This is a genomic window from Nonomuraea sp. NPDC050663, assembly GCF_044456985.1.
Taxonomy (GTDB): domain Bacteria; phylum Actinomycetota; class Actinomycetes; order Streptosporangiales; family Streptosporangiaceae; genus Nonomuraea.
Map to the genome: position 1 here is coordinate 164,891 of NZ_JBITGL010000015.1, position 57,671 is coordinate 222,561.

Below are 57,671 nucleotides of genomic sequence, written 5' to 3' on the forward strand. Positions count from 1 at the left end.
ACCTGCAGATCCCCGACATGGTGGCCGGGACGGGCATCGAGTTCGTCCAGGGCTGGGTGAGCGGGATCGACCTGGACGCCCGCGTCGCGCACCTCGACGGCGGGCGCGGCGTCGCCTACGACATCCTCGTCTACGCGCTCGGCAGCGTGACGGACATCGCGACCGTGCCCGGCGTGGACGAGAACGCCTACACCCTCAACACCGCCGCCGAGGCGCGGCGGCTGGCCGAGCGGCTCACGACGGTGGACAGCGTGGTGGTCGGCGGCGGGGGCCTGACCGGCGTCGAGTCGGCCGCCGAGATCGCCGAGACCCACCCCGGCCTGCAGGTCTTGCTGCTCAGCCGGGACGTGCCCGGCTCGATGATGGGCGAGAAGGCGCGTGCCTACCTCCACGCGGGGCTCAAGCGGCTCGGCGTCGAGGTCAGGACGGGCGTGGAGATCGCCAAGGTGCTGCCCGACGCGGTCGAGCTGGCCGACGGCGAGCGGATCGATACCGGCGCCACCCTGTGGACCACCGGGACCCGGGTGTCGCCCATGGCGGCGCAGGCGGGCCTGACCGTCGACGAGCGCGGCAGGATCGTGGTCGACGAGACGCTGCGCTCGGTGTCGCACCCCGAGGTCTACGCGGTGGGTGACGCCGCCGCGATCCGCCAGCCGTACGGGGTGATCCACGGCACCTGCCAGAGCGGCATCCCGACCGCCGCGCACGCCGCCGACGCGGTCGCCAGGCAGGTGACGGGCAGGCAGCCCAAGCCCTTCCGGTTCGGCTACATCCACCAGCCCGTCAGCCTGGGGCGCCGCGACGGCGTCATCCAGTTCACCCGGCCCGACGACACCCCCCGCGGCCTCCACCTCACCGGGCGGTGGGCGGTGGCCTACAAGGAGTTCGTCAGCTCGAGCCCGTGGAAGACCTACGGACTGCTCAAGAGGTACGGCGGAGCCGTGGCGTGGCCGCGCGGGGGCCGCGCCACCCGCACGGCCTAACCGAGGCCCGCGGCGAGGAACGCGCGCACCTCGTCGGACTCGGGAACGCCCAGCTCCTCGTACAACCGCAGGGCGGCCTGGCCGTGCTCGCGTGCCTGATCCTCCTGGCCGAGGCTCAGGTGGGCACGGGCCAGGCCCTCGTGCGCGCGGGCCTGCTCCGGCCGGTCGCGCGTCGCTCCCTCCAGCGCCCTGGTGTGCTCCTCGACCGCCCGCGCGGCGTCGCCCAGCGCCAGCGCCGCCTCGCCCATCCCGTTGAAGGCCGAGGCGGCGTCGCTGCTGTTGCCCACCTCGCGGTAGATCTCGCCGGCCCGGCGGTGGCGCTCCATCGCCTGCTCCGGCTGGCCCTGGTGGCGCAGGACCGAGCCGAGCTGGTTGAGCACCCTGGCCTCGCCCACCGCGTTGCGCTCCTTGCGGTGCAGCGCGAGGGCCAGGTCCAGGTGGCGCTGCGCTTCGGCGGGACGGCCCATCTGGTCGAGGATCATGCCGAGGTCGCCCAGGACGAAGCCCTCACGCGACCAGTCGCCGGCGATGCGGGTCAGGTCGAGGGCCTCCTTCAGGTGCTTCTCCGCCGTCGCGCTCTCGCGTCGGCGCCAGGCCACGTTGCCCAGGGCGTTGAGCGCCAGCGACCTCTCGCTGGGGTCGTCGCAGGCGGCCAGCGCCTCGTGGGCGAAGCTCTCCGACTGCTCGTAGTCGCCGCGGCGCCAGTAGGTCCACGACAGGTCGGACATCGCGCGCCCCGGCGGCATCGCGCGCTCGCCCAGGGCGCGGGCCCGCTCCAGCGCGACGGTGTGCAGGGTCAGGGCGTCGTCGTGGTGGGCCTGGCGGTCCAGGTAGGGGCTCATGGCGACCGCGAGGTGGCTGATGCACACCTTGGGACCGTGGATCACGGTCGCGACGATGTTGGAGCGTTCGGCGTCGAGCCAGCCGATGGCCTCCACCCCGTCGGCGATCGGCTCGAACGGGGTGAGCACGGGCGGCATGTGCGGCCGGTCGGGCACGCTGTGCGGGAACAGCTGCTTGACCGCCGACCGCGAGCGGTGCAGGTAGTGCACCAGCAGCCGCATGAGCGCGTCGCCGTCGCCGTCCGCGTGGACGCCTTCCCCCTTGGCCAGGTCGCGGGCGTGCTCGCGCAGCAGGTCGTGCAGGGTGTAGCGGCCGGGCTCGCGCTGCAGGAGCATGTGCGCGTCGAGGAGGTTCTCCAGCAGGTCCTCGGCGTCGAAGACGGAGATGTCCGCCAGCGCGGCGGCCGCGTGCGGCTCGATGTCGCGGCCCGGCGCCCGCCCGAGCAGCCGGAACATGCGCTGCTCGGTGTCGTCGAGCTGCTCGTAGGAGACGGTGAAGGCCGCCGCCACGCTCCGGTCCGACATCGACAGCTCGGTGAGCCGCCTGCGCTCGTCGTTCAGGCGTCCGGCCAGGTAGGAGACCGTCCAGCGGGGGCGGTGCTGCAGGCGGGCCGCGCAGATCCTGATCGCCAGCGGCAGGTAGCCGCACAACTCCAGCACCTCGCGCACGGCCTCGGGCTCGGCCTCCGCCCGCTCGCCGACGATGCCCTGGAACAGCGCGGCCGCGTCGTCCTCCGCCAGCACGTCGACCGAGAGCGCGTGCGCCCCGTCGAGGCCGACCAGGCGACGTCGGCTGGTGATCAGCAGGAGGCTGCTCGACACGCCGGGGAGCAGCGGGCGCACGTGCTCGTCGTCCGCGGCGTTGTCGATGACGGCGATGATGCGGCGCTGCGCCAGCTCGGTCCGCCACAGGGCGCTGCGCTCGGCCTCGGTCGTCGGGATGTCGGTCAGGCCGAGCTGGCGCAGCAGCGCCTCCAGGGCGGCCGCGGCGGGCACGGGCTCCTGGCCCGCGGTGTGCGCGCGCAGGTCGATGAAGAGCTGGCCGTCGGGGAACCGGCCGGCCAGGCTGTGCGCCGCGCGTACGGCCAGCGTCGTCTTGCCGATGCCCGCCATGCCGTCGATGGTGACGATCGGGTGCTGGTCGGCGGCGACCAGCCGGTCGAGCTCGGCGCCGCGCCCGGCGAAGTCGGGGATGTCGTAGGGCAGGAAGCTGGAGCGGGTGCGCTCCCTGGCCGGGGGCGCGAGCGCCTCGGCGGCGGGTGCGAGCTTGAGCTTGGGGTCGTCGGCCAGCACGGCCTGCTCCAGCTCGGCGAAGGCGTGGCCGGGGTCGAGCCCCTGCTCGTCGGCCAGAGCCGTACGGTAGGAGCGGGCGGCGGCCAGGGCGTCGGCCTGGCGTCCCGAACGGTGCAGGGCCAGCACCAGGTGGCCGACGAGCCGTTCGCGCAGCGGGTTGGCGGCGACGTGGTCGGCCAGCTCGTCGAGCACCTCGCGATGGCGTCCCGCGGCGAGCTCGGCGTCCATGAGCCGCTCGATCGCGGTCAGCCGCCGGTCGTCGAGCAGTGCCCGCGCGCCCTGGGCGTAGTTGGCGCTCACGTCGGCCAGCGCCTCGCCGGTCCACAACTCCAGCGCCTCGCGGAAGCGGCCCTCGGCGACCAGGTCGGTGAAGACCTGCACGTCGAGCTGGCCCGGCTCGGGCTGGGCGACGTAGCCGCCCGACCGCGTCACGATGAGGTCGACCCCACGAAAGGCCCTGCGCAGCGCGGTGATCGCGGCATGGATCTGGGACCTGGCGGTGTCGGGCTGGTCGTAGCCCCACATCGCGTCGATCAGCTTCTCCAGGCTGATCACCCGCCCGGCGTTGATCAGCAGGTAGGCGAGCACCGCCCGGTGCCTGGGAGCGACGCCCGGCACCGGTTCGCCGTCCACGGTGACCTGCACCGGACCCAGGAGCGAAAAGCGGATCTCCACGGATCGTCCTCCCATCGTTGAAGCATCGTGAATCTATCAATTCGGGCAGACAGTCTGATCTCACACCAACCGTGACCTCGAAGGAAAGAGGAACCACCATGTCTGTCGTCCGCACCCACACCTACTCCGTCGACGCCGCCGACCTGCAGGAGTTCCTGGCCCGCCGGGCCTCGCTCATCGGCACGATCCGCGAAACCCACCCCGGCCTGGCCTTCGCCCAGCTCATCAAGCTCGACGACGGCACCTACCGCGACACCTGGCACTGGGAGGACGGCGCGCAGATGGGCGCCGCCTTCGCCGACCTGCCCTCGTTCGCGGAGGCGCCGCTGACGATGGCGCTCACCCGGAGCGCCACCGCCCAGAACGGCCAGGTCGTCGACGAGCGCTGATGAAAGTTACATGATCGCCCGCCGTGTTTTCCGAGGGTGCCGCCCAGGGCCCGCCCGTCGGGGTCCGCGCACCCTGGGCAGGGCGGGCGGGCAGACTCGACCATGGCCCCATGCGAACGCGCGCGGTCGTCCTGCCGCTCCTGCTGGCAATCCTCGGCACCCTCCTGTACGCCACCCCCGCCCACGCGGCGCCCGTGCGGATCATGCCGCTGGGAGACTCGATCACCGGCTCTCCCGGCTGCTGGCGGGCGCTGCTGTGGAACCGGCTGCAGAGCACCGGCCACACGAACATCGACTTCGTGGGCACCCTGCCCACCCAGGGATGCGGCGTCGCCCACGACGGCGACAACGAGGGCCACGGGGGATACCTGGCGACCAACATCGCCGCCCAGAACCAGCTGGTCCCGTGGCTGGCGGCCACCACCCCCGACATCGTGGTGATGCACCTGGGCACCAACGACGTCTGGAGCAACATCGCGCCCGCGACGATCCTCGGCGCGTTCACCACGCTCGTGGGCCAGATGCGCGCGAGCAACCCGAGCATGAAGATCCTGGTCGCCCAGATCATCCCGATGAACCCGTCGCAGTGCTCCGCCTGCGCCCAGCGGGCCGTGAACTTCAACGCCGCCGTCCCCGCCTGGGCCGCTGCCAACACCACCGCGCAGTCGCCGATCACCGTGGTCGACCAGTGGACCGGCTTCAGCACGAGCGCCGACACCTACGACGGAGTGCACCCCAACGCCGCGGGCGACCAGAAGATCTCCGACCGCTGGTACCCCGCGCTCACCGCTGCCCTGGGCGGCGGCACCACTGACACCACCCCGCCGACCACGCCGGGAACCCCGACGCCTGGCAGCCTCTCCTCCACGGGCGCGACCCTGACCTGGACGCCGTCGACCGACTCCGGCGGCTCAGGGCTGGCCGGCTACGACGTCTACCGCGAGATGGGCGGCACCGACCAGCTGCTCGGCAGCACCACCACACCCTCGCTCACGCTCACCGGGCTCACGCCCGCCACCGCCTACCAGGTCTACGTGCGCGCCCGGGACGGAGCGGGCAACCTGTCGCAACCCTCCGGCCTCGCCGCCTTCACCACCCAGCCAGGCGGCACCGGCGGCGGCTGCACGGCCGCGGCCACCGTCCAGACGCAGTGGAGCACCGGCTACGTCGTGCAGCCCGTCACCGTCGCCAACCCCGGCACGAGCACGCTGAACGGCTGGACGGTGACCTTCACCCTGCCCGCCGGACACGCCGTCACCGGCTACTGGAACGCCGCCGTCACCGTCAGCGGCCAGACCGTCACCGCCAAGAACCTCGCCTACAACGGCACCGTGGCGCCCGGCCAGAGCACCTCCTTCGGCTTCCAGGCCTCGCGCCCCAGCGGCAACAGCCAGTTGCCCACGGGGTACGCCTGCGCGGCCTAAGCTGGGAACCCCCACCCCTCAATGATCGTTTGATGCTCAGCACACTCGATTCGGAAGAGGAAAACGTGATCTTCAAGCGCATGCTCGGTGCCCTCGGCGTCGGCGGACCCAGCGTGGACACGGTGCTGTCCACGCGGAGCGTCCAGCCGGGTGGGCTGCTGTCCGGCGAGGTCAAACTCAAGGGCGGCGACTTCGACGCCGAGATCGAGCACATCACGCTGGGCCTGGTCGCCCGGGTGGAGCTCGAACACGACGGCGGTGAGGTCGGCGGGCTCGACGAGTTCTTCCGCTCGGAGGTCTCCGGGCCGTTCACGCTGCGCAAGGGCGAGGAGCGGGTGCTGCCCTTCCAGTTCGGCCTGCCGTACGAACTGCCCATCAGCGAGGTCGGCGGCAAGCCGTTGAAGGGGATGGCGCTCGGGGTGCGCACCGAGCTGGCCATCGCCAAGGCGGTCGACAAGGGCGACCTCGACCCGTTCGCGGTCGCGCCGCTGCCGTCGCAGGAGCGGGTCCTGCAGGCCTTCGGGCAGCTCGGCTTCCACTTCAAGTCGGCCGACCTGGAGGTGGGCCGCATCCACGGCGTGCGGCAGCAACTGCCGTTCTACCAGGAGATCGAGTTCTACCCCTCCCCGCAGTACTCCGCCACGATCAACGAGGTCGAGCTGACCTTCGTCGCCGACGCCGACCGGCTGGTGGTGGTCCTGGAGGCCGACAAGCGCGCCGGCCGGTACGGCGGAGGCGACGCCATCGGGCGCTTCGACCTCAGCCACGAGCAGGCGCTGCAGCTCGACTGGGCCAGCGAGATCGGGCGCTGGCTCTCGGGCCTGTCGCAGTACGGCTTCGCGGGGCACGGTCACGAGCCGGGCCACCACGGGCACCACGGGCACCACGGCTCCGGCCTCGGCACCGTGGCCGCCGCCGGAGCGGTGGGCCTCGTCGGCGGCATGATGGCCGCCGAGGCGGTCGAGGAGATCTTCGAGGACGACGGCGGCGACTGGTAGCCGCCACCTTTTCCCGGCCGGGGCTCGTCCCCGGCCGGGAAGCTCAGCCGACGTGCACCACGGGCCGTCGGGCCGGGTCGGGTTCGGCCTGGCGCAGGACCTCCCGGGTCAGCGGCGGGATGTCACCCCCGCCGAAGACCAGGTAACGCAGCAGCGCCCCGATCGGATTGCCCTCGGCGGCCCAGTGGAAGTAGACGTGCGGCGTCTTGCCCGTCAGGTCGCGCAGATGCAGCAGCAGCGCGGCGACGGCGTTGGCCACCGTGGTGCTCTGCATCGTCAGGATGCGGAAGCCATGGCGCTCCTCGCCCGAGACCCGCAGCTCCCCGGCGAACTCCGAGGCGTCGGGCACGGTGACCTCCAGGAACAGCAGGCCCTCCTTGGTGCGCAGGCGGTGCAGCTCCCAGGCCTCGCGTGCCTTGTCGACGTACTCCTTGGCGTCGCGGCTGTGCGGCTCGTTGGCCACCAGGTAGATCTCGCCCGCCTCGTTGATGAAACGCCTGGCCGTCTCGTCGAGGGTGATGCGGGTGACACGCAACTCGGTCGAGCGGGTGGCACGCGAGACCAGCGAGATGACCACGATCGCCAGGACGAACAGCAGCGCGATCACCAGGCCGTCGGGGCGCTCGATGATGTTGGCCACGGTGGCGTAGGCGAAGATCAGCGTGACGGCGCCGAAGAAGACCGCCGCCTTGATCGTGCGCCTGGTCCAGGCCGAGAGCGCGACGGCGACGGCGGCCGAGAGGATCAGTGCCAGCACGCCCGTGGCGTACGCGCCGCCCTGCGCCTCGACCTCGGCGCCGAACACCAGGGTGATGACGAACGCGATGACGGTGAACACGAGCACCATCGGACGGGCGGCACGGGTCCAGTCGGGCGCCATGCCGTACCTGGGCAGGTAACGCGGGACGATGTTGAGCAGCCCTGCCAGCGCCGACGCGCCGGCGAACCACAGGATCGCGATCGTCGACAGGTCGTAGGCGGTGCCGAACCAGTCGCCCAGGTAGAGGTGGGCCAGGTAGGCCAGGGCCCGGCCGTTGGCCGAGCCGCCCTCGGCGAACTCCTCCGCCGGGATCAGCACGGTGGTGGCGAAGCTGGAGCTGATCAGGAAGACGCTCATGATGAGCGCCGCGGTCGTCAGCAGCTTGCGCGCGCCCTTGATCCGCTCCGGGAGCGTGCCCTTGACCAGCGGCATCACCGCCACGCCCGTCTCGAAGCCCGACAGGCCCAGGGCGAGTTTCGGCATCACGTACAACGCGACGGCGACCATCGCGATCGGGCTGGAGTAGTCGGCCGTCAGGCTGTCCTGCCAGCTGGTGACCAGGTTCGGCGCCACCAGGACGTGCTGGAGCGCGACCCCCACGACGACGACGTTGAGCGCCAGGTAGACGGCCACCAGGACCACCGCGATCGAGATCGCCTCGCTGAAGCCCGCCAGGAAGACGCCGCCCAGCGCGGCGATCAGCACCAGCGTGACCGGCACCTGCCAGGTCGACAGGAAGTGCGGCACGAACGGGTTGTGCAGGATGTGCGCGGTCGCGTCGGCCGCCGACAGCGTGATGGTGACGATGAAGGCGGTCGCCACGAACCCGAGCAGGAAGAGCACCAGCAGCTTGCCCCGCCACCCGGGCAGCAGGCGCTCCAGCATCGACAACGAGCCGAGCCCGTGCGGGCTCTGCTCGGCGACGGCCCGGTAGGTCGGCAGCGCGCCGAACAGGGTCAGCGCGACCAGGACGAGCGTGGCGATCGGGCTGAGCGCCCCGGCCGCCAGCGCGGCGATGCCCGGCTGGTAACCGAGCGTGGAGAAGTAGTCGACACCCGTCAGGCACATGACCTGCCACCAGGAGTGCTGGTGGTCGGGCGGCTGCTCCTCGGCGGACCCGCCCACCAGCCCCTCGGGGCGTTGCAGCCCCTTCAGGAGCCAGCGCCTCAACGCCGGCTCCGGCGTCGAGACGGGATGATCCAGGCCGGCCATCCGGCACCTCCACGTCGGTCGAGTGACAGCTAGGCACGCTACTGACGGGGCGTAGGGATGGCGTATGGGGGAGGCATCAAGGATGCGTCAAGACAGGTATGGATGTGCACCGCTCATCGGCGGGCCTCCTCCGCGGTTGAACCGGGAGTTATGCTGGCGGAGCAATTCGTGCAGAAAGGGTCGAGTATGCGCGAAAGGGAATCGACGCCCGGCGGCATCGACACCTGGACCCCCAATGGCGCCCGAATCTACGACTACATCCTGGGCGGGCGGGACAATTACCCCGCCGACCGAGCGGCCGCGGACAAAATGCTCCAGTCCAACCCCGCCGCCAGGAACACGGCCCTGGCCAACCGCGCCTTCCTCGGCAGGGTGGTCACCCACCTGGCCGGCGAGGCCGGGATCACCCAGTTCCTCGACATCGGCTCGGGGCTGCCGACGCAGCGCAACGTGCACGAGGTCGCCCAGGCGGCCAACCCCGACGCCCGCGTCGTCTACGTCGACCTCGACCCCACGGTGATCCGCCACAGCCAGGCGCTCCTGGAACGCGGCGGGACCGGCAACGTCATGACCTTCCAGGGAGACGTGCGCAAACCGGGACGGATCCTCGAGGCCCCGCGCGTCAACGCCTTCCTCGACTTCAAACGGCCGATCGCCGTGCTCATGGTGGCGGTGCTGCACTTCGTCTCCGACGAGGAGGACGCGCACGGCATCGTGCGCCGGCTGGGGGACAGGCTCCCTCCCGGGAGCCACCTGGTCGTCTCGCACACCGCCGACGAGTCGCCGCCCGAGGTGAAGGCGGTGGCGCAGCAGGGGTTCCGGATGGCGGGGGCGATGCTGACGCCTCGGACGCGGGCGGAGATCACGCGGTTCTTCGACGGGTTCGAGCTGCTGGAGCCGGGCCTGGTCGACGTGCGCGCCTGGCGCCCCGAGCAGCCGGTGGACGAACTGGCCCCGGCGGGCTGGACCATCGTCGGCGGAGTCGCCCGACGCGACCCCTGACACGTGCAAAGAGGCCGAAGCGTCCTCGCCTCGGCCTCTTTCGTCGTGCCTGTCGGATCAGTGCCCGTGGCCCCCGAACTCGCCGGGGTTGTCGGCGCGGGCGGGCAGGAGCAGGGCCGTGACCACCACGGCGATCGACAACACCGCCCCGATGATGAACGCCAGCCGCATGCCGTCGAGCAGGGCGACGTCAGCCGCGACCCCCGTCGCCTCCAGCGCCTCGGAGCGGGCGCTCATGACCGTGACCACCAGCGCGGTGCCGAAAGCGGCGGCGACCTGCTGCAGCGTGCTCAGGATGGAGCTGCCGTGGGAGTACAGGTGAGGCGGCACGGCGCCGAGTCCGAGCGTGAACACCGGGGTGAAGAGCGCCGCCAGGCTGATCATCAGCAGGGCGTGGAGCCCGAGGAGCTGCCAGAACGGCATGGTCATCGAGACCTGGGTGAAGCCGGCCAGCGAGAGCGAGATGCCGATCGCGCCGGGGATGACCAGCACGCGCCCGCCGAACTTGTCGAACAGCCGGCCGACGGTAGGTCCGAGCAGACCCATCGCCAGACCACCGGGCATCACGAGCAGGCCGCTCTGCAGTTCGCTGAGCCCGCGGATGTTCTGAAGGTACAGCGGCAGCAGGATCATCGAGCCGAGCATCGCCATGAAGGCGACCGACATCAGGATCAGCGAGACCGTGTAGGTGCGGAAGCGCAGGGTGCGCAGGTCGAGCAGCGGGATGTCGCGCTTCTGGAGCGACAGCTGGCGCAGGACGAAGATCGCGATGGTGATCAGGCCGGCGGCGGTGATCGCCACGGCGAGGCCGAGGTTGTCGCCCGCGAAGCGGCTCAGGCCGTAGACGAGGCCGCCGAAGCCGGCCGCCGCGGTCACGACGCTGAGCCAGTCGATGGTGCTGGCCTTGGTCTCGCTCACGTTCTTGAGCTTGCGCAGACCGCCCCAGGTGATCAAAGCGGCGATCGGCAACACCACGGCGAACAGCAGGCGCCAGGAACCGAACTGCAGGATCACTCCCGACACCGCCGGGCCCATGGCGGGCGCGACCGAGATGGCCAGGGTCACATTGCCCATCACCCGGCCACGGTCGGACTCCGGCACGACCTGCATCAAGGTGGTCATCAGCAGCGGCATCATCACGGCCGTGCCGGACGCCTGCACGATGCGGGCGCCCAGGAGCACCTCGAACGTGGGCGAGACGGCGGCCAGGGCGGTGCCGGTCAAGAACAGGGCCATCGCGGTCGTATAGGCGGTGCGGGTGGTCACCCGCTGCAGGAACCAACCGGTGATCGGGATCACGGCGGCCATGGTCAACATGAAGGCGGTGGAGAGCCATTGGGCGGTCTGCTCGGTGATGTTCAGCGCGGCCATCAACCGGGGGATCGCGTTGATCATGATGGTCTCGTTGAGGATGACCACGAAGGTGGCCAGCACCAACAGCCGGATCACGGCAGGTGTGCGACCCGAGGTCTTCTCGGGCTCGAGCTTGGCAGGTGAATCTACCTGTGAAATAGACACAGCACCCCGATCAGAGTGGTTGGGATTGGCGTGGACTCGGCTGGTCTCCCAGCTCTCGGTCTCGCAAGTCGTCGTCATGTAAAGAGTGACTGACGCCACCGACAAAACTCATCGGTCGCCTTCCAGATTCGGGGACTCGATCTGAAATGTCACCTGATTTCACAGGTGAGCGGGGTTTATGTGGCGTGGCTCACAGCCTGCGGAAAAACCATTTGCGAGCCCACCGGGTGATCTTGATAGCCTGGAGGCATGCACCAGTTGTTCTTCCTCTGATTCCTCCGGGCCCGCGGCCCCGCTCCGATGTCCTGACGCGCCTTCCGTGCGCTCCACATCGACTCACGGCATGCATGCCTGACTGGCCGGCGCATGCCCGGAGGAAGAATCCATGGTCACCTCGACCTTTCCTGCCCGCGAACGGGCACAACTGACCTGCGCCGACATCCACCTGCAACGCGGTGACCGTCCCGTGCTGACCGGCGTCGGCATGACGGTGACGCCTCGCTCCCGCTGGGGCGTGGTCGGCGAGAACGGGCGCGGCAAGTCCACGCTGCTCCACGTGCTCGCCGGCGAGCTGGCCCCCGACCAGGGCAACGTGCAGCTGGTCGGCACGCTGGCGCTGGCGACCCAGGAGATGCCCGACCACGACGAGCGCACCATCGGCGACGTCGTCGACGAGCAGCTCGCCGCCACCCGCGCCGCGATGGAGCGGCTCGACGAGGCGACGGCCGGGCTCGCCGACGGCCGTCCAGGCGCCGACGAGGAGTACAGCCAGGCGCTCGACCTGGTGCAGCTCCTCGACGGCTGGGACGCCGACCGGCGCGTCGACATGGCCCTGGAGGGCCTCGGGGCCGTCACCGATCGGAGCCGGCCGCTGTCGGGGCTGTCGGTGGGCCAGCGATACCGCGTACGGCTGGCCGTGCTGCTGGCGGCCGGGCACGACTTCCTGCTGCTCGACGAGCCGACCAACCATCTCGACCGTGACGCGCTCGACTTCCTGACCGACCGGCTGCGCGCCTACCCGGGCGGCGTGGTCGTGGTGAGCCACGACCGCGCCCTGCTGTCGGACGTCGTGGACACCGTCCTCGACCTCGATCCGACCAGGGACGGCACGCCGCAGGTCTACGGGGGTGGCTACCCCGGATACCGCGAGGGCCGCGAGGCGGAGCTGCAGCGCTGGGAGGCCGAATACACCCAGCAGCAGGCCGAGCACGCCAGGCTGGCCGACGACCTGTCGAAGGCGCAGAACCGGCTGGTCAGCGGCTGGCGTCCCGACAAGGGCACCGGCAGGCACCAGCGCGCCACCAGGGCGGGTTCGCTGGCCAGGGCGGTGCACCGCCGCCAGGACCAGCTGGAGGAGCATCGCATCACCGCGCCGACGCCGCCGCGACGTTTCCTCATGCCCGAGCTCTCGGCGCCGAGCGGGGTGACGCTCCTGCGCGCCGAGGACGTCACCGTGGCCGGGCGCCTGCCGTACCCTGTGGATCTCACGCTGGACTCCGGCGACCGGCTGGTCGTCACGGGAGCCAACGGCGCGGGCAAGTCGACGCTGCTCGCGGTGCTGGCGGGACTGCTGGCGCCCGGTACCGGCACGGTGCACCGGGCTCGCAGGGCGCGCGTGCACCTGCTCCAGCAGGAGTCGTCGCGCCCGCTGCACCGGCGGGCGCGCGACGTGTTCGCCGAGCACCTCGCGGACCTCGTGACGGCGGGGCTGCTCGACGACGCGGAGAGTGTCGGGCTCGCCTCGCTCGGCCTGTTGTCGTCGCAGGAGGCGAACAAGCGGGTCGGCGAGTTGTCGATGGGCCAGCAGCGGCGGCTCGACCTGGCCTGCGCGCTGGCGGCCAGGCCGCACGCGCTGCTGCTCGACGAGCCGACCAACCACCTGTCCATCGCCCTGGTCGACGAGCTCACCGAGGCGCTCCAGGTCACGGGGGCGGCCGTGGTCGTGGCCACCCACGATCGTCAGCTGCAGCGAGACGTGGCAGGCTGGCCGAGGCTGGCGCTCTCAGGGGAGGTCCGCAGCCGCCGGTGACCATCGGGGGATGAAACACTTGGCCGTCATCGACACCACACGACCGAGGCGGTAACCCACGTGAGCGGCACGGCACGACCCATCACCATCGTCGGCACCCCGGTGCTGCACTCCCCGTGCCGGCCGGTCGAGCGGTTCGACGACGAGCTGGCCGCGCTGGTCGACGACATGTTCGCCAGCATGTACGCCGCCAACGGCGTCGGTCTCGCGGCCAACCAGATCGGCGTGGACCTGCGGGTGTTCGTCTACGACTGCCCGGACGGCGACGACGTCTTCCAGAAGGGCGTGATCGTCAACCCGACGCTGGTGCTGCCGCAGGGCCAGGAGCGCAACCTCGACCCCGACGACGAGGGATGCCTCTCGATCCCCGGTCCGAGGGCGGTGGTGGGCCGTCCGGACCTGGCGACGTGTCACGGGTTCGACGTGACGGGCGCGCCGGTGACCGTCCACGGCACCGGCGTGCTCGCGCGGTGCCTGCAGCACGAGACCGACCACCTCGACGGCATGCTGTACATCGACCGGCTCTCCAAGGCCGCGCGCAAGCAGGTCATGCGCGAGTTCGAGGAGCGCCGCGCCGGGGCGGCCACGTGAACCTGGCCGGCCGGGGTGACGGTTTCGCGCAGTTCTGGCGTGAGCGGCACCTGTGCACGCTCACCACGGTCCGCCCCGACGGCACCGCGCACGTGGTGCCCGTCGGGGCGACGCTCGATCCCGAGACGGGCATCGCCCGGGTGATCACATCGGGAGGGTCGCGCAAGGCGGTGCTGGTCGCGCAGGGCGCGACGAAGGTGGCGTTGTGCCAGGTCGACGGCAGGCGCTGGTCGACGCTGGAGGGCGAGGCGGTGGTGCGCCGGGAGCCGGAGCAGGTGGCCGACGCGGAGCGGCGTTACACGGCCCGCTACCGGCCGCCGCGGCCCAACCCGGAGCGGGTGGTGCTGGAGATCAGGGTCACGCGGGTGCTCGGCAACGTCTGATCGGCCGACCTGGCCGTGAGCGCCATCGCGATGGCGGGCCACTGCTCCAGGGCGCCCTGCACGACCGGGTCGGTGGCCCGCAGGAAGGCCAGGTGCTGGATGGCGTGCGCGACGACGTGCGACTCCTCGATCAGCGCGGGACTGGGCCTGGCGGGGGCCTGGCCCCTGGCGATGACCGGGTCGTCGAGGACGATCCTGGCGGCCTCCGGATCCGGGTCGGGGCACACCGCGTAGGTGAGCACGATCTCGTCGTCCTCGGGCAGGTGACGCCAGCTCGTCGAGTGGACGACACACGCCGGATCGTCGGCCCGTACCCCGCTGATCCGCCGGGCGGCCGCGTCGGGCCCCTCGCCGGGAGCGGGCGCGCCGGTGACCCGGCGGTACGACCACACTCCCTCGTGGTCGGCCAGGAGCATCAGCACCTCAACGGAAACCATTGCGACAAGTATGCAGGAGCGACTCCACAGCAGATGGCGAGTTGCGGCAGCGCGTGTCCCGTGCGTGGCTGGTACGGCAGGCACATGAGGAGGACACGATGCACGGGGCACTGGTGTTGATGGGCTCGGGGGAGACCAGCCCGACCATGGTCGAGATCCACCGAAGCGTGATCGGCGCGCTGGGCCCCAAGCCGCGGGCGGTGCTGCTCGACACCCCCTACGCCTTCCAGGAGAACGCCGCCGACATCTCCACCCGCGCCCGTCAGTACTTCGCCAGGAGCGTGGGCGTGGACGTCGAGGTGAACGGCGTCGTGGCCGGGGTCGACTGGGTGTTCTGCGGCCCCGGCAGCCCCACCTACGCGCTGGACCGGTGGTCGGGCAGCTCGGTCCCGGCCGACCTGCGTGCCAGGATCCGGGCGGCGAGGGGCGTGACGGTCTTCGCCTCCGCCGCGGCCTGTACGGCCGGGGCCGCGACCGTCCCCGTCTACGAGATCTACAAGGTGGGAGCCGAGCCGCACTGGCGCGAGGGGCTCGACCTGCTCGCCGTGATCGGCCTGGACGCCGTGGTGATCCCGCACTACGACAACGCCGAGGGCGGCACCCACGACACCCGGTTCTGCTACCTGGGCGAGCGTCGCCTGTCTCGCATGGAGCGCGAGTTGCCTGCGGGGACGGGCGTCCTGGGCATCGACGAGCACACCGCGCTGCTGATCGACCTCGTCGACGAGCGGGCGCGCGTGGCGGGGCGCGGCGGCGTCACCGTGCGCACGAGGGAGGGGCAGAGCGTGCTGCCCTCCGGATCGAGCACCACGCTGGCCGAGTTGCGCGTGCTGCTGCGCGGCGAGGCGCGGCTCGGCGAACCGGCGCCCGTGCCGCCGGCCGCCCCGCAGGAGACCCTGTCGGAGCTCGTCGAGGCGAGCGAGCGGTCGTTCGCCTCGGCGCTCGGCTCCGACGACGTCTCCGCGGCGACCCGGGCGCTGCTGCGCCTGGAGGAGGACATCGCCGGGTGGTCGGCCGACACCGAGCAGGACGATGGCGGGCCCGAGCAGGCCAGGGAGGTGCTGCGCAGGCTCATCGCGGAGCTCGGGACGCACACCGCCGGTCAGGCCCTGGCCAGGCTGGTGCCGCCGCTGCTGGCCGTACGGGAGAAGTTGCGGCGCGAGGGCGCCTACGGCCAGGCCGACCTGCTGCGTGAGGCGCTCGTCGAGGGCGGGGTCCGGGTGGAGGACACGGCAGAGGGACCACGCTGGAGCATCTGATCGCACGGAGCATGGAATATCCCGCCGTAGGCTTCGGTTCAGGTAGATGCAAACGCATGAAGTTATACGGAGGGTAGTCATGCAATTCGGAATCTTCTCGGTCAGTGACATCACCCGCGACCCCGTGTCGGGCCAGACCCCGAGCGAGGCCGAGCGCATCGACGCCGTCGTGCGGATCGCCCAGAAGGCCGAAGAGGTCGGACTCGACGTCTTCGCCATCGGCGAGCACCACAACCCGCCCTTCTTCTCCTCCTCGCCCACCACGCTGCTGTCGCACATCGCGGCGACCACCGAGCGCCTGATCGTGTCGACGGCGACCACACTGATCACGACCAACGACCCGGTGCGCATCGCCGAGGAGTACGCGATGCTGCAGCACCTGTCGAAGGGCCGCATGGACCTGATGATGGGACGCGGCAACACCGCCCCGGTCTACCCGTGGTTCGGCCAGGACATCCGCCAGGGCCTGCCGCTGGCGCTGGAGAACTACAACCTGCTGCACCGGTTGTGGCGCGAGGACGTCGTCGACTGGGAGGGCCGCTTCCGGACCGCGCTGCAGGGCTTCACCTCGACGCCGCGCCCGCTCGACGACGTGCCGCCGTTCGTGTGGCACGGCTCGATCCGCACCCCCGAGATCGCCGAGCAGGCCGCCTTCTACGGCGACGGCTTCTTCGCCAACCACATCTTCTGGCCGAAGGAGCACTTCATGCGGCTGATCGCCTTCTACCGCCAGCGCTATGCCCACCACGGCCACGGCACGGAGAAGCAGGCCATCGTCGGCCTGGGCGGCCAGGCCTACATCGCCCGCAGGTCGCAGGACGCGATCAAGGAGTTCCGCCCGTACTTCAACGAGGCGCCCGTGTACGGCCACGGCCCCTCGATGGAGGACTTCATGGAGTCCACCCCGCTGACCGTCGGCAGCCCCCAGGAGGTCATCGACAAGACGCTGACCTTCCGCGAGCACTTCGGCGACTACCAGCGCCAGATGTTCCTCATCGACCACGCCGGCCTGCCGCTGAAGACCGTGCTCAACCAGCTCGACCTGCTCGGCGAGGAGGTCGTGCCGGTGCTGCGCAAGGAGCTGGAGGCCAGGCGCGACCCGGAGGCGGCCGAGGCTCCCACGCACGCCGCCCGCGTCAAGGCCAAGTACGGCGACCAGGCGCCGCGCCAGCCGCGCCCCAACGCCAACCGCGGCGACAACGTCACCGGAGGCTCGCCGTACCAGGACTCGGAATGACGGCCAACGGCTCCTGGGAGGGGCTGATGTCGGCCTACTCCACGCTGATGAAGGAGTTCGCGGCCGAGGACATCTGGGACGGCCTGTCGATGCGCGAGTACGACGTGCTCTACACGCTGTCGAAGTGCCCGGAGCCGACGCGCGTCGGCGACCTGCACAAGCACGTGCTGCTCAGCCAGCCCGCGTTGTCGCGGCTGGTCGAGCGGCTCGTGGAGCGCGGCCTGATCGCGCGGTGCGCCGACCCTCTCGACGGCAGAGGAGTGCGCGTGTCGCTGACCGAGGCCGGGCGGGAGACGCAACGCCGCATCGGCGGCCGTCACGCCCGGTCCGTAGCCCGCGCGGTCAACGCCGCGCTGACCCCCGAAGAGATCCGCCTCCTGGGCGAACTGACATGGAAGCTGAGCAATCATGGAACTGGTAGTCGTCACCGCGGGAACGAGTGACCCCTCCTCGACGCGGATGCTGGCCGACAGGACCGCGCAGAAGGTCGCCGAGCTGGCCGGGCAGCGCGGCGGCGAGGTGCGCGTCCGCGTGATCGACCTGCGGGAGCTGGCCACCGAGGTCACCACCGCGCTGATCTCCCCGATGGTCGGGCCGAAGCTCGACAAGGCGATCGCCGCGCTGCGCGAGGCCGACGGCGTCATCGCCGCGACCCCGGTCTTCAAGGCGGGCGCCAGCGGGCTTTTCACCTCGTTCTTCCAGGTGCTGGAGAACGACCTGCTGATCGCCAAGCCGATCGTGCTCGCCGCCACCGCGGGTACGGCACGGCACGGGCTGGTGGTCGACGACCAGATGCGCTCCCTGTTCGGCTACTTGCGGGCGATGGTCGCACCCACCTCGTTGTTCGCCGCGCCGGAGGACTGGAGCGACCCGGCGCTGAACAAGCGGATCGAGCGGGCCGCGCTCGAGCTGCTGCTGCTCATGGAGAGCGGTTTCGCGAGCAAGGTGGAGTGGCGGAGCTACAACCACGAGGACAGCAAAGATTTCGCGATCGACCTGGACTCCGACCTGATGAGGCTGGCCGCTGGAGGCTCTTGAATTACGGGGGGTTCACGGGTTACAACAGGCACACGTGAGAGAGCGCTCTCTCTCACGGTCGAAAGGACCCCCCTATGCCTCGCGCGTTATCCTTCGTGATCGCGATCACCCTCCTCGCCACCGCGGCCGTGGCCATGCCCGCCCAGGCCGCGGCCCCCACGGCCGATCTGGGCCCGAACATCACCGTCTTCGACCCGTCGATGCCGGTCGCCGACATCCAGGCGACCCTCGACGCGGCGCACGCCGCCCAGGTCAACGACGAGATGGGCACCAAGCGCCACGCCTACCTGTTCAAGCCGGGCACCTACGGCACCACCGAGCAGCCCCTGCAGATCAAGGTCGGCTACTACACCGAGGTCGCCGGCCTCGGCGCCTCACCCACCGACGTCGTCATCAACGGCAAGGTCGAGGTCTACAACCGCTGCCTGGCCGACGGCGGCACCGGCAACTGCCTGGCGCTGGTCAACTTCTGGCGCACCCTGTCGAACCTCTCGATCAACATCAACGCCGCCGGCCAGGACGGCTGCCGCTCCTCGGCCAACTTCTGGGCCGTGTCGCAGGCCGTCTCCATGCGCAGGCTCAACGTCAGCGGCGGCACCCTGTCGCTGATGGACTACTGCACCGCCGGGCCCCAGTACGCCAGCGGCGGCTTCATCGCCGACTCCAAGCTGCCCTCCGTGGTCAACGGCTCGCAGCAGCAGTGGCTCACCCGCGACAGCGAGGTCGCCGGATGGTCGAACGGCGTGTGGAACCAGGTCTTCTCCGGCGTCGTCGGCGCCCCCGACGACTCGGCCTTCCCCGCCCCGCCGTACACGACGATCGACAACACCCCGATCAGCCGCGAGAAGCCGTACCTGTTCACCGACTCGCGCGGCAAGTACCAGGTCCGCGTGCCCTCCGCCCGCCGCGACACCCGCGGCATCACCTGGGGGGCGGGCCTGACGCCCGGCCGGACGATCCCGCTGTCCGACTTCTACGTCGCCAAGCCCGGCGACTCCGTGCACGTCATCAACCTGCACCTGGCCCTGGGCAAGCACCTGCTGCTCACCCCCGGCGTGTACGACATCGCCAGGAGCATCAGGGTCATCCGTCCCAACACGGTCGTGCTCGGCCTCGGGCACGCCACCCTCACCGCCGTCAGGGGCGCCACCCCGCTCGACGTCGCCGACGTGCCCGGCGTGGTCGTCGCCGGCGTGACGGTCGACGCGGGCCTGGACAAGTCGCGCGTCCTGCTGAAGGTCGGCGACAGGCACGGGCTGCGCTGGAGCCAGCCCGACAACCCGACCACCCTGTCCGACGTGTACTTCCGCGTGGGCGGGCCGCACATCGGCAAGACCGACACCGCCCTTGAGGTCAACAGCGACAACGTGCTCATCGACCACGCCTGGGTGTGGCGCGCCGACCACGGCGTCGAGGGCTTCACCGACACCCAGCGCTGGAACACCAACCACGGCCGCAACGGCGCCGTCATCAACGGCGACCGCGTGACCGCCACCGGGCTGTTCGTCGAGCACTTCCAGCAGTACAACACCGTGTGGAACGGCGAGGCGGGCACGACGATCCTGTACCAGAACGAGCTGCCCTACGACCCGCCGACGCAGGCCGACTGGATGAACGGCGACGTCGAGGGCTGGGCAGGCTACAAGGTCGGCGACCGCGTCAGGACGCACACTCTCTACGGCGGCGGCGTCTACGTGTTCAACCAGAACAACCCGGAGATCCACACGGAGAACGGGTTCGAGGTGCCGCAGCGGCCCGGTATCAAGCTGCACCACATCATGACCGTCAACCTCAGCGCCGGGATCATCGACCACGTCGTGAACGGCGTGGGAGAGGCCGCCGACACGACGAAGATCGGCGTGCCGGTCTACATCGTGGACTACCCGGCCGCCCAGTAGCAGGCCGAGCAGGCTGGGCGCCGGGAACGGCGCCCAGCCTCACGCGCCGAAGGCCTGCCGTGTCAGCGGCTCGTGGGCCACTCCGCGCCACTCCGTGAGCAGGACGGTGGCGTCGTCGTTGAGCTGCCCGCCGTTGTAGGTGAGGATGTTGGCGACCAGCCGCCGCAGGGTCTCGGGCACGGGCAGGTTGCCCGTGTGGTGGCGGATGATGAAGTCCACGAAGCGCGTCAGCCCGAACTCCCGCCCGTGCGCCGCGCCCGCCTCCGTGATGCCGTCGGTGTACAGCAGCAGCCGGTCGCCCGGCTCCAGCTGCTCGCGGCAGAGAGTGATGGGCAGGCCGGCGTCGAGCCCCATCGGGTGCGCGGGCGGGCACTCCAGGGTGGTGCTCCACCTCCCGCCGCGGATGAGCACGGGCGGCGGGTGGCCGCGGTTGATCCAGGTCAGCAGGCCCGTGCTCAGGTCCAGGTCGGCCATGACGGCCGTGACGTAGCGGTTGGCCCTGCCGAACTCCTCGATGAGCACCCGCTCGATGGCGGCGCTGTTGCTCGCCAGATCCATGTCCTGGCGGCGGTGGTTGCGGCAGGCGGCCATGGCCAGGTTGGCGGTCAGCCCGGCCGACACGTCGTGGCCCATGGCGTCGAAGACCGCCAGATGCAGGGTGTCGCCGTGGAAGGCGTAGTCGTAGGTGTCGCCGCCGATCTCGTAGGCGGGTTCCATCACCGCTCCGACCGTCACCCGCGGCGTGGCGCAGGTCAGCGGGGGGATGAGCCGCCACTGCATCTCGGCGGCGACGTTCATCGCGTGCGTGCGCACCAGGCGCGGATACGTGTCGCTGTGGGCACGCTGGCTGACCAGCATCAACGCCAGGAGGGAGGCCAGATGCCTGCCCTCGTGCTCGGCGTTCGAGCCGAGCAGCTGCACCACGCCGAGCCGCTCGGTGCCGTCGAGCAGCGGTTGCCACCACAGGAGCCGCCCGTCTTCGTCCTTCTGCGACAGGGTCCTGACCTCCTGGAAGGCGCGCCCGGCGAGCGTGGTGTCGATGCGCAGCGGCAGGCCGTCGGAGGACATCGGCTTCAGCAGGTTCTGCTGCAGGTCGGCGAGGTAGATCACCACGCGCTCGAACCCGGCGAGGGCGGCGTGGTCGGTGACCAGCGCCGGCAGGTCGTCCAGCGTGGTCAGGTGGCTGGCTTGCAGCAGGCCGGTCAGCATGCGCTCCAGACCGCTCGTTTCCGCCATGAGGCAACCTCCTACCCGCGAGCCCCCGCGTCTCACGTGTGTCAGCCGGGACGGCGCCGCCCCGGCTGCCCCCCAGGCTCAGATCCCGGTCACCCGCAGCACGACCCGGTAGTCATAGTACGTGTCGTGGGTTCCGGTGATCGCCTGCGAGCCCAGGTTGAGCGCCTCGCCGACGTCGAGGCTGTCGCAGTCGCTCCAGTCGGCCGTGGCGCTGCCCAGAGAGTCGCCGGAGCCGACCGCCGGAGGCGTGTGACCTCGCGCAGGACTAAGCCGGCCGAGTAGCGCCGCCTGATCGCCGCATGCGGCCATCGCGTCGCCGCGCGCCGACAATGGACGGTGTGACGTCGCATCACTGGCGCGGCTGGTGCTTACTGCGCCCCGGCCTCCTGCTGCTCGGCGGGTCGGTCGGGAGCAACGACCTGCACGCCCACCACGCGGTCCAGCTGCTGACCGCCACGGAGCCCTTCACCATGGCCGACGCCGAGGGCGGGCGGCTGACCGCCACGATCGCCGTCGTGCCTCCCGACGCGCCGCACACGATCGTCGACGGAGCCCGTGAGGCCCTGCTCGTGCTCGTGGATCCGCGCAGCGCGCCAGGCCGCGCCCTGCTCGCCTGGGCGCAGGCGGGCGTCCAGGCCGCGACCTGGGCGCCGCCGGAGGAGAGCGGCATCGAGCACCCGGCGGGGGTGCGGCGGCCGCTGATGTTCACCCGCCCCCCGGAGGGTCACGCACGATCGGCGGAGGCGGTGCGGGCGCTGCGGCTGCTGGAGTCGTGGACGGGCCACGGCGGCGCCGCCGACGTTCCCCGTCACCCGGCCGTCGACGCCGCCATCGAGGTGATCCCGGCGTTCCTGCGGCGCGGCCCGGTGCGCCTGGGGCAGGTGGCCGAGGCGGTCCACGTGTCGCCGAGCTGGCTGGCGCACCTGTTCAGCGCGCACGTCGGCATCCCGCTGCGGCCGTACGTGCGGTGGCTGCGCCTGCAGCGGGCGATCGGCCTGGTGGCCGCGGGCCAGACGCTGACGGCTGCGGCCCACAGCGCGGGCTTCACCGACAGCCCGCACTTCACCAGGGCCTTCCGCGAGTCCTTCGGCAACACGCCGTCGGAGCTCGCGGCGGCGATCGACTGGGTGCCCTAACGCAGCTCGCGCTTGAGGATCTTCCCGGTCGCCGTCATCGGCAGCGTGTCGCGGAACTCGACGATGCGCGGGTACTTGTAGGCCGCCATGTTCTCCTTGCACCAGGCGACGAGCTCGTCCTCGCTCACCGTCGCCCCCGGCGTGGGGATCACGTAGGCCTTGACCTCCTCGCCGTGGGAGTCGTTCGGCACGCCGACGACCGCCACGAGCGACACCGCCGGGTGCGTGATCAGCACCTCCTCCAGCTCGCGCGGGTAGATGTTGAAGCCGCCCCGGATGATCATGTCCTTGCTGCGGTCGAAGATGGAGTAGTAGCCGTCCTCGTCGCGGGTGGCGATGTCGCCGGTGCGGAACCACCCGTCGCGCAGGACCTCCTCGGTCTCCTTGGGCCGCCCGTAGTAACCCTTCATGATGTTGTGGCCGCGCACTGCGATCTCGCCGGGACCCGCGCCCAGGATGGTGTTCCAGTCGTCGTCGACCAGCTTCATCTCCACACCCCAGATCGGGAAGCCGATAGTGCCGGGCTTGGTGGGGCGGCTGAGCTGGTTGAAGCTGGCCGCGGGCGAGGTCTCCGACAGGCCGTAACCCTCCAGGATCGGCACCCCGAAGGTGGCCTCGAAGTCCTTGATCACCTCGACCGGGCAGGCGGCCGCCCCCGACACCGCCACCTTCAGGGTCGTGGGCACCTCGTCGCCGTCCGCGTGGATCTTGCTCAGCATGCCCCAGTACATCGTGGGCACCCCGGCGAACATGGTCACCTTCTCCTTGCGCATGAGCGCCAGCGCCTCGCCCGGGTCGAAGCGCGGCATCAGCACCAGGGTGCCGCGGCGGCGCATGCTCACGCTCATGACGGAGATCTGGCCGAAGGAGTGGAAGAGCGGCAGCACCGCCAGCGACACGTCGCCCGCCGGGTCGGCGGGGAACATCTGGTCGCTGACCATCGTGTTGATCAGCAGGTTGACGTGCGACAACTCGGCGCCCTTGGGCTGCCCCGTGGTGCCGGAGGTGTAGAGGATGGCCGCGGTGTCGTCGGGGCCGGTCTGCACCGTCTCGAAGTCGCCCGACATGCCGTCGATCGCCGCCCAGAAAGACTCGCCGTGCTCCGTCTCGGTGGCCAGCGGCGTGGCGGGCAGGACGATGAAGTGCTCGCACCCGCCGGTGGCGTCGAAGGCCTCCCGCCCCCGCGCCCCCATCGGCAGCTCGGCGGTGCCCTCGAAGCAGAACAGCGCCTTGGCGTCGCTGTCGTCGAGGTGATAGGCGATCTCGCGCGGCTGCAGCAGCACGTTGAGCGGGACCACGGTCGCCCCGGCCTTGAGGATGCCGAAGTAGACGAAGGGGAAGTAGGGCACGTTCGGGCACATCAGGGCGACCTTGTCGCCCTTGCCGATACCCCGCGCCACCAGCAGGCCGGCGACCTGGTTGGCGACGGTGTCGACCATCGAGTACGGCAGGCGCAGGTCGCCGAAGACCAGCGCGGTGCGGTCGGGAACGTGGCGGGCGCTGTCTTCCAGGACGATCGACAGATTGAGCACGGGGGACCCCTTCCTTGGAACCGTCCCCAGGATGCCCAGCCGATCGCGGCACGGCTTGTACGAACGTGTCGTCTGATGACCGGCCGGCGCCCAGGGGGTTCGGGCGCCACGCCGGGGGCGGCGGCGAGCCATGGCTTCGACACGCTCGTCCGGACTGGTGCTCGGACTCGGGATCGCCGACGGACTCTTCCACCTGCTCTGCCTCGTCCTGGGCGTCAGGGGAGCCGCTCCGCTCGCCGCGGGCCTGGTGATCGCCCGCGGCGGCGATCACGGCGGCCAGGGTCTCCAGCCGCAACATCCGCAGCACCTGCCGCCTGGTGGTGCCGACCAGGCGCAGGAGCCGCAGTTCCCCCTCCCGCGTGGCCGTCCTGCGTGACGTCGTGACGCGCACGTGGCTGGTCGTCGTGGGCGCGGCCGGCTACGCGGGGGTCACCGGCATCCTGGTCTGGCAGGCGCAGCGCGCCCAGCCGCTGTTCGGCCCGGACACGCGCACGCTGACGGCCGTGGCCCTGCTGGCCGGTGCGGTGCTGGTGAGCGCGCCGGCCGTCGTGTGGGCGAGGACCGCTCGCCAGGTCATGGAAGAAACGTTCCAGTAGTTGATCGTCGCTTCACCCTCCCCAGGGCAGGGGATCCCCGTGACCCAGGAGGACGCCTCCACGAGCCGCAAGGCCCTGACGGCGGTGGTGCACCGGTTGCGCACGGGCCCGCTGAGCCGCCTGCTCGTCCGGCTCGCGCACGTCAGGCCGACCGAGAGCGCCTTCGTGCTGGCGGCCCAGCTGTTCCTGTCGGTCTTCCCGCTGCTGCTCATCATCTCGGTGGTCATCCCCGATGCGACCAAGGGGATCATCGAGACCATGAAGCACCGCCTCGGCCTGGAGGGCGAGGCGGCGGCGACGATGAGGGACCTGTTGTACGGCACGCGCGACAGCGGGCACGGGGCGATCACCGTCATCAGCGTGGTCATCGCCCTGCTCTCCGCGACGAGCTTCACCAGGGCGCTGCAACGGCTCTACGAGAGGTCGTGGCAGATCGGCGCGCTCGGGCTGAGGGGAAGCTGGCGCGGGGCCGTCTGGCTCTTCGGGTTCCTCGGATTCATGGAGATCATCTTCCTGTCGAGCAGGCTGACGAGGGGGACTCCGCTGGAGTCGGTGCTGTCGCTGGTGTGGAGCCTGCTGCTGTGGTGGTGGACCCCGTACCTGTTGCTCGGCGGCAGGGTGCGGTGGCGGGCTCTGCTGCCGACGGCTCTGCTGTCCACGTTCTGCATGATCGTGCTCACCGTCACCTCGTCGGTCTACATGCCGATGGTGCTGCAGACGAACGAGCGCAGGTACGGGCTGATCGGCGTGGTCTTCGCGCTGGAGTCGTGGCTCGCGGTCGTCTGCGGGGCGCTCGTCGGCTCGGCCGTGCTGGGCGCACTGGCGGCGCAGTCCGGCGGATGGATCGGGCGGAAGGTGCGAGGTGTCGAGCCGGTCGACGGGTGGCGTCGCGTGTCCGCGCCGATGAAGATCGTTGACCAGTCCGCGGGCGCTCCTTGATCGAATCCGGGACAGATATCCGGGCATGAGTGAGAATCCGGAGCACGACGAGCTGATCCGGCTGCGCGCCGAGGTGGAGCGGCTCCAGTCCGAGCGGCGTTCCGGATGGTGGCGCGGCCTGACATCGGTGGTGCTGATCACGCTCGGCTGCATCCTGATGCCGGTGTCGGCGGTGGCCGTGTGGACCGCGAACGAGATCTCCGACACCGGGCGGTTCGTCGAGAACGTCGCCCCGCTGGCCTCCGACCCCGCCGTGCAGAACGCCCTCATCAACCGCACCACCAACGCGATCATGGCCAGGGTGCCGGTGGAGCAGCTGGTGGACGAGGCGCTGGGAGCGCTCAGCCTGCCGCCGAAGCTGACCGGCCGCCTGGAGGCCCTGGCCGGGCCGCTGACGTCGGGCGTGACGACCTTCGTGCACAACGCCGTCCAGAAGGTGGTGCAGAGCGACGCCTTCCCCGAGATCTGGACGAGCGTCACCAAGGTCGCGCACAACCAGCTGGTCGGCGTGCTGTCCGGTCAGGGCACCCAGAGCGTGAAGGTCAGCGGCGACACCATCAACCTGGACCTCGGGCCGCTGATCGGCAGGGTCGAGCAGGCCCTGGTCGCCAACGGGGTCGGGCTCGCCAGCATGATCCCCGACGACCTGCATCCGACCATCACCCTGTTCGAGGCCAAGGACCTGCAGCGCTACCAGAACTGGTACACCCTGCTGACGACGCTGAAGTGGGCGCTGCCGCTGCTGGCCCTGGCACTGATCGTGCTCGGCGTCTACGTCGCGCGCAGCAGGCGCAGAGCGCTGATCGGGTCCGGCATCGGGCTGGTCGTCAGCATGCTCGTGCTCCTGGCGGGGCTGGCGATCGGCCAGAAGCAGTTCCTGAACATGGTGACCGGCGCGGGACTCGACCGGGCCGCCGCCGACGCGATCTTCGACACCGTCACCCGCTTCCTCATCACCGGCCTGCGCACGGTGCTCGTGATCGGGCTGGTGCTGGCGCTGGCCGCGTTCATCACCGGACCCTCGCCCAAGGCCGTGGCCACCAGGTCGGGCGTCCGGAAGGGCGTCACCAGGATCCGCGGCGACCTGGACCTGGGCAGGACGGGCTCGTGGGTGTGGCGCTACCGCCGGGTGCTGCAGATCGCGGCCTGCGTGGTCGCGGGCGCCGTGTTCGTGTGGTGGGAGCGCCCGAACGGGGTGGTGGTGCTCGGCATCTGCGCGTGCCTGCTGCTGGTGCTGCTGATCATCGAGTTCCTGGCCCAGCAGCCGCGGAGCGCCAAAATCCCTTAATTGCGGGTGTTGCCTTCCTTCTCCTACATATCCCTTCAGGTAGGAGTGACATGAGGGAGGGGATTATGGCTGGCAATTCTCTAAATAAGCTTCTCAACGGGAAATTGGTTCTCGCGGTGGCCTTTCTGGGCGTGGTGGTCCCGGCCCAGGCGGAGGCGAAGAAGGATCCGGGCACACCCGGCGTGCCGCAGGAGCCGACGGTCTTGTTCACGGAGGACTTCGAGAACCGCTCTGACACGACGAAGGAGGTGACGCTCAACGCCTACACGCACAAGGACGGCGTGATCACCTACACGGCGGGAGCCGACTGGCTCAGCCGCGGAGAGTGCAACGGCTTCGTCCTCAACTTCAACAACCCCTGGGAGACCGGGGACTGTGGCGGAACCACCTTCCACAACCAGCTCCGCGCCCTTCCGTATGCCCTCGGACAGGACAGCGGCGCGGCGGATCCCGCGACCAACAGCGCACTGGCGGCCTACACGTTCGGCGATCCCGCCCAGCGGTTGCAACTGGAGACCGTGCAGGCTGTCACGAACCCGAGAGGCGGCAACCGGTTCATCGCCTTCGGCGTTCAGGCCGCGGCGACGAACTGCTTCGCCAGTGCTCCCACCTTCCAGTTCCAGGCCGTCGACGGGACCACGGCGACCAACCTGGGCGGGGCGATCAACGCGTGCACGGCCAGCGGTGGTCAGAACTACACGGTCAAGCGGCCGGACTCCACGGCGACGATGACCATCCGCGTCGGCACGTACTCCTCGGCGGCGCTGCTGTACGCGCCGGAGTCCTTCAAGCTCAGGCTGAACAACACCAACGCCAGCGGCGCCGGCAACGACGGCGCCATCGATCTCGTCGGCATCCGTGACGTGACGCCGCAGCTCGACAAGGTCTTCAACCCGGCCACGACCACGGCGGGTTCGCCCATCGCGCTGACCTTCACGATCACCAACACCACCGACCTGCTGGCCAAGAACGACTGGTCGTTCACCGACACGCTGCCCGCGGGCATGCAGGTCGTGCAGCCGTCCGGCACGACGACCTGCTCGGGCGGCGCGGTGACCGCGGCGGCCGGCGGGAGCTCGATCGCCGTCACGGGCGACCTGACCGCCGGGCAGGCCTCCTGCACGGCGACGGTCTACGTGGCCGCCCCGGTAGGCACCTACACCAACGGCCCCGACAACACCACGCAGACGGGCCTCAACCCGCCGGGGGAGTCGACGGTCACCATCACCGAGCGCAGGCTCGACTTCTGCTCCGACATCGCCTACCTGATGCAGGGGACCGAGTCGAGCCTCTACGACTTCAACCTGACCAACGGCACCCAGACCAAGATCAGCGGCCCTGGGCAGCTCGTGTACAACGCCTTCGGCTACAACCGGTTCGACGGCAGGCTGTACGGCATCGTGAGCAACACCGAGGCGACGGCGGTGGCCGGCGACCTGGCCATCGTGGATCCGTCGGCCACGGGGACGACACCTGTGCAGAGCGTGGACATCAGTCCGGCGTTGCCCGCCGGGTCGTACAACAGCGGTGACGTGTCGTCCGACGGCCGGATTCTCTACGTCCGCATGGCGGGGGCGGGAACGCACGGCATTCACATGATCGACGTCGATCCCCAGAGCGCCACCTTCGGTCGGCGGATCGGCACCAGTCCGGCGTTGAGCACCTCCATCGTCATCTCCGACTTCAGCTACCACCCGCTGGACGGGATGCTCTACGCGATCAACCAGACCGCCACGCCGCGGCTGGTCCGCATCAACCCGACCACCGGCAAGGTCGACGTGGTGGCCACCATCACGGGCTGGAACGCGAGCGACGCGGCGGGCGCCACGTTCATGGACAACTTCGGCAACCTCTACCTGGCCAGCAACGACACCGGCCGGGTCTTCCAGGTCGACCTCACCACCGTGAGCGGCGGGGTCGCGCAGTTCGGCGGTTCCAAGGTCGTGGGCAGGTCGCAGCCGACCACCGCCAACGACGGAGGCGCCTGCCTGATCGCCCGCGACTTCGGCGACGCGCCCGACTCCTACGGCACCCTGAAGGCGGGCGACGGCGCCAGGCACCGCCTCGACCCCGCCCGCAACCTGCTCCTGGGGACCGGCGTGACCGCCGAGCAGGACGCCGACATGGTCGACCCGCTCAATGCCGCCAACGACGCCCTCGACGACGGCATCGCCTCCTTTCCGCTGCTCACTCAGTCACCCGGCAGCACCTACAGCGTGACCGCGACGGTGAAGAACACCACCGGCAGCAGCCGCGAGTTGGCCGGATGGGTCGACTTCAACCGCAACGGCGGCTTCGACGCCGGGGAGCGAGCGAGCGTCACCGTCGACGACGGGGCGACCAGCGCCACGCTGACCTGGACCGTCCCGGACGACGTCGAACCAGGAGACTCGTACGCCCGCTTCCGCCTGGGCCTGGCGTCGGACGTGGCGAGCCCGATGGGAGAGGCCGTCAACGGCGAGGTCGAGGACTACCCGGTGACGATCGTCCCGGCTTCGCTGAAGATCACCAAGACGGCCGAGCCGAGCCCGGCCAAGCAGGGTCAGAAGGTCACGTTCACGATCACCGTGGTCAACACCGGTGAGGCCGCCTACACCACGGCGTCCTTCAGCGACGACCTCACCGGCGTGCTGGACGATGCCGCCTACGGGGGCGACGCCGAGGCCTCGGAGGGCGAGGTCACCTTCGCGAGGCCGGTGCTGACCTGGACAGGGCCGCTGCCGGTGGGGGCCACCGTCACGGTCAAGTATTCAGTCACCGTCAGGACACCTGGCACGGGGGACCTCAAGCTGGTCAACGCCGTCACGTCCTCGACTCCCGGCGGCAACTGCGCCACGGGTGCCGAGCCGGGCTGCTCGGTGAGCGTGCCGATCGCCACGTTCAAGATCAAGAAGGCGGTGTCGCCGACGACGGCCATCAAGGGGCAGAAGGTCACCTACACGATCACGGTGACCAACGGCGCCGTGCCGTACTCCGGGGCGAGCTTCAGCGATGACCTGACGGACGTGCTGGACGACGCCACTTATGGCGACGACGTCGAGGCCACCTCGGGATCGGCCTGGTATTCGGCGCCGAAGGTGAACTGGTCGGGCGACCTGGGCGGCGGACAGGTGGTAACCATCACATATTCGGTCATCATCAAATAAGAGCACAAAGCTTGCCGGTGCCTGAACCGGAAAACCGTCGACGAATTTCCAGCTCGCGTTATCTGGTGACACAAACCCTGTTTCGCCAGATAGTGGGGGCACAAATGACATGGTCCTTGACCGCACGGCTGGTCGGGGCATCGGCGGTCTTCTTCCTGGCCTTGGGCACGGGGGTGTCGGCATGGGCGGCCGACGATCCTCCCGTGCCCAAGGAGCTCAACAACACGGTGACCTCGCCCGAGGGCGGCTGCCCCGAGGGCTCCACGGACCCCGACTGCACCACTACGGTCGGGGTGGAGAGCCTGGAGGTCGAGAAGAAGGCCGACAAGGCCACGGCCAAACCGGGCGACACCGTCACCTACACGCTTGCCATCACCAACACCGGCACGGTGCCGATCACCGGTGAGACCGTCACGGACGACCTGTCCGGCGTGATCGACGACGCCACCTTCGTCAGCGCCGAGGCGACGGCAGGCGACGTCACGTTCACCGCGCCGACGCTGACGTGGACCGGTGACGTCGCGGTCGACGCCCCGGTCACGGTCACGTACAAGGTCAGGGTCAACGGCCCACCGGCCACCGGCGGCGACAACAAGCTGGGCAACGTCGTGTCCGGCCCGCCGAGCTCCAACTGCCCGCCGGGCTCGACCGACCCCAAGTGCACGACCGACACCCCGATCGCTGCGATCAAGGTGAAGAAGGTCGTCGAACCGGCCACCGCCGTCAAGGGCGACAAGGTGACCTACACGATCACCGTCACCAACACCGGCGAGGGGACCTACGCGGGGGCGGCGTTCACCGACAACCTCGCGGACGTGCTCGACGACGCCACCTTCAACGGTGACCAGAGCGCCGACAAGGGCAAGGTCGGCTACACCGAGCCGGTCATCTCCTGGAGCGGCGACCTGGCCAAGGGCGAGGTCGCGACCATCACCTACTCGGTCACCGTCAAGTGATCAAAGGGGCCCCGGCCAAAGCCCAAGGTTGGGCAGCCGCTGCCACGGCATCAGTGGTCCGGGGCCCCGTACCCGATATGTGTGACCAAGGGTCAAGGTTGAGGGGATTCGGATGACAAAGGCGCGGGCGGCGGTGGCTGTGTTCACGGCGGTCCTGCTGGGCTTGGCCACGGCGGGCAGGGTGCAGGCGGCAGACGACCCGGTGCCCAAGCAGCTCGGCAACGCGGTCGTCTCACCTGAAGGCGGTTGTCCGGAAGGATCGACCGACCCCGACTGCGTCACCACGGTCGGCGTCGAGGGCATGACGATCGTCAAGAAGGTCGACAAGACCGTCGCCAAGCCCGGCGAGAGCGTCACCTACAGCCTCACGATCACCAATACCGGCACGGTGCCGCTCACCGGCAAGACCGTCACCGACGACCTGTCCGGCGTGCTCGACGACGCTACCTTCCGCAGCCTCAACACCAGGGGCGGCGCCGCGGAGTTCGCGGATCCGACGCTGACGTGGACGGGCGACCTCCCGGTGCGCGGCGAGGCCGTGGTCATCTACTCGGTCACCGTCGACGACCCCCCGAAGGGCGACCTGAAGCTGGCCAACGCGGTCACGGGTCCGCGCGGTTCCAACTGCGCCCCGGGCTCCGACGACTCGTCGTGCAGCCCGCCGCCGGTGCTGATACCGCTGCTGAAGATCGTCAAAGAGGGGCTGCCGAAGCGGCCGCGACCCGGCGACGAGATCGCGTACAAGATCATCGTGACCAACGTGGGAACCGCCGATTACCAGGGTGCCGACCTGGTCGACGACCTCGGCGAGATCCTCGACGACGGCACCTACAACGGGGACGCCTCCGCCACCACGGGCGAGATCGCCTACACCGAGCCGGACCTGACCTGGACAGGGAACGTGGCTCTCGGCAGTCCGGTCACGATCACCTACACGATCACGATCGACGACCCCGACCTGGGAGACGGCAAGTTCGACAACGCCGTGGTCTCCAACGGCCCGGGCACCAACTGCCCGGCCGGCTCCAAGGACCCCGACTGTGACGAGCACCTGCCCGCGCCGCTGTTCGACTGGGGCGACGCGCCCAAGAAGTATCCGACAGAGCGGGCCGACAACGGCGCCCATGCGGAGATCGTCCCCGACCTGCGCATCGGCGCCACGGTCGAGGCCGAGAGCGACGGAGAGGACCACGAAGCCGCGGCGGGCGACCAAGGCGACGACGGCACCCCGGAGCTGCCCGAGCTCTACCTGGGTGAGACCGACTTCAGCCTCACCGCCGTCAGGGTGCACAACGCCACGGGGCAGGACGCGCTGCTGGCCGGGTGGATCGACTTCGACCGCGACTTCTCCTTCGACGGGAACGAGCTGGCCCAGGTCACGGTGCCGTCCGGGGACCCCGAGGTGGACCTGCGCTGGTCCGGGGCGACGTACGGCAAGCCGGGCGAGACCTTCATGCGCCTGCGCCTGTACGGCGTGTCGGGCAACGCGCGCCGCGCGGACTTCGACGCCAAGCCCACCGGCTTCGGGGGACCCGGCGAGGTCGAGGACTACCGGATGGAGGTGCTCCCGGCGGAGGTGAAGATCGTCAAGCAGGCCTCGGTCGGCCAGGACACGGTGACCTACACGGTCAAGGTGTCCAGCACCTCGCCCAACGAGTTCGCCGCCTCGTTCAGCGACAACCTGACCAAGGTGCTCGACGACGCTTCGTACAACGGTGACGTCAAGGCCGGCACGGGCACGGCGACCTACGCGGAGCCTGTCGTGTCGTGGAAGGGCACCGTGCCAGGCGGGGGAGAGGTCACCGTCACCTACTCGGTCACCGTCGACGACCCGGCCAAGGGCGACGGGATTCTCACGAACGTGGTCGTGGGTGCCGACAGCAACTGCGTCAGGGGAAGCGACGATCCCGCCTGCCGTACGCGGACGGAGTTGCCGCGGCCGCCCGTGGAGACGGGCCCCGCCCGTGACGTGGTGGTACGTCAGGAGCTGCCCTTCACCGGGTTCCCCGGCGCACCCTTGGCTGTCCTGGGACTGCTGTTGATCATCTTCGGCGGGCTGTTGCGCCGGATCTGACCTGCAGGGCGAGATTTTGCCCCCAAGGGAGATCCCGAAAAGGGGAGATGGGGGAATTCGACCTCGATATCCCGAGAACGGAGATTCCCATGGACGACTACCCGCTGCTCAACCTCTTCTGGACCATGATGTGGTTCTTCGTCTGGGTCGTCTGGCTGTTCCTGCTGTTCCGCATCGTCATGGACATCTTCTCCAGCGACGACCTGAGCGGCTGGGGCAAGGCGGGCTGGACGGCGCTCGTCGTGCTGCTGCCGTACATCGGCGTCCTCGTCTACCTCATCGCCCGCGGCAGGTCGATGAACGAGCGCCAGCTGAAGCGGGCGGCCGACCAGGAGCAGGCCTTCAAGAGCTACATCCGCCAGAACGCCGGCCCGGCCGAGGGCGTCGACGTCCCGGCGCAGCTGGAGAAGCTCGCCAGCCTCAAGCAGCGCGGCACCCTCTCCGACACCGAGTACGAGCAGGCCAAGGCCAAGATCCTCGCCTGATCGGGCGGCGACGAGACGAAGGGGGAGGCAATGTCATCGATCCTCGAGGCCAAGTCCGTGGGACCGGTCGACGTGGCGGTGATCACGTTCGGCGGCGACCGGTTCGACGGTACGGCGGCCGCGGCGGTCCACGAACTCCAGGAGAACGGCACCGTGCGGGTGATCGACCTGAGCTTCGTCCGCAAGGGCGCCGACGGGGGAGTGTCGACGATCGAGGTGGACGACTCCGAGGTCGCCGGGCGCTTCGCCGGGCTCGCGGATGAGGAGCTCGACCTGCTCAGCGACACGGACCTCACGCAGATCGGCGAGGGTCTGGAGCCGGGCACGGCCGCCGTCGTCGTGGTGTGGGAGAACACCTGGGCGGCGAAGCTGGCCTCCGCCCTGCGTGCCTCCAGCAGTGAGGTGGCCATGCTGGAGCGCATCCCGCGCCAGGTGGTGGACGAGGCGCTGGAGGCGTTGAGGGAAGGGAACCAGACATGATCATGCGTCGGCGAATGGGTCGCCCCGGGCTTCTGGGCACCATGGCGCGCACGGCCGTCATCACCGGCACCGCTACGGCGGTCTCGGGCGGCATGCAGCGCAGGGCCGAGAGGCGCGCCTCCGAGCAGGAGGCCATGGCCTACCAGCAGCAGCAGGAGGCGGACGCGCGCGTCGCGGCGCAGGTCCAGGCCCAGCAGCAGTACCAGGCGGCCCAGCAGCCCGCGCAGCAGGCGCCGGCCGGGCCGGATCGGCTGCAGCAGCTCAAGGACCTCGGCCAGCTGAAGGCCGACGGGCTGCTGACGGAGGAGGAGTTCGCCCAGGAGAAGGCCAGGATCCTGGCCTCCTGATCGGGGATTCACTGCGACGAGCTCCGGGCTGCTTGCCCGGAGCTCGTCGCCGTTTGCGCAGGTCCGTGGCCGGGAATCGATCACTTGCTCCCCCAATGTCGCGAAAAAGGGGGACACAATGCTCGTCGACGTCGGCAAGCTCATGATCGTCGGTGACTCGGCCAGCCACGGCAGCGGGACCTGGCGCTCCCGCCTCGGGCAGCACCTGGAGACCGGCGGGGTGACCGTCGACTTCGTCGGTGACCCTTCCGTCGCCGGGACGGAGGCCATCCACCAGAAGGTCGCCGAGCACCAGCCCGACTACCTTCTCGTCCAGCCCGGCATCGACGACCTGCTCTGGGACGGGGACCGGCCGGAGCAGGCGGAGGTCGACCTGCGCCGGTTCATCGCCAACGCCCGCCTCGGCAACCCGCGGGTGCGCGTGCTCATCGGGCGCGTGCTGCCCACGCGGCGGGAGGTTGAGGACCGGGCCTTCGCCGAGCGGGTGGCGGAGTTCAACGTACGGCTGGAGCGGGCGGTCAACGAGTCGCGCACGAAGGACTCGCCGGTGTACACGGTGCCGACGGATCTGGATTTCGTGGCGGGCGAGCACACGCGGGACGGGACGCGCCCCAACGGGCACGGGGAGGTCAGGATCGCCGCCGCCTTCGCCGACGCGCTGGCCCAGCGGTTCTCCATCGGCACGCCGTACCCGCGGCCCTATCCCGAGGTCGTGCTCGTGCCCAAGCAGCCGACCCCGCCCCGCGCCGAGTCCCGTACGGTGCCCGACGCCGAGCCCGCCGCCACCATCGGCGCCGTTGTGTGGCCGGCCGTCGTGCTCGCCGCCCTCGCCCTCGCCGGCGTGGCCGGGCTCCTGATCCGCCGACGGCGAGCGGCCCGCTGAAGCGCCTGCTGCTGGAGGTTTGATCGTTTCATTGTGCTGTCGTGATCGATGTCCGGGAAGCGACAAGACATGGTGAAGCTGCCCTCTTTCGAGGATTCGACCGATTTCGACAACGCCGACCGGGGCTACATCGCCACGGCCGCGGAGACGAAGATCAAGGACGCTTCCGGCCGGGTCGTGTGGGACCTGGAGGCCTATGCCTTCCTTGACGGCGAATGCCCCGAGACCGCCAACCGGAGCCTGTGGCGGCAGTCGCGGCTGAACGCCAAGCACGGCCTGTACGAGGTGGCCGAGGGCGTCTACCAGGTGCGCGGCTTCGACCTGTCGAACATCACCTTCATCGAGGGCGAGCAGGGCGTCATCGTCGTCGACCCGCTGCTGTCCAACGAGCCCGCCGCGGCGGCGCTCGCGCTCTACCGCGAGCACCGGGGCGGGCGTCCCGTGACCGCGGTGATCTACACCCACTCCCATGCCGACCACTTCGGCGGCGTGCGCGGCGTGGTGCCCGACGGGGCCGACATCCCGATCATCGCCCCCTCCGGCTTCCTCGAGCACGCCGTGGCGGAGAACGTCTACGCGGGCACCGCCATGAGCCGGCGGGCGATCTACATGTACGGCACCGAGCTGGCCAAGGGCCCGGCCGGGCAGATCGGCGCGGGCCTTGGACAGACGACCTCCACCGGGACGGTCTCGCTGATCGAGCCCAACCTGCACGTCACCGAGACCGGGCAGGAGGAGGTCGTCGACGGCGTGCGCATCGTCTTCCAGCTCACGCCCGGCACCGAGGCGCCTGCGGAGATGAACTTCCTCCTCCCCGACCGCCGCGCCCTGTGCATGGCCGAGAACGCCACCCACACGCTGCACAACATCCTGACCCTGCGCGGCGCCCTCGTCCGCGACCCGCGCGTGTGGGCCCGCTACCTGACCGAGGCCATCGAGCTGTACGCCGCCGACTCCGACGTGCTGTTCGCCTCCCACCACTGGCCGACCTGGGGTACGGCGGAGCTGACCGCCTTCCTGTCGCAGCAGCGCGACGTGTACTCCTACTTGCACGACCAGACCCTGCGCCTGCTCAACCAGGGTCACACCGGCCTCGAGATCGCCGAGATGATCGAGCTTCCCCCGGCGCTGGAGCGGGCCTGGCACGCGCGCGGCTACTACGGGTCGGTGTCGCACAACGTCAAGGCCGTCTACCAGCGGTACATGGGCTGGTTCGACGGCAACCCCGCCCATCTGTGGGAGCTGCCTCCTGAGGAGTCGGCGCGCAAGCACGTGGAGTTCATGGGCGGCGCCGCCGCCGTCGTCGGCAAGGCCAGGCAGGCCGTCGAAGCCGGCGAGCTGCGCTGGGCGGCCCAGGTGCTGAACTACGTCGTCTTCTCCGAGCCGGGCGACCCCGACGCCAGGGAGCTGCTGGCCCAGGTCTACGACAAGCTCGGCCACGGCTGCGAGAACGGTCCGTGGCGCAACTTCTACCTGCAGGGCGCGGCGGAACTGCGCGGCGTCAAGGCCGACGCCAGCCTGGACAGCGCCAGCCCCGACGTCGTCAGCGCCTTGAGCCTGGAGCAGGTCTTCGACTCCCTGGCGATCCGCGTCAACGGCCCGCGTGCCTGGGACCTGCGCTCGACGATCGACTGGAAGTTCACCGACCTGGGCAAGGAGATCAGGCTCAGCCTCGCCAACGGGGTGCTGGTCCAGACCCGCAACTACGACGGCACGCCCGCCGACCTCACGCTGACCCTGACCAAGCCGCAGCTGCTCGGCATGATCGCCACGGGCAGCCTCGACGGCGTCCAGGCCGACGGCGACCGGCAGGCGCTCGGCACTCTGCTGGGCGTGCTCGACGACGGCGTCCGCGACTTCGACATCGTCACGCCATGATCACCCAGGTGAGGGGCCGGCTGGTCCCCGAGGCGCAGCGCCGGACTCTGGAAGAGCTCAGCGCCGATCTCGACCTGCGCGAAGGCGACCGGACGTCACGTTACTCGGCGTTCTGGATCATGCTGATCCTCTCGGCGGTCATCGCCGCCTGCGGGGTCATCGGCGACTCCACCGCCACGGTCATCGGCGCCATGATCATCGCGCCGCTGTCCACGCCCATCATGGGAACCGCGCTCGGCCTGGTCAAACGCTCCAGGTCGGGCTCAGCCCTGTTCGTGCTGGGAGGCGCGAGCGCGGTCGTCGCGATCGGGCTGGTGGCCTCCCTGGTCGTGCCGAACTCCTACGACCTGCTGTCGAACAGCCAGGTCTCCGGCCGGACCTCGCCCGGCCTGGTGGACCTGGTGGCGGCGATGGCGACGGGCCTGGCCGGGGCGGTGGCGCTGGCCAGGCGCGACGTGGGCGCGGTCATGCCGGGCGTGGCCATCGCGATCTCGCTCGTGCCGCCGCTCGTCGTGGTCGGCGTGTGCCTGGGCAACGGCGCGCCGCTGCTGGCCCTCGGCGCGCTGGTGCTGTTCCTGTCGAACATGCTCGCGCTGGTGCTGGCCGGGATGTTCGTCTTCGCGGCGCTCGGCTACGTCACGCCGCCCGCCCCCGACGTCTCGCGCAGGCGCGCGGCGTGGGCGCTGGGCGGGCTCGGCGTGATCGTCGTCGGCGCCCTGGTGCTGAGCACCGTGGCCAACTACCTCTCCTCGTCGTGGGAGAGCCGGGTGCGGCAGGAGGCCGTCGCCTGGCTGGCCGGCACGCCGGGCGCCGCGGTCTCGGGCGTCGACCTGCACGCGACGACCTTCACCATCGGCGTGCGCGCTCCCGGTGACGTGCCGCCCGTCGCCACCCTGCTCGCCCGCCTGCGTGGGGTGGTGCCCGACAGCTTCCCGATCATCGTCCAGACCACGCAGGGAAGCGTGGTGGTCGTCAGGGGCCAATGAGATCCCAATGTTCCACCACGCCCGGTTATGGATCGCCTGGGCGGCGGTGTGCCAACTGATACGGACTGTGACTCGCTTTTACGTTAAGTGATCATCGTGGAGTTCACTGGTAAGCGAGGCGATCGTCCGTGCGCCGACGGCAACGTACCTTTTCCGACCTGCTGATGGCAGGTGTGGCGATATTCGGTCTGGTGGCCGCCTCGCCCGCCACGGCGTCGCTCGCCGCAGCCGCCGATGATCCGATGAGCGCGGTCAGCATCACCAAGACCAACGACGCCGGCGGCCCGCTGGAGCCCGGCGACGAGTTCATCTACACCCTCAACGGCCAGTGCTCCGGCCTGACCGTGGACTGCGTGCACTTCACCGTCACCGACACCCTGCCCGCGGGGCTGGACGTGACGAGCCTGCCGCAGAGCACCACCACCCGCGACGTCACCTACGACGAGTCGACCCGGCTGCTGACGGTCGTCTACAAGCAGGACCTGCAGAACCCGGATGACGAGACGGGCCTGCGCGCGGGCCAGGCGGGCACGATCGAGATCGGCATGCGGGTCCCGGCCGACACCGACTTCGAGGACGGCACCGTCGTCCCCAACACCGCGAAGGTCGACGCCGACAACGCCGACGCGAAGGACTCCACCACCGAGATCACCATCACCATCCCGAGGGTGGTGACGCCGGTCGTGACCAAGGACTGGCAGGACGGCTCGGCGGTCGCGGGCAGCGGCGAGGAGTCCACGATCACGCTGAACGTGCGCAACAACTCCTCATCGTCGGCCGAGGTGACGGAATTGAGCGTCTCCGACACCAGCGAGGAGACCTTCGAGTACTTCGACTTTCGCTCCGCCACCGTCACCGCCTTCCCGGAGGGCGCCGACCAGGCGGTGCTGGTGGTCACGCTCGCGGACGGCAGCACGGCCACCGGCGACCCGATCACCTCGCCGGGCCGCCTGCCGCTGCCCGACGGCGTGGAGCCCGCTCAGGTGGTCGGCTTCGAGGTGGTCTTCACCAACAGCCAGGGCGACCCGCTGCCGAACAGCTCCGACGGCGGCACCGTCGAGGTCGACTTGAAGCTGCGCGACACCAAACGCTCCGACGGCTCGCCGCTGCGGCCCACGGACAAGATCGTCGTCAACAACTGCGCCACGCCTTCGGCGGAGGAGACGACCGACGGCACGGTCACCGGCGCCCAGGCCTGCGACACCTACGACATCCTGCCCGACATCCTCGTCCTCGAAGGCGCCAAGAAGTTCTTCCCCGACACCGACGGCGACTTCTCGCAGGACACCGGCGAGCACGCGGTGCTCGGCGAGAACTCCCCGGTCAGCGCCATGATCGACGTGACGAACAAGTCGCCGTTCCCCGTCAAGAGCATCACGATCATCGAGCCGGACGAGACCGCCACCAGCGAGTTCGACAAGGTCGACGTGCAGTCGATCCGGCTGCGTTTCCCCGACGGCGCCACGTCGGCGCAGGTGACCGTCAACTACGCCGACGGGACCAGCACCACCAGGACCTACACCGAGAACCAGACCATCGACGTCTCCAAGCCGGGCACCACGGTCGCCTCGATCGAGGTCACCTACACGGGCGTGGACGCCGAGGGCAACCCGACCATCTCCGAGGGCGCCAAGGCCGGTCTCGACATTCACGGGACCCTCACCGACGACGTCACCGAGCAGGACGTGGCCGACGGCATCGACGACTGCGCCGGCTACAAGGGCGACGCCGGCCGTACCGACGGCAGCGGCACCGCCTCCGGCACCGCCTGCCAGAACCTGCCCGTCGAGGATCCGAACACCTCCGGCACCGGCACCAAGTCCGCCGACCAGACGGACATCCCGCTCGACCAGCCGATCCCGATGACCCTGACGGTCACCAACAACGGCAACAAGCCGCTCATCGACCCGATCGTCACCGACCCGCCGGCCAATCCCGACGGTTCGCCCAGCACGGCCAGCCCGTGGGACGTGCTGATGATCGACTCGGTGTCGGTCTCGCCGTCGAGCGCGCCGGTCACCATCGAGCTGTGGGACCCGACCGCGAACGCGTGGGTGCCCTACGACGCCTCCGACACGGCCCTGCTGGAGCGGGCGACGGGCGTGCGCGGCGTCTACGACGGCGACATGCCGCCGCAGAGCACGTTCACGATCAACATCGTCGCCGAGCGCCGCCCCGGCACCGAGAACGGCGTGACGTTCACCAACTGCTACTCGATCGACGCGGGCGGCGACTACGTGCCGACCGGTCCGGTGTGCGGTCCGAGCATGAACACCGGACCCGCCTCGGACGGCGCGTCGCTGAACAAGTCGATCAGCCCCGGTGAGCTGCCCGAATACGTGCCGGGCCTGCCGCGCCAGCACGCCGACCTCACCCTGACCATCCGCAACACCGGCAACATGTCGGCCAAGTACCTGAAGATCATCGATCAGGACAGCGACTTCTTCGACGCCGTCGACCTGGTCTCGATCAAGTCGAACCAGATGCCCAAGGGCGCCGACCGGGTCCAGATCGACGCCTACGTGAACGGCGCCTGGGTCAACGGCACCCCGTCGGGCTCGGCCGCGCTGCCCGCGGGGGTGAGCGCGGGCGACGTCACCGGCATCCGCGTCACCTACTCCTCGACCAGCACCGCCAACGACGGCTTCACGATCGTCCCGTGCGCCAGCAGCGGCTGCGACGGCATCCTGGTGCTCGACGTGAGCCCGCGCCCGTCGCTGCGCAGCAGCGGCGAGCCGGTGCCCAGCCACCTCGAGGACACCGCGAGCGGGCAGTTCATCACCAAGGTCGAGGACCCCGACACGCCCAAGGACATCGACCCCGTCACCGCGACGCTCGACCTGGTCAAGGGCGACCCGATCCTCGACGTCAGCAAGACGCCGAACACGGTCCTGGCTCCGGGCGAGGACGCCCCGTTCTACCTGAAGATCGCCAACACGGGGACCGCCAACATCCCCGACCTGGTCGTCAAGGACGCGCTGCCGCCGGGCATCCAGTTCGTCGACAGCTTCCAGGGTGACAACGGCGAGCCGTACAAGATCATCAACGCGTCGGTGCCCAGCGGGACGCCCGCCGTGCCCACGCCCGAGTTCAGCGAGACCACGAGCGGCGGCCGGGTCTCCGGGCTGACCTGGGAATTCCCGGGCACCTGGGTGCTCGCGCCCGGCGCGACGTTCACCATCGAGATCCACGTCAGGCTGGAGGCCGGCATCACGGCCGGTCAGGTCGTGACCAACACCGTCGGCGCGACCTCCTCCGACGAGGACATGGAGTGCGCGGGCGACTCGCAGACCGACGGCGACTTCGGCGACGGCCTGTACTGCGTGGCCCAGGCCACGCTGACCGCCAAGTCGGGCGCCGCCTTCGCCGCCCGCAAGTGGGTCTCCGGCAACGACTCCCTGGGCTGGTACAACACCCGCACCAAGGAGGTCGTCCCCGTCGGCGACTCGTCGTGCCTGTCGACCACCGACTCCTCGGGCCGCACCTACACCGCCAACCCGTGCATCGCACTGGTCAACCCGGGCGACCGCTACCACTACCTGGCGCGCATCCAGAATGCCGGGACCGAGTCGGGTACGGCCATGCGGATCGTCGACCGGTTCCCGATCATGGGTGACAAGGGCGTCATCCTCGACCAGTCACGCGGCACCGCCTGGGACAAGCGGCCCACGCTGGCCACCGCGCCCGCCCTGGACGGGGCCGGCACGATGGAGCTCGCCTACGAGAACGACGAGCCCCTGTGCACCGACGACCTGAACATGGGCGGCGCCGGCTCCAACGCCGACCAGTGCCCGAGCAACGTCTGGGACGACCCGTTCAGCGCGGCGGCGCGAGGATTCCGCGCCAAGATCACCTTCGATCCGGCCCTGGCGCCGGGCGCGAAGGTGGACCTCACCTGGGCCATGGACACCCCGCTCGACGTCACCCAGAACGGCGACCCGACGATCGCGTGGAACTCCTACGCCCACAACGAGGTCACCGACCGCCCCGACGGCTCGCGCCTGGCCTGGCCGGTCGCGCCGTTCGACAAGCTCGGCACGCCGCGCGTGCTGCAGCCCAACGAGCCCATCCAGGTGGGCGTCGCCCTCGCCTACGGCGACCTCAGGCTGGTCAAGCGCATCGACCAAGCACCGGACCAGATCAACGAGCTGCTGAAGAAGGTGCCGTTCCCGTTCCACGTCACCTGCGTCATCCACCCGGACGGCAGGCCCGACCAGACCGTGATCGACAAGACCTACCGGGTCACCGTCGACAAGCCGGTGACCATCGAGGGCATTCCGGCCGGCGCCGAGTGCGAGGTGTACGAGGAGTCGGCGCGGGGCGGGCAGAGCGACCATCCGCAGAACGACCCGATCGAGATCACCATCGAGCCGGGCATCGGCGAGACGTCCGTGCAGACGGCGAGGATCACCAACACCTTCGCCTTCGGCGAGCTGCGGCTGGTCAAGGCGCTCGACGGCGACGCCGCCACCTACGTGGGCGACCGCGAGTTCGGGATCAAGGTCTCGTGCGCCCTGCCGAACGCCGCCGGTGAGCCGACCGACCTGGTGCTGAGCAAGACCTACCAGGTCGCGGCGGGCGAGCCCGTCGTCATCAGGCCGCTGCCGGTGAACACCAGCTGCTGGGCCGAGGAGGTCGACACCGGGGGAGCCGCCGCGTCGGTCGTGGACCACGATTCACGTGAAACGGCCGTCGTGGTGACGGCCGACGGCGAGGGGGAGCCGGTGACCATCACGGCCACCAACACCTTCCCGGCGGCGGACATCGTGGTCACCAAGCACGTCAAGGGCGGGTCCGCCGGGCCGTACCGCTTCTCGGTGGTCTGCACGACCGACCAGGGCGAAGTCGCGCTGGCTCCCGAGGACAGCTCCTTCGAGCTGAGCGACGGCGAGTCACGCGAGATCTCCGTGCCCGACGGCGCCGCGTGCACGGTGACCGAGCAGGACGTGCCCTCCGGGGCGACGGTCACCTACGCGGCCTCCGACGGCGGCGACGACGGCGAGGTCGTGGTGGACGGCTCGGCGTCGGTCGACGTGACCAACACCTTCGACGAGACGCCGCCCGGCGGCGGCGAAGGCTCGTCGTCGGTCGGCGACGAGCTGCCGTTCACGGGGTCGGGGATCTGGACGATCCTCGGCATCATCGGGGTCGCGCTGGCCCTCGCGGGCGGGATCGGCCTGATGGTCGCCCGCACCCGCGGCGACCGCGCGGCCATGCCATGAGCTGAACGCCGGGCCCTCAGCGAGCGTCGGGTCCCCAGCGAGCGTCGGGCGGCCGACCGCGAAAGGGCGCCCGGCCCTCAGCTGAGCGTCCGCCCGGCCTGATCGCGCGTGACCGGGTCGCGCTCGGCTGATCGTCAGCCGTCGGCGCAGTGGGCGATCCGCCAGAGCAGGACCGCGACCGCGGCCCTCTGGCGGCCGCCCGGCCGCGTGAGGCTGTATCCGAGCTGGGAGGCCAGCGAGGTCAGCCGCTCCTGCAGCGTCGAGTGGTGCAGGTGCAGAACCGCGGCGGCCTGCCTGAGGCTGCTGTGGTCGAGCACGGCCTGCAGGGTGTCGACGGCCCACGGCCTGGTGGCCCTGGCCTGGTCGATCCGGCGCACGTCGTCGAGCGCGCCGGCCTCGTCAGGGGTGATCCGCTCGGCGACCACGGCCAGGGCGCCGAGGTCGTCGTAGTGCACCAGCGACGCCCCCGGCCCTTCGAGGCGGTCGGTCAGCCGCAGCGCGAGCCGGGCGTGGTCGAGGGCGGCGGGCAGGTGCGCGGGCTCGGCCGCCACCGCCGTCCCCGCCCGCAGCCCGGACGGGTACACCGGCGCCCCGGCCACGAGCGTCACGACAAGCTCGCCGACCAGCGCGGTGGACGGCGAGAGCACCCCCTCGCCCGATCCGCTGACCACCACGGTCGTCGGCCCCGTGAGGCCCAGCCGGGCGATGGCGTCGCGGCGCTCGGCCTCCGACGCGTCGGGATCGCAGGCGATCTTCACCGCCTCCCCGATCGAGCGATGCGTGCGCTCCCCGGTCAGCGCGTGGACGGCCAGCGCCGCCCGCTCCAGGATGAGCGCGTCGAGCGGCCGGCGCTCGCCCTCCCGCTCCAGCCACAGGCAGCACCCGGGCCTGCCGGGCACGGCCACCTGCGGCCAGGAGCGGGGAGCGTCGGCGGCCATGGACCGCCCCTTTGGGTCGTACCGTCGGGTCAGGCTCCTGCCGGCGTCGTGGTACCCGGCCGGACACCCCGCCAGCACGGCCGCCGCGCGGATCACGGCCGCGACGGGCGCACGCTGCTCGACCAGGCTGTCGAAGTGGGCGATGACGCGCAGCGCGCCGGCCGTCTCATCGCCGACGGCTTCGAGCTTGCCGATGAGATCGCGCACGCGGACCCCTCCCAGGTTGCAGGCCGCCCGTTGGGCTCAGTGTTCCAGCGCCCGCCGGATGAACTCGTCGCGCACCGCCGTGGAGGCGCGGGAGATCGCGGCGTGCGCGGCGATCATGTCGAAGCCGTGGAAGCCGCCGCCCCACATGTGCAGGTCGACGTTGACCCCCGCCTCCGAGAGCCGGCTCGCGTAGATCAGCACCTCGTCGCGGAAACTCTCGACCGAGCCGGCGTCGATGTAGGTGCGGGGGAGCCCGGCCAGGTTGGTCGCCCTGGCGGGGGCGGCGTACGGCGAGACGTCGGGCCCGCCGCGCCGCTCGCCGAGCAGCGCCGTCCAGCCGAACAGGTTGCTGGTGCGGTCCCAGATGCCCTCGCCTTCGAGCATGCGGCTGGAGTGCGTCTCGAAGCGGTCGTCGAGCATAGGGCAGACGAGGATCTGGTGGGTGAGGGCGGGGAAGTCGCGGTCGCGGGCGAGCAGCGCCGTGCCCGCGGCGAGCCCGCCGCCCGCGCTCTCGCCCGCGATGAGCAGGCGGCCGGGGTCGATGCCGAGCTCCGCGGCGTTCTTGGCGGTCCACACCAGACCGGCGTAGCAGTCCTCGACCGGCGCGGGGTCGGGGTGCTCGGGCGCCAGCCGGTACTCCACGGACACGGCGACGGCGTGCCCCTCGGCGACGTACGGCAGGTACATGTGCATGCCCAGCCGGCGCTCGCCGGTGACCATGCCGCCGCCGTGGATGTGGTAGATCCCCGCCTTCGGCCCCCGGTCGTCGACCGGGCTGAGGATCAGCAGGGTGATGTCGGGCGCGCCGTCGGGCCCCGGCACCTGCCGTTCCTCGACCCGCACGGTGCCGCCGGCCGTCAGGTCGACCTGCTCGAAGCCCACGAGCTGCTCGGCCGCCTCGCCGGCCAGGCCCGGCTGCCGCCGCGCCGTCAGGCTCTCCGCCGTGAGGTTGGGCAGCAGCTGGCGGAGCGCCTGCTCGACGGGCACGAGCTCCGGGTCGTACGGCGGGCGGACGGTGAGTTCGCCGAACGGGGTCTGGTCGTCCATGGTTTCTCCCTCTTGACGATTATCCTCACCCTGCGCGACCAGGTCGCAGGCGGTAACCCGCAGCTGGCGGGAAGTCGCGTGGCGCTTCCCGCCATTTGGCGGCCGGGAGCTCAGCCGACGATCAGAGCGTCTTGTAGTAGACGGCGATCGGCAGCAGCGTGCACCCGAGCTTCTCGTAGAGCGCCCTGGCGGGCGCGTGGAAGGGATCGCCACCGGTGCCGATCTCGACGACCTCGGCCCCGAGCGCCCTCATCTCGGCGAACGCGTGCTCGCACAGCGTGGTGCCCAGGTGGTGACGGCGGTGGCCGGCCGAGACGGCCAGGTGCGAGATGGCCCCGTTCTTGCGCGCCGGGTCGACGCTCCACGCCACGTAGGCGGCGATCACGTCGCCGTCGACGGCGACCGCGACGTGCTTGTGCTGGCCGGGGTCGTGGAGTTCGGCGACCTGGGTGCGGTAGTCGCCGCGCCAGTCGCCGTGCTGGTTGGCGAAGATGACCTCGCCCACCAGCGGCCGGAAGTGCTCTTCGTAGAAGGGGCCGAAGGTCTCGATGGTCAGGTCGATGAGCCGCGCCAGATCGGGCGCGGCGAAGGGACGGATGAGCATGGAAGTGCGCCTTTCACGGCTGAGGGCATGACGATGGGCGTCAGTCGGCCCGCTCACGGCCTGTTGCAGGCGCGAGCCGGCCCTCAGCTGCGGCTGCGGTCAGCGGCGAAGCACTCCATGACGCCACGATAACCCGAATGATGCTGGGTTGCTTACCCGTGACTACACTTCGGCACAATGTCTGATGTGCGAGTCGGATTGCTCGGACCCTTCGAGGTCAAGAACGACAACGGGACCGTGGTCGACGTCCCCGGGGTCCGGTTGCGCGCGCTGCTGGCCGCGCTGGCCCTCGAACCCGGCCGCATCATCTCCCGCGGCAGGCTGGTCGACTGGATCTGGGGCGAAAGGCCCCCGGCCGACGAGGTCAACGCCCTGCAGGCGCTGGTGTCGAGGCTGCGCAGGGTGCTGCCCGACGGCGTGATCGAGGCCGACGCGGGCGGTTACCGCCTGGCCGTCCCGCCCGACGCCGTCGACGTGCAGCGGTTCGAGCGGCTGGTCGCCCAGGCCCGTTCCGCCGAGCCCGCCGACAAGGCCGACCTGCTGCGCTCGGCCCTGGCCCTGTGGCGGGGCGCGGCACTGGCCGACATCGCGCTGCAGGACAGCGAGGTCTTCGACGCCGTCGTCGCGCGCCTGGACGAGCTGCACATCACCGCGCTCGGCGATCGCATCGACGCCGACATCCGGCTGGGCCGCGCCGCCGACATGGTCTCCGAGCTGACCGACCTCGTCGCCTCGCATCCGCTGCGCGAGGGATTCGTCGCCGCGCTGATGCGCGCCCTGGCCGAGGCAGGACGCGGGAACGAAGCGCTGACCGTCTACCAGCGCACCCGCGAGCGCCTCGCCGACGAGCTGGGCGCCGACCCGTCGGCCGAGCTGTCAGCGCTGCACACCGCGCTGCTGCGGGGCGAACTGGGCGCACGCACCGAGACCGTCAGGACGAACCTGCGCGCCGAGCTCACCAGCTTCGTCGGCAAGGGCGACGACATCGCCGAGGTCGCCGACCTGGCCGTCAGGCACCGGCTGGTCACCCTGACGGGACCGGGCGGCTCCGGCAAGACCAGGCTGGCCACGGAGACCGCGCGCACGATGCTCGCCGAGCTGCCCGACGGCGCCTGGCTGGTCGAGCTCGCCTCGGTGCGTGAGGGCGGCGACCTGGCGCAGGCGGCCCTCACCGCGATCGGCCTGCGCGACCAGGGCATGCTCAGCGGGCCGCGGGCAGGCGAGCCGATGGACCGGCTCGTCACCGCGCTCAGGGAGCGCGCGATCCTGCTGATCCTCGACAACTGCGAGCACGTGATCGAGGACGCGGCCGCCTTCGCCGACCGGCTCCTGGGCGAGTGCCGCAGGTTGCGCATCCTGGCCACGAGCAGGGAGCCGCTCGGGATCACGGGCGAGGTGTTGTGGCAGGTCGAACCGCTCGCGCTGCCCTCGGAGGGGGCCGACCCCGCCGAGGTCGACGACTCGCCTGCCGTACGGCTGCTGCGTGACCGTGCCGAGCTGGTGCGCAAGGACATCGGCTCCGACGCGCGCACGCTGGCGACCATGGCGCGGATCTGCCGCGCGCTCGACGGCATCCCGCTGGCGATCGAGCTGGCCGCCGCGCGGCTGCGCACCATGTCGCCCGACCAGCTTGCCCGCCGCCTCGACGACCGCTTCAGCCTGCTCACGGGCGGCAGCCGTACGGCACTGCCACGGCACAAGACGTTGCGCGCGGTCGTCGACTGGAGCTGGGACCTGCTGAGCGAGGCCGAGCGCGGCGTGCTGCGGCGGCTGTCGGTGTTCGCCGGAGGCGCGGGCCTGGAAGGCGCCGAGCGGGTCTGCGGCGGAGAGATGTTCGCCGGGGAACCGGTGCTCGACGTGCTCACCGCGCTGATCGAGAAGTCGCTGCTGGTGGCCACCGGCGAGGACGCGCCGCGCTACCGGATGCTGGGCACCATCAGGGAGTACGCCGTGCAGCGGCTCGCCGAGGCGGGCGAGGTCGAGCAGGTGCGGCGGGCGCAGCTCGACTACCTCAGCGAGCTGGCCGAGGAGGCCGACAAGCACCTGCGCGGCAGCGGGCAGCTGGAATGGCTGGTCACGCTCGAGGCCGAGCACGACAACATCAACGCCGCCCTGCGCGGGGCGATCGCCGACGGCTGGGCACAGGAGGCCATGCGGCTCGTCGGCGGCGCGGGCTGGTACTGGTTCCTCAGCGGGCACCGGGTCGAGGGCGCCGAGCTGAGCGTCGCGGCCGCCTCGCTGCCGGGCGAGGTCTCCGATGACGTGCGAGCCCTGGCCTACACCGTGGTGACGATGTTCCTGACCTCGGGCATCGGCCGCGACCAGTACCAGGCGGAGGAGTGGATCCACGAGGCGCACCGGCTGACGCGGCACAGCCCGGCCGGCCACCCGATGCTGAAGTTCGTCGCGCTGTGGGAGCGGCTGGTGCAGGACCCGACGGGGTTCATGACCGCCTTGGACCCGCTCATCGCCGACGAGAACCCGTGGGTGCGAGCGCAGGCCAGGATCACCCGTGCCCGGTTCAGGCTCACGCTCGGCGGCGACGAGACCGACGTCGACACCGACACCGAGATCGCCCTGGCCGAGTTCCGCACGCTGGGCGAGCGGCTGGGTACCTCGCTGGCGTTGTCGTTCCTGGCCGAACGGCTCGCCATGCGCGGGGAGTTCGCGCGCGCGTGCGAGCACCTCGAAGAGGCGGCCAAGGCGCTGAACGAGCTGGGCGTGCGGGAGGAGACGCTCAACCTCTGGACGCGGCAGGCCCAGCTGCGCCGGCTGCTCGGCGACGAACCGGCCAGCGAGGCGGCGATGGCCGAGGCCGAGCGGGCGGCGAGCGGCATCACCTGGCCCGACGCCCTGGCCGAGGTGGCGCTGACCAAGGCACAGCTGGCGCGCTGGCGCGGTGACCTCGACGAGGCGAACCTGCAGCTGGCGAGCGTGCGGGCGATGCTGGTGAGCGAGGAACTGTCGCCGATGATCCATGCCAAGTCCATGGACCTGGCCGCCTACCTGACCGACGACCTGGACAAGGCCCGCGTGTACCGGAACGAGGCGTTCGCCGCCATCATCGACACGGGCTACACGCCGCTGATCGCGGAGGTGCTGATCGGGCTCGCGGACCTCGCGCTGCGCCAGGGCGACGCGGAGCGGGCGGCGCGGCTGCTCGCGGCGAGCGACGTCGTGCGCGGCACCGCCGACCGCTCGCAGCCCGACGGCGTGCGGCTCGTGGCGGAGACGCGCGATCGGCTCGGCGAGGATCTCTTCGCCGAGGCGACCCGTGGCGGGCAGGAGACCGAGTGGCGGGAGCTGGCGGAGGCCACGCTCATTTCGTGAACGACCACCGGTAGCCGACCAGGTCCCACGCACCCGGGCCCCGCCCTACGGCGGGGCCCGAGCGTTTTGGCGTGCCGTCAGCAGGCCCCCGCCTGGACGTATCAGCGGCCTGTCAGTCCCGTATCAGAGCGACCGGCCAGAGTTGAGCCCATCAAGACCTGCTGACAAGGAGTGCCCATCATGTCTGTCACCCTCACCGACCAGGACCAGCTCACCATCCGCGTCGCCGCCTGGGGCGCCGTTTCGCTGATGGCGGCCGCCGGGATCGCCGAGTCGGCCCACAAGGTCGCCACCCGCGGCTCCCTCGCCCTGACCTCCGCGACCGGCCAGATCGGTCACGTGCTGGCCAAGGCGCCCAAGGGCAAGGAGCTGAACGGCAAGACGACGGCCGAGCTGGCCGACCAGGTGCTGCCGGCGCTGACCGCCTCCATGGCCCTGCTCAAGCGGCAGGACCAGGCCGAGGCCGACAACTTCCGCAGCACCGTGCTGGTGGCCATCGACTCGGCGGCCGGTGTCCACCAGGGCGAGCCCAGCCCGTCGCTGGCGGAGATGACCCGTAAGATCACCGCTGCCCTCGACGCCTGAGAACCACCACCTTCGCGATATCGGGAGTGCTCATGAGTGAATCCGTCCACACCCTCGCTGCCATGCCCACGGAACGTCGGCCCGGCTGCCCCTTCGACCCGCCCAAGGAGCTGATCGAGGCGCGCGAGCAGAGCCCGCTCAGCCGCTTCACCTTCGCCGACGGGCACCAGGGCTGGGTGATCACCGGCTTCGACCTGATCAGGCAGGTCATGGCCGACCCGCGGTTCAGCTCGCGCAAGGAGTTCATGAGCCACCACCCGACCATCGACTACTCCGGCTACGAGGTGCCGCCGGCGCCGCCGGGCGAGTTCCTGCTCATGGACGATCCGCAGCACAGCCGCTACCGCAAGCCGCTGGTGGGCAAGTTCACCGTGCGGCGCATGCGCCTCCTGACCGAGCGCATCGAGCAGGTCACCGCCGAGCACCTCGACGCCATGGAGAAGGCCGGACCCTCCACGGACCTGGTGACCGCCTTCGCCAAGCCCATCCCCGCGATCGTCATCTGCGAGCTGCTGGGCGTGCCGTACGAGGACCGGGGCCGCTTCCAGGAGAACATCGACAAGTTCCTCGGCGGGGAGACCAGTGACGAGGACCTGTTCGCGGCCTACACCGCGACCCAGGAGTACCTGGCCGAGCTGGTCGCGGCCAAGCGCGCCAATCCCACCGACGACGTGCTCAGCGACCTCATCGACAGCGACCTGACCGACGAGGAGCTGCGGGGCATGGCCCTGATCCTGCTCGCGGCCGGGTTCGACACCACCGCGAACATGATCGGGCTGGGCGCCTTCGCGCTGCTGCAGAACCCCGAGCAGCTGGCCGCGCTGCGCTCGGAGCCCGAGCTCACCGACCGGGCCATCGAGGAACTGCTGCGCTACCTCAGCGTGGCCAAGACCTTCATGCGCAGCGCGCTGGAGGACGTCGAGGTGGGCGGCCAGATCATCAAGGCGGGCACGATGGTGATCCTGTTGATGAACACCGCCAACCGCGACCCCGAGCGTTTCCCGAACCCTCACGCGCTCGACCTCGACCGGCAGGACGGCGGGCATCTGGCCTTCGGCCACGGCATCCACCAGTGCCTGGGCCAGCAGCTTGCCCGTGTCGAGCTGCGGGTGGCGCTTCCCGCGCTGTTCAGGCGGTTCCCGTCGCTCCGCCTGGCCGTACCGGCGGAGGAGGTCGCCGTGCGGCCCGAGATGGCCGACATCTACGGCGTGAAGAGCCTGCCCGTGACCTGGGATGCTTGAGCCATGAAGGTCACCGTGGACACCGAGCGCTGCATCGGCTCGGGCATGTGCGTGTATTCGTCGGAAGAGGTCTTCGACCAGGATGACGACGGCACCTCGATCGTGCTGCGGCCCGAGCCTCCTGCCGAGTTGTGGGACGCGGTCCGCCGGGCGGTGGACCGGTGCCCGGCTTCGGCGATCAAAGCGACACCGTGACGAGAAGGCCGCGTCCCCGACGAGGGGGCGCGGCCTTCTGAGCTGGCCGATCCGACGAACCGGGAGCCGGCCGGTGGTCGGAGCGGACGAACGCGATGATCCGCGCCCGGCCTACGCTGGGCCGAGTGCTGGATGAGATCAGGGGCCTGCTGCCGGAGCTGCTGGCCGAGAACGGCGTGCCGGGTGCGGCGGTGGCGGTCGACGTCGGCGGCGAGGTGGCCGAGGCCACGGCGGGTGTGCTGAACATCGCCACGGGGGTCGAGGCGACGGCCGATTCGTTGTTCCAGATCGGTTCGATCACCAAGGTGCTCACCGCGACCCTGGTCATGCAGCTGGTGCATGAGGGGAAGGTCGATCTCGACGCCCAGGTGCGCACCTACCTGCCCGGCTTCAGACCGGCGACGGTCCGCCAGCTGATGTGCCACGTCGCGGGGTTCGAGGGCGACGTCTTCACCGACACCGGCAAGGGCGACGACTGCCTGGCCGCCTACGTCGGCCTGCTCGGCGAGGTGCCGCAGATCTTCGAGCCGGGCGAGATGTTCTCCTACAACAACGCCGGCTTCTGCGTGCTGGGGCGGATCGTCGAGGTCGTGCGGGGCAGGCCGTTCGACGCGTGCATGCGCGACCACCTGTTCACCCCGCTGGGTATGACGCACGCGGCCAGTGATCCTTACGAGGCGATCCTCCACCGCACGGCGGTGGGCCATCTCGGCGGGGCTCCCACCACGGTCTGGGCGATGGCACGCTCGAACGCGCCGGCCGGGTCGATGCTGGCCATGACCGCCCGCGACCTGCTCGCCTTCGCCCGGATGCACCTGGCGGACGACCGGTTCCTGCCCATGCTGCGGCCGCAGGTCGCCCTGCCGGACATCGGCTGGGGCACGGCCTGGGGCCTGGGTTGGGAGCTCTACGACCTGCCGGGCGGCCTGGTCTACGGCCACGACGGCAACACGATCGGCCAGTCGGCGATCCTGCGCGTCGATCCGGCCCGGGACATGGCCGTGGTGATCCTCACCAACGGCGGCTCACCGCGGCCCTTGGTGAAGGAGATCGTCGGCCGCCTGATGGAGCTGCCGGAGGACCCGGTCCCCGATCCGGCGCGGCACGTGGACGCCGCCCGCTATGTCGGCACGTACGTGTCGAGCACGAGCCGGACCACGGTCAGCGCGGACGGCCAGGGCCGGTTGTGGCTGGATCATGTGCCTCTCGGCGTCTTGGCGGAGCTCGACGAGGAGCCCTACCGGACGGAACTGCTCGCCTGGCGGGGCGACGCGCTGATCCCCGCCGAGCCCGGCCGCGGCCCGGTGGCCTTCGTGGGCGACGACGGCACGGGCCGGGCCCGCTTCCTGCACACCGGCCGCGCCGACGTTCGTTCGGCCGGACGAATCGCCTCCTGAACATTCGCCGGCGCGGACGAACACCGCTACCAGCCCAAACTCCACTATCGTCGCGTGGATGTACAGAAAACCCTGTCAATCAGGGATCTGTCGGTAGAAATCCGGCGCGGTGACCGGGTCGTCCGGCCTGTGTCGAACGTCAGCCTGGAACTGGGCCGCGGCGAGACCCTGGGGATCGTCGGCGAGACCGGCTCCGGCAAGTCCATGACCGGGCTCGCCATCATGGGCATGCTGCCCGCCGGCGGCCGGGTGACCGGCGGGGCGATCGACTTCGCCGGCCGGGACCTGCTCACGATGGACCCCAGGCACTACCGGGGCAACGAGATCGCGATGATCTTCCAGGACTCGCTGACCTCGCTGAACCCGACCAAGAAGATCGTCGAGCAGGTCGCGGAGCCCGTCCGCCTGCACCGCGCGGCCTCCAGGCGAGCCGCCCGCGAGCGCGCGGAGCAGATGCTCACCCAGGTCGGCATCAAGCGCGACGGCTACCCCCACCAGCTCTCCGGCGGCCAGCGCCAGCGCGTGATGATCGCGATGGCCCTGGTCTGCGAGCCCGAGATCGTCATCGCCGACGAGCCCACCACCGCTCTCGACGTGACCATCCAGGCCGAGATCCTGGACCTGCTCGACGAGCTCAGATCCGCACGCGGCATGTCGATGATCCTCATCACGCATGACATGGGGGTGATCTCCCAGCGGGCGGATCGTGTCGGGGTGATGTACGGCGGGCGCGTGGCCGAGTCGGCGCCCACCGCGACGCTCTTCGGCCACACCCGGCACCGCTACACCCGGGCCCTGCTGTCCGCCATCCCCACGCTCGCTCACGACAGGCACGAGGCGCTGTTCAGCATCCCCGGCTCCCCGCCCGACCTGAGCCGGCCCGAGCCGGGCTGCCCGTTCGCGCCCCGATGCGAGGCGGCCACGGACCGGTGCCGACAGGAGCAGCCGCCGTTCACCGGCACCTACGCCTGCTGGCACCCGGCCGGCGGGCCGGCGCAATCGGTGAAGCGGGAGCGGATCCGCCGGGGCAGGAGCGGCGGCGCCCTGCTGAAGGTCGACGGCCTGGTCCGCGAGCATCCGGCGGGACGCCGTACCGTCAAGGCCGTCTCGGGCGTGAGCTTCGAGGTGGCGGCGGGCGAGACGTTCGGCCTGGTGGGGGAGTCGGGCTGCGGCAAGTCGAGCCTGGGCAGGATGCTCGTGGGTCTCGACAGGGCAGACGGCGGTCAGATCCTCTTCGAGGGCGAGAAGCTCACCCGGCCGCGGCCCGCCGTCCAGATGATGTTCCAGGACTCCGGCGCCGCGCTCGACCCGCGCATGCGCATCGGCCGCATCCTGCGCGAACCCCTGGTCATCCAGGGCATCGGCGACCGCGACGAGCGCGTGAGACGGCTCCTCGACGACGTGGGCCTGCCGGAGGGCGTCCTCGACCGCTACCCGTACGAGCTGTCCGGCGGCCAGCGCCAGCGGGTCGGCCTGGCCCGCGCGCTCGCCCTGGACCCGAAGGTCCTGATCGCCGACGAGCCGGTCAGCGCGCTCGACGTCTCCATCCGCTCCCAGGTGCTCAACCTGATGCGCCGCATCCAGCTCGAACGCGGCCTGAGCAGCGTGGTCATCTCGCACGACCTCGCGGTCGTGCGCTACCTCGCCGACCGGGTCGGCGTCATGTATCTCGGCAAGCTCGTGGAGACCGGTACCACCGACGAGGTGTACGGCTCCGCCGCCCACCCCTACACGGCGGGCCTGCTCGCGGCCGTTCCCGAGGGCGAGAGGAACGGGACGCGGGTGAGCGGCGAGCTGCCGAGCTCCATCGACCCGCCCAGCGGCTGCAGGTTCCGCACCCGCTGCGCCCTGGCGACGGAGACCTGCGCGCGGATCGAGCCGCCCATGACGACGCTCGGCGGCACCCACCGGGTGGCCTGTCACTACCCGCTCCAGGGGGGCCGCAATGGCTAGGTACGTGCTGCGCCGCCTGGTGGTCTCGGCCTTCGTCCTGCTCGGGATCTCCGCGGCCGTCTTCTTCATGCTGCACCTGGTGTCGGAGAGCCCCGGCCGGGTCGTGCTGGGCCAGCGCGCCTCCCCGGAGGCGGTGGCCGCCTTCAACAGGGAGCACGGCTTCGACCGCTCGGTGATCACGCAGTACCTCGCCTACCTGGGCCAGCTGCTGCGCCTCGACCTCGGCCGCTCCTACAAGCTGAACGAGGACGTCGCGACCCTGCTCGCCCAGAACGCCGGACGCAGCGCGATGTTGTCGCTGGCCGGGCTGGTCGTGGCGCTGGTGATCGCGATCCCGCTCGGCATCCTGCAGGCGGTCAGGCGCAACAGCCTCGTCGACCGCGCCACCACGGCCGTGTCGTACGTGCTGTACGCCACCCCGTCGTTCCTGCTCGGGCTCCTGCTGATCGCGATCTTCAGCCAGACGCTCGGCCTGTTCCCCGCCGAGGCCTCCCAGTCGCACTCGCCCTGGGTGATCTTCACCGATCCGTGGGCCATGGCGCTGCCCGTGACCACGCTGGCCGCCGGGAGCATCACGGTCTTCGCGCAATACCAGCGCTCGTCCGCCCTCGACCAGCTCGGCCAGGACTACATCCGGGTCGCGCGGGCCAAGGGCCTGCCGGAGCGGCTGATCCTGCTCCGCCACCTGCTCCGCAACGCCTGCCTGCCGCTGATCACCCTCGTCGGCACGCTCGTCCCCACATTGCTGGCGGGCAACCTGATCGTCGAGTCCCTCTTCAACTACCCGGGACTCGGCCTGCTCTTCCTGAACAGCCTGCATCGCGAGGACTATCCCGTGCTGCTCGCCTACACCCTCATCGGCGGCGTCCTCACCGTGGCCGGCAACTTCGTCGCCGACCTCCTGGTCGCCGCCGCCGACCGCCGAATCGAGTTGAGAACATGAGGCGGCATCCGCTCGCGCTCGCCGGGGGCGTGCTCCTGGTGCTCATCGCCGGGTTCTGCTTCCTGGGCCCGCTGGTCCACCCGACCAACCAGACCGACGTGGACCTGGTCAACGCGGCCCTGCCGCCGGGGCCCGGCTTCCCGCTGGGCACCGACACCAACGGCTTCGACGTGCTCGGCCGGCTGATGGCGGGCGGACGGGTGTCGCTGCAGATCGGCCTGCTGGCCGCACTGTTCGCCACCACGATCGGCACGATCTACGGCGCGGTCGCCGGCCTGGCCGGCGGCGTGGTCGACGCCTTCCTCATGCGGCTGGTCGACGTCATGTTGTCGATCCCCTTCCTGTTCTTCGTCCTGATCCTCTCGGCGCGCTTCCACGCGAACGCGGTCACGCTGGCCCTGGTCATCGGCTGCTTCTCGTGGCTGCTCTCGGCGCGGCTGGTGCGCGGGGAAGTCCTGACGCTGAGGGTCAGGGAGTTCGTGCTGGCCGCCAAGGTGATGGGCGCGTCCAGGAGCCGGGTCATCCTCACCCACCTGATCCCCAACGCCCTCGGCGTGATCATCGTCAACGTCACCTTCCAGGTGGCCGACGCGATCCTGGTCGTCTCCGCCCTGGGCTTCCTGGGCTTCGGCCTGACCTACCCGACCGCCGACTGGGGCAGCCAGCTCGCCGCCGGCGTCACCTACATCTCCGCCGACTACTGGTGGCTGGTCTATCCCGTCGGCGTCTGCATCATCCTCACCGTCCTCGCCCTCAACCTGCTCGCGGACGCGCTCAGGGACGCGATCGGGCGACCCACCTCAGTCAGGAGTTAGCACCATGCGTGGACGACTTACGCTCGCGCTCGTCGCGCTGCTCGCCGCGTCGGCGTGCGCAGGCGGCGGCGCACCGGCGAAGGACATCGCGAAAGAGCCGCCGAAGCAGACCGGCACCCCCAAGGACGGCGGCACCGCCGTCGTGGCGCTGACACCCGGGCTCAGCCCGAACTACATCTACCCCTATCCACCGGCCGCGGCCAACGGCACCGTGATCGCCCGCGGCCAGCTGTGGCGCTCGCTCTACCGACCGAGCGGCGAGGGCGACCAGGTCGCCGACGCCGCGCTGAGCCTGGCCGAGCCGCCCACCTACAGCGCGGACCGCAAGACCGTGACGATCAAGATGAAGGACTACCAGTGGTCGACCGGCAAGCCGGTCACCGCCGACGACGTCGTCTTCTCCGTCGCCCTGCTCAAGGCGGCGCTGGCCAAGAGCCCCGCCAACTGGAGCTTCTACACCCCCGGCCAGTTCCCCGACGGGATCACCGCCACGGCGAGCGCCCCCGACACGCTCACCCTCCAGCTGGAGACGGCCTACAACCCGTCGTACCTGCTGTCGATGCTGACGCTGCTGTACGTCATGCCGTCGGCCGAGTGGAACATCGCCCGCGACGGCGGACCCCACCTGGACTTCACCCAGCCCAAGAACGCCGGGGCGATCTACGACTACCTCACCAAGGAGTCGGGCGACCAGTCGACCTTCGCCACCAACCCGCTCTGGCAGGTGGTCAACGGGCCGTACAAGCTCAAGAGCTTCGACCCGACGACGGGCTCCTTCTCGCTGGTCCCGAACACCTCCTACAGCGGGCCGGGTGAGAAGCGGCTCGACCAGGTCGACTTCAAGGCGTTCACCTCGGCGTCGGCGGTGCTCAACCAGTTCAAGGCCGGCAACCTGACCGTCGGCACGCTCGACTCCAGCTTCATCTCCCAGATCGAGGAGCTGAAGGCCAAGGGCTACAACGTCTACGGCGGCCCAGCCCCTGCCCGGTTCGACTCGCTGACCATCAACTTCAAGCACACGGTCGACGGGTTCGACAAGGTCATCGCCCAGCCGTACATCCGGCAGGCGCTGCAGCGGCTGATCGACCAGAAGGGGTACGTGGCCGGCCGGGGCATCTACAACGGCGCCGGGTCGGTCAACTACAGCACGGCGGGCAGCGGTTCGCCCTACCCTCCGGCCTTCGGCGAGAACCCGCCCTACCCTTACGACCCGGCGGCCGCGCAGAAGCTGCTCACCGACCACGGCTGGAAGGTCGTGCCCGAC

Annotated in this window: 47 protein-coding genes (2 of these 47 running past the window's edge); 37 read left to right on the forward strand and 10 right to left on the reverse strand. The window is 70.5% G+C overall.

Features of this window, described 5'->3' with window-relative positions:
• On the forward strand, nt 1-983 hold the 3' portion of the coding sequence (locus ACIBH1_RS36280; protein ID WP_397318543.1) for an NAD(P)/FAD-dependent oxidoreductase. It extends 172 nt beyond the left edge of the window; the window shows 983 of its 1,155 coding nt (coding positions 173-1,155); its start codon lies beyond the left edge, outside the window; its stop codon occupies nt 981-983.
• On the opposite strand, the gene ACIBH1_RS36285 is transcribed toward ACIBH1_RS36280, so the two are convergent.
• The gene (locus ACIBH1_RS36285; RefSeq protein ID WP_397318544.1) at nt 980-3,793 is read right to left on the reverse strand and encodes a tetratricopeptide repeat protein; all 2,814 of its coding nucleotides are present in this window, start codon (nt 3,791-3,793) and stop codon (nt 980-982) included. The genes ACIBH1_RS36280 and ACIBH1_RS36285 overlap by 4 nt on opposite strands.
• Nucleotides 3,794-3,891: 98 nt before the next feature.
• Between ACIBH1_RS36285 and ACIBH1_RS36290 the strand changes: the two genes are divergently transcribed.
• The 3 genes from ACIBH1_RS36290 to ACIBH1_RS36300 all read left to right on the forward strand — a co-directional run bounded on the left by ACIBH1_RS36290 (nt 3,892) and on the right by ACIBH1_RS36300 (nt 6,604).
• Complete coding sequence (locus ACIBH1_RS36290) at nt 3,892-4,182, forward strand: hypothetical protein (RefSeq protein ID WP_397318545.1); 291 nt, start codon at nt 3,892-3,894, stop codon at nt 4,180-4,182.
• A gap of 110 nt (nt 4,183-4,292) precedes the next feature.
• Nucleotides 4,293-5,606, forward strand: coding sequence for a cellulose binding domain-containing protein (locus ACIBH1_RS36295; protein WP_397318546.1), 1,314 nt, complete (start codon nt 4,293-4,295; stop codon nt 5,604-5,606).
• A 32-nt stretch (nt 5,607-5,638) separates the two neighbouring features.
• Nucleotides 5,639-6,604 (forward strand): sporulation protein, encoded by a 966-nt coding sequence (locus ACIBH1_RS36300; protein WP_397318547.1) that lies wholly within the window; start codon nt 5,639-5,641, stop codon nt 6,602-6,604.
• 43 nt (nt 6,605-6,647) lie between these two features.
• On the opposite strand, the gene ACIBH1_RS36305 is transcribed toward ACIBH1_RS36300, so the two are convergent.
• The gene (locus ACIBH1_RS36305; RefSeq protein ID WP_397318548.1) at nt 6,648-8,576 is read right to left on the reverse strand and encodes an amino acid transporter; all 1,929 of its coding nucleotides are present in this window, start codon (nt 8,574-8,576) and stop codon (nt 6,648-6,650) included.
• Nucleotides 8,577-8,762: 186 nt separating this feature from the next.
• Here ACIBH1_RS36305 and ACIBH1_RS36310 point away from each other — a divergent pair, with 186 nt between their 5' ends.
• A complete protein-coding gene (locus tag ACIBH1_RS36310; RefSeq protein WP_397318549.1) occupies nt 8,763-9,578 on the forward strand; it encodes an SAM-dependent methyltransferase in 816 nt (271 codons plus the stop codon).
• Nucleotides 9,579-9,635: 57 nt separating this feature from the next.
• On the opposite strand, the gene ACIBH1_RS36315 is transcribed toward ACIBH1_RS36310, so the two are convergent.
• Nucleotides 9,636-11,027 (reverse strand): MDR family MFS transporter, encoded by a 1,392-nt coding sequence (locus ACIBH1_RS36315; protein WP_397318550.1) that lies wholly within the window; start codon nt 11,025-11,027, stop codon nt 9,636-9,638.
• Between the two features lie 454 nt (nt 11,028-11,481).
• On the opposite strand from ACIBH1_RS36315, the gene ACIBH1_RS36320 reads away from it, so the two are divergent.
• The 3 genes from ACIBH1_RS36320 to ACIBH1_RS36330 are packed head-to-tail and all read left to right on the forward strand — an operon-like array spanning nt 11,482 to nt 14,099.
• Nucleotides 11,482-13,125 (forward strand): ABC-F family ATP-binding cassette domain-containing protein, encoded by a 1,644-nt coding sequence (locus ACIBH1_RS36320; protein ID WP_397318551.1) that lies wholly within the window; start codon nt 11,482-11,484, stop codon nt 13,123-13,125.
• A gap of 60 nt (nt 13,126-13,185) precedes the next feature.
• Nucleotides 13,186-13,716, forward strand: coding sequence for a peptide deformylase (gene def / locus ACIBH1_RS36325; protein ID WP_397318552.1), 531 nt, complete (start codon nt 13,186-13,188; stop codon nt 13,714-13,716).
• Nucleotides 13,713-14,099, forward strand: coding sequence for a pyridoxamine 5'-phosphate oxidase family protein (locus tag ACIBH1_RS36330; protein ID WP_397318553.1), 387 nt, complete (start codon nt 13,713-13,715; stop codon nt 14,097-14,099). The genes def and ACIBH1_RS36330 overlap by 4 nt, the downstream gene beginning before the upstream one ends.
• Here ACIBH1_RS36330 and ACIBH1_RS36335 read toward each other — a convergent pair.
• The gene (locus tag ACIBH1_RS36335; protein ID WP_397318554.1) at nt 14,024-14,536 is read right to left on the reverse strand and encodes a hypothetical protein; all 513 of its coding nucleotides are present in this window, start codon (nt 14,534-14,536) and stop codon (nt 14,024-14,026) included. The two genes, ACIBH1_RS36330 and ACIBH1_RS36335, sit on opposite strands and share 76 nt — an antisense overlap.
• Before the next feature lie 98 nt (nt 14,537-14,634).
• Here ACIBH1_RS36335 and ACIBH1_RS36340 point away from each other — a divergent pair, with 98 nt between their 5' ends.
• The 5 genes from ACIBH1_RS36340 (at nt 14,635) to ACIBH1_RS36360 (ending at nt 19,968) form a co-directional block, all read left to right on the forward strand.
• Nucleotides 14,635-15,795, forward strand: coding sequence for a hypothetical protein (locus ACIBH1_RS36340; protein WP_397318555.1), 1,161 nt, complete (start codon nt 14,635-14,637; stop codon nt 15,793-15,795).
• Nucleotides 15,796-15,874: 79 nt separating this feature from the next.
• A complete protein-coding gene (locus ACIBH1_RS36345) occupies nt 15,875-17,032 on the forward strand; it encodes an LLM class flavin-dependent oxidoreductase (RefSeq protein WP_397318556.1) in 1,158 nt (385 codons plus the stop codon).
• Complete coding sequence (locus ACIBH1_RS36350; RefSeq protein WP_397318557.1) at nt 17,029-17,475, forward strand: MarR family winged helix-turn-helix transcriptional regulator; 447 nt, start codon at nt 17,029-17,031, stop codon at nt 17,473-17,475. The genes ACIBH1_RS36345 and ACIBH1_RS36350 overlap by 4 nt, the downstream gene beginning before the upstream one ends.
• Complete coding sequence (locus tag ACIBH1_RS36355; RefSeq protein WP_397318558.1) at nt 17,441-18,070, forward strand: CE1759 family FMN reductase; 630 nt, start codon at nt 17,441-17,443, stop codon at nt 18,068-18,070. Before ACIBH1_RS36350 ends, ACIBH1_RS36355 begins: the two co-directional genes overlap by 35 nt.
• Nucleotides 18,071-18,144: 74 nt before the next feature.
• Entirely contained in the window at nt 18,145-19,968 is a 1,824-nt protein-coding gene (locus ACIBH1_RS36360) for an adenylyl cyclase (RefSeq protein WP_397318560.1), read from the forward strand.
• Between the two features lie 39 nt (nt 19,969-20,007).
• Here the strand turns inward: ACIBH1_RS36360 and ACIBH1_RS36365 are convergent, their stop codons facing one another.
• Together ACIBH1_RS36365 and ACIBH1_RS36370 are read right to left on the reverse strand one after the other, a co-directional pair.
• Nucleotides 20,008-21,204: a PP2C family protein-serine/threonine phosphatase gene (locus ACIBH1_RS36365; protein WP_397318561.1), complete on the reverse strand. Its 1,197-nt coding sequence runs from the start codon at nt 21,202-21,204 to the stop codon at nt 20,008-20,010.
• A 78-nt stretch (nt 21,205-21,282) separates the two neighbouring features.
• Nucleotides 21,283-21,513, reverse strand: a complete 231-nt coding sequence (locus ACIBH1_RS36370; RefSeq protein WP_397318562.1) for a hypothetical protein — start codon at nt 21,511-21,513, stop codon at nt 21,283-21,285.
• A gap of 29 nt (nt 21,514-21,542) precedes the next feature.
• Here ACIBH1_RS36370 and ACIBH1_RS36375 point away from each other — a divergent pair, with 29 nt between their 5' ends.
• Complete coding sequence (locus ACIBH1_RS36375) at nt 21,543-22,340, forward strand: helix-turn-helix transcriptional regulator (protein ID WP_397318563.1); 798 nt, start codon at nt 21,543-21,545, stop codon at nt 22,338-22,340.
• Here the strand turns inward: ACIBH1_RS36375 and ACIBH1_RS36380 are convergent.
• The gene (locus tag ACIBH1_RS36380) at nt 22,337-23,872 is read right to left on the reverse strand and encodes a long-chain fatty acid--CoA ligase (RefSeq protein ID WP_397318564.1); all 1,536 of its coding nucleotides are present in this window, start codon (nt 23,870-23,872) and stop codon (nt 22,337-22,339) included. The two genes, ACIBH1_RS36375 and ACIBH1_RS36380, sit on opposite strands and share 4 nt — an antisense overlap.
• 130 nt (nt 23,873-24,002) lie before the next feature.
• Here ACIBH1_RS36380 and ACIBH1_RS36385 point away from each other — a divergent pair, with 130 nt between their 5' ends.
• The 14 genes from ACIBH1_RS36385 (at nt 24,003) to ACIBH1_RS36450 (ending at nt 43,152) form a co-directional block, all read left to right on the forward strand.
• Nucleotides 24,003-24,248: a hypothetical protein gene (locus tag ACIBH1_RS36385; RefSeq protein ID WP_397318566.1), complete on the forward strand. Its 246-nt coding sequence runs from the start codon at nt 24,003-24,005 to the stop codon at nt 24,246-24,248.
• Nucleotides 24,249-24,252: 4 nt separating this feature from the next.
• Nucleotides 24,253-24,468, forward strand: a complete 216-nt coding sequence (locus ACIBH1_RS36390) for a hypothetical protein (RefSeq protein ID WP_397318567.1) — start codon at nt 24,253-24,255, stop codon at nt 24,466-24,468.
• A gap of 39 nt (nt 24,469-24,507) precedes the next feature.
• Nucleotides 24,508-25,407, forward strand: coding sequence for a YhjD/YihY/BrkB family envelope integrity protein (locus ACIBH1_RS36395; RefSeq protein WP_397318568.1), 900 nt, complete (start codon nt 24,508-24,510; stop codon nt 25,405-25,407).
• Between the two features lie 25 nt (nt 25,408-25,432).
• Entirely contained in the window at nt 25,433-26,695 is a 1,263-nt protein-coding gene (locus ACIBH1_RS36400; RefSeq protein ID WP_397318569.1) for a hypothetical protein, read from the forward strand.
• A gap of 116 nt (nt 26,696-26,811) precedes the next feature.
• Nucleotides 26,812-29,841: a DUF6923 family protein gene (locus tag ACIBH1_RS36405; protein WP_397318570.1), complete on the forward strand. Its 3,030-nt coding sequence runs from the start codon at nt 26,812-26,814 to the stop codon at nt 29,839-29,841.
• A 104-nt stretch (nt 29,842-29,945) separates the two neighbouring features.
• Nucleotides 29,946-30,797 carry a hypothetical protein gene (locus ACIBH1_RS36410; RefSeq protein ID WP_397318571.1) on the forward strand — a complete coding sequence of 284 codons (852 nt, stop codon included), beginning with the start codon at nt 29,946-29,948 and terminating at the stop codon, nt 30,795-30,797.
• Nucleotides 30,798-30,909: 112 nt separating this feature from the next.
• Nucleotides 30,910-32,871: a GEVED domain-containing protein gene (locus ACIBH1_RS36415; RefSeq protein ID WP_397318572.1), complete on the forward strand. Its 1,962-nt coding sequence runs from the start codon at nt 30,910-30,912 to the stop codon at nt 32,869-32,871.
• 89 nt (nt 32,872-32,960) lie between these two features.
• Nucleotides 32,961-33,356, forward strand: coding sequence for an SHOCT domain-containing protein (locus tag ACIBH1_RS36420; protein WP_397318573.1), 396 nt, complete (start codon nt 32,961-32,963; stop codon nt 33,354-33,356).
• 30 nt (nt 33,357-33,386) lie between these two features.
• Nucleotides 33,387-33,836, forward strand: coding sequence for a DUF6325 family protein (locus ACIBH1_RS36425; RefSeq protein ID WP_397318574.1), 450 nt, complete (start codon nt 33,387-33,389; stop codon nt 33,834-33,836).
• Nucleotides 33,837-33,877: 41 nt separating this feature from the next.
• The gene (locus tag ACIBH1_RS36430; RefSeq protein ID WP_397318575.1) at nt 33,878-34,183 is read left to right on the forward strand and encodes an SHOCT domain-containing protein; all 306 of its coding nucleotides are present in this window, start codon (nt 33,878-33,880) and stop codon (nt 34,181-34,183) included.
• Nucleotides 34,184-34,301: 118 nt separating this feature from the next.
• Complete coding sequence (locus ACIBH1_RS36435) at nt 34,302-35,066, forward strand: GDSL-type esterase/lipase family protein (RefSeq protein WP_397318576.1); 765 nt, start codon at nt 34,302-34,304, stop codon at nt 35,064-35,066.
• Nucleotides 35,067-35,135: 69 nt separating this feature from the next.
• Nucleotides 35,136-36,944, forward strand: a complete 1,809-nt coding sequence (locus ACIBH1_RS36440) for an alkyl/aryl-sulfatase (protein ID WP_397318577.1) — start codon at nt 35,136-35,138, stop codon at nt 36,942-36,944.
• Nucleotides 36,941-37,930: a DUF389 domain-containing protein gene (locus ACIBH1_RS36445; protein WP_397318578.1), complete on the forward strand. Its 990-nt coding sequence runs from the start codon at nt 36,941-36,943 to the stop codon at nt 37,928-37,930. Before ACIBH1_RS36440 ends, ACIBH1_RS36445 begins: the two co-directional genes overlap by 4 nt.
• Nucleotides 37,931-38,103: 173 nt before the next feature.
• Nucleotides 38,104-43,152 carry a DUF5979 domain-containing protein gene (locus ACIBH1_RS36450; RefSeq protein WP_397318579.1) on the forward strand — a complete coding sequence of 1,683 codons (5,049 nt, stop codon included), beginning with the start codon at nt 38,104-38,106 and terminating at the stop codon, nt 43,150-43,152.
• 134 nt (nt 43,153-43,286) lie between these two features.
• On the opposite strand, the gene ACIBH1_RS36455 is transcribed toward ACIBH1_RS36450, so the two are convergent.
• The 3 genes from ACIBH1_RS36455 to ACIBH1_RS36465 form a co-directional block, all read right to left on the reverse strand.
• On the reverse strand, nt 43,287-44,297 hold the full coding sequence (locus tag ACIBH1_RS36455) for a helix-turn-helix domain-containing protein (RefSeq protein ID WP_397318580.1): 1,011 nt from the start codon (nt 44,295-44,297) through the stop codon (nt 43,287-43,289).
• Nucleotides 44,298-44,333: 36 nt separating this feature from the next.
• On the reverse strand, nt 44,334-45,344 hold the full coding sequence (locus ACIBH1_RS36460; protein ID WP_397318581.1) for an alpha/beta hydrolase: 1,011 nt from the start codon (nt 45,342-45,344) through the stop codon (nt 44,334-44,336).
• A 121-nt stretch (nt 45,345-45,465) separates the two neighbouring features.
• Entirely contained in the window at nt 45,466-45,948 is a 483-nt protein-coding gene (locus ACIBH1_RS36465; RefSeq protein WP_397318582.1) for a GNAT family N-acetyltransferase, read from the reverse strand.
• Between the two features lie 177 nt (nt 45,949-46,125).
• Between ACIBH1_RS36465 and ACIBH1_RS36470 the strand changes: the two genes are divergently transcribed.
• The 9 genes from ACIBH1_RS36470 to ACIBH1_RS36510 form a co-directional block, all read left to right on the forward strand.
• Entirely contained in the window at nt 46,126-49,278 is a 3,153-nt protein-coding gene (locus tag ACIBH1_RS36470) for a BTAD domain-containing putative transcriptional regulator (RefSeq protein ID WP_397318583.1), read from the forward strand.
• A gap of 180 nt (nt 49,279-49,458) precedes the next feature.
• A complete protein-coding gene (locus tag ACIBH1_RS36475; protein ID WP_397318584.1) occupies nt 49,459-49,863 on the forward strand; it encodes a hypothetical protein in 405 nt (134 codons plus the stop codon).
• 32 nt (nt 49,864-49,895) lie between these two features.
• On the forward strand, nt 49,896-51,104 hold the full coding sequence (locus ACIBH1_RS36480; protein ID WP_397318585.1) for a cytochrome P450: 1,209 nt from the start codon (nt 49,896-49,898) through the stop codon (nt 51,102-51,104).
• A gap of 3 nt (nt 51,105-51,107) precedes the next feature.
• Nucleotides 51,108-51,299, forward strand: coding sequence for a ferredoxin (locus tag ACIBH1_RS36485; RefSeq protein ID WP_181610781.1), 192 nt, complete (start codon nt 51,108-51,110; stop codon nt 51,297-51,299).
• Nucleotides 51,300-51,424: 125 nt separating this feature from the next.
• Nucleotides 51,425-52,696 carry a serine hydrolase domain-containing protein gene (locus ACIBH1_RS36490; protein ID WP_397318586.1) on the forward strand — a complete coding sequence of 424 codons (1,272 nt, stop codon included), beginning with the start codon at nt 51,425-51,427 and terminating at the stop codon, nt 52,694-52,696.
• A 54-nt stretch (nt 52,697-52,750) separates the two neighbouring features.
• Nucleotides 52,751-54,649: a dipeptide ABC transporter ATP-binding protein gene (locus ACIBH1_RS36495; RefSeq protein ID WP_397318587.1), complete on the forward strand. Its 1,899-nt coding sequence runs from the start codon at nt 52,751-52,753 to the stop codon at nt 54,647-54,649.
• Nucleotides 54,642-55,592: an ABC transporter permease gene (locus tag ACIBH1_RS36500; RefSeq protein WP_397318588.1), complete on the forward strand. Its 951-nt coding sequence runs from the start codon at nt 54,642-54,644 to the stop codon at nt 55,590-55,592. Before ACIBH1_RS36495 ends, ACIBH1_RS36500 begins: the two co-directional genes overlap by 8 nt.
• Entirely contained in the window at nt 55,589-56,407 is an 819-nt protein-coding gene (locus ACIBH1_RS36505) for an ABC transporter permease (protein WP_397318589.1), read from the forward strand. Before ACIBH1_RS36500 ends, ACIBH1_RS36505 begins: the two co-directional genes overlap by 4 nt.
• 4 nt (nt 56,408-56,411) lie before the next feature.
• Nucleotides 56,412-57,671: the 5' portion of an ABC transporter substrate-binding protein gene (locus tag ACIBH1_RS36510; RefSeq protein ID WP_397318590.1), read on the forward strand. Its footprint extends 555 nt past the window's final position; the window shows 1,260 of its 1,815 coding nt (coding positions 1-1,260); its start codon is at nt 56,412-56,414; its stop codon lies beyond the right edge, outside the window.

What these genes read in the sequence shown, in the direction of transcription:
- ACIBH1_RS36290 (WP_397318545.1), top strand. Translation starts at nt 3,892, where the DNA reads ATGTCTGTCGTCCGCACCCACACCTACTCCGTCGACGCCGCCGACCTG.
- ACIBH1_RS36295 (WP_397318546.1), top strand. Translation starts at nt 4,293, where the DNA reads ATGCGAACGCGCGCGGTCGTCCTGCCGCTCCTGCTGGCAATCCTCGGC.
- ACIBH1_RS36300 (WP_397318547.1), top strand. Translation starts at nt 5,639, where the DNA reads ATGCTCAGCACACTCGATTCGGAAGAGGAAAACGTGATCTTCAAGCGC.
- ACIBH1_RS36305 (WP_397318548.1), bottom strand. Translation starts at nt 8,576, where the DNA reads ATGGCCGGCCTGGATCATCCCGTCTCGACGCCGGAGCCGGCGTTGAGG.
- ACIBH1_RS36310 (WP_397318549.1), top strand. Translation starts at nt 8,763, where the DNA reads ATGCGCGAAAGGGAATCGACGCCCGGCGGCATCGACACCTGGACCCCC.
- ACIBH1_RS36320 (WP_397318551.1), top strand. Translation starts at nt 11,482, where the DNA reads ATGGTCACCTCGACCTTTCCTGCCCGCGAACGGGCACAACTGACCTGC.
- ACIBH1_RS36335 (WP_397318554.1), bottom strand. Translation starts at nt 14,536, where the DNA reads ATGGTTTCCGTTGAGGTGCTGATGCTCCTGGCCGACCACGAGGGAGTG.
- ACIBH1_RS36340 (WP_397318555.1), top strand. Translation starts at nt 14,635, where the DNA reads ATGCACGGGGCACTGGTGTTGATGGGCTCGGGGGAGACCAGCCCGACC.
- ACIBH1_RS36345 (WP_397318556.1), top strand. Translation starts at nt 15,875, where the DNA reads ATGCAATTCGGAATCTTCTCGGTCAGTGACATCACCCGCGACCCCGTG.
- ACIBH1_RS36350 (WP_397318557.1), top strand. Translation starts at nt 17,029, where the DNA reads ATGACGGCCAACGGCTCCTGGGAGGGGCTGATGTCGGCCTACTCCACG.
- ACIBH1_RS36355 (WP_397318558.1), top strand. Translation starts at nt 17,441, where the DNA reads ATGGAACTGGTAGTCGTCACCGCGGGAACGAGTGACCCCTCCTCGACG.
- ACIBH1_RS36360 (WP_397318560.1), top strand. Translation starts at nt 18,145, where the DNA reads ATGCCTCGCGCGTTATCCTTCGTGATCGCGATCACCCTCCTCGCCACC.
- ACIBH1_RS36365 (WP_397318561.1), bottom strand. Translation starts at nt 21,204, where the DNA reads ATGGCGGAAACGAGCGGTCTGGAGCGCATGCTGACCGGCCTGCTGCAA.
- ACIBH1_RS36370 (WP_397318562.1), bottom strand. Translation starts at nt 21,513, where the DNA reads ATGGCCGCATGCGGCGATCAGGCGGCGCTACTCGGCCGGCTTAGTCCT.
- ACIBH1_RS36385 (WP_397318566.1), top strand. Translation starts at nt 24,003, where the DNA reads ATGGCTTCGACACGCTCGTCCGGACTGGTGCTCGGACTCGGGATCGCC.
- ACIBH1_RS36400 (WP_397318569.1), top strand. Translation starts at nt 25,433, where the DNA reads ATGAGTGAGAATCCGGAGCACGACGAGCTGATCCGGCTGCGCGCCGAG.
- ACIBH1_RS36410 (WP_397318571.1), top strand. Translation starts at nt 29,946, where the DNA reads ATGACATGGTCCTTGACCGCACGGCTGGTCGGGGCATCGGCGGTCTTC.
- ACIBH1_RS36415 (WP_397318572.1), top strand. Translation starts at nt 30,910, where the DNA reads ATGACAAAGGCGCGGGCGGCGGTGGCTGTGTTCACGGCGGTCCTGCTG.
- ACIBH1_RS36420 (WP_397318573.1), top strand. Translation starts at nt 32,961, where the DNA reads ATGGACGACTACCCGCTGCTCAACCTCTTCTGGACCATGATGTGGTTC.
- ACIBH1_RS36425 (WP_397318574.1), top strand. Translation starts at nt 33,387, where the DNA reads ATGTCATCGATCCTCGAGGCCAAGTCCGTGGGACCGGTCGACGTGGCG.
- ACIBH1_RS36430 (WP_397318575.1), top strand. Translation starts at nt 33,878, where the DNA reads ATGGCGCGCACGGCCGTCATCACCGGCACCGCTACGGCGGTCTCGGGC.
- ACIBH1_RS36435 (WP_397318576.1), top strand. Translation starts at nt 34,302, where the DNA reads ATGCTCGTCGACGTCGGCAAGCTCATGATCGTCGGTGACTCGGCCAGC.
- ACIBH1_RS36440 (WP_397318577.1), top strand. Translation starts at nt 35,136, where the DNA reads ATGGTGAAGCTGCCCTCTTTCGAGGATTCGACCGATTTCGACAACGCC.
- ACIBH1_RS36445 (WP_397318578.1), top strand. Translation starts at nt 36,941, where the DNA reads ATGATCACCCAGGTGAGGGGCCGGCTGGTCCCCGAGGCGCAGCGCCGG.
- ACIBH1_RS36460 (WP_397318581.1), bottom strand. Translation starts at nt 45,344, where the DNA reads ATGGACGACCAGACCCCGTTCGGCGAACTCACCGTCCGCCCGCCGTAC.
- ACIBH1_RS36465 (WP_397318582.1), bottom strand. Translation starts at nt 45,948, where the DNA reads ATGCTCATCCGTCCCTTCGCCGCGCCCGATCTGGCGCGGCTCATCGAC.
- ACIBH1_RS36470 (WP_397318583.1), top strand. Translation starts at nt 46,126, where the DNA reads ATGTCTGATGTGCGAGTCGGATTGCTCGGACCCTTCGAGGTCAAGAAC.
- ACIBH1_RS36475 (WP_397318584.1), top strand. Translation starts at nt 49,459, where the DNA reads ATGTCTGTCACCCTCACCGACCAGGACCAGCTCACCATCCGCGTCGCC.
- ACIBH1_RS36480 (WP_397318585.1), top strand. Translation starts at nt 49,896, where the DNA reads ATGAGTGAATCCGTCCACACCCTCGCTGCCATGCCCACGGAACGTCGG.
- ACIBH1_RS36485 (WP_181610781.1), top strand. Translation starts at nt 51,108, where the DNA reads ATGAAGGTCACCGTGGACACCGAGCGCTGCATCGGCTCGGGCATGTGC.
- ACIBH1_RS36500 (WP_397318588.1), top strand. Translation starts at nt 54,642, where the DNA reads ATGGCTAGGTACGTGCTGCGCCGCCTGGTGGTCTCGGCCTTCGTCCTG.
- ACIBH1_RS36505 (WP_397318589.1), top strand. Translation starts at nt 55,589, where the DNA reads ATGAGGCGGCATCCGCTCGCGCTCGCCGGGGGCGTGCTCCTGGTGCTC.